This window comes from Pseudomonas sp. SJZ078, from assembly GCF_007828255.1.
Taxonomy (GTDB): Bacteria; Pseudomonadota; Gammaproteobacteria; order Pseudomonadales; family Pseudomonadaceae; genus Aquipseudomonas.
On sequence record NZ_VIUG01000028.1, the window covers coordinates 1 to 57439 of the forward strand.

General features: G+C 61.8%; 50 protein-coding genes, 5 tRNA genes and 2 pseudogenes (1 of these 57 cut by a window edge). 34 read left to right on the forward strand and 23 right to left on the reverse strand.

Annotated features, from left to right (window positions below):
- Positions 1–201: 201 nt before the first annotated feature.
- Positions 202–603, reverse strand: coding sequence for a lysozyme inhibitor LprI family protein (locus FBY02_RS21275; protein ID WP_144930135.1), 402 nt, complete (start codon positions 601–603; stop codon positions 202–204).
- 144 nt (positions 604–747) lie between these two features.
- On the opposite strand from FBY02_RS21275, the gene FBY02_RS21280 reads away from it, so the two are divergent.
- Positions 748–1206: an SRPBCC family protein gene (locus FBY02_RS21280; protein ID WP_144930136.1), complete on the forward strand. Its 459-nt coding sequence runs from the start codon at positions 748–750 to the stop codon at positions 1204–1206.
- Positions 1207–1717: 511 nt separating this feature from the next.
- Here the strand turns inward: FBY02_RS21280 and FBY02_RS21285 are convergent.
- Positions 1718–2665, reverse strand: a complete 948-nt coding sequence (locus FBY02_RS21285; protein WP_144930137.1) for an AraC family transcriptional regulator — start codon at positions 2663–2665, stop codon at positions 1718–1720.
- A gap of 202 nt (positions 2666–2867) precedes the next feature.
- Between FBY02_RS21285 and FBY02_RS21290 the strand changes: the two genes are divergently transcribed.
- Positions 2868–3605 (forward strand): SDR family oxidoreductase, encoded by a 738-nt coding sequence (locus FBY02_RS21290; protein WP_144930138.1) that lies wholly within the window; start codon positions 2868–2870, stop codon positions 3603–3605.
- 47 nt (positions 3606–3652) lie between these two features.
- Here FBY02_RS21290 and inhA read toward each other — a convergent pair whose 3' ends face one another.
- Positions 3653–4342: an isonitrile hydratase gene (gene inhA, locus FBY02_RS21295; RefSeq protein ID WP_144930139.1), complete on the reverse strand. Its 690-nt coding sequence runs from the start codon at positions 4340–4342 to the stop codon at positions 3653–3655.
- A 98-nt stretch (positions 4343–4440) separates the two neighbouring features.
- Between inhA and FBY02_RS21300 the strand changes: the two genes are divergently transcribed.
- Positions 4441–5433 (forward strand): GlxA family transcriptional regulator, encoded by a 993-nt coding sequence (locus tag FBY02_RS21300; protein ID WP_144930140.1) that lies wholly within the window; start codon positions 4441–4443, stop codon positions 5431–5433.
- On the opposite strand, the gene FBY02_RS21305 is transcribed toward FBY02_RS21300, so the two are convergent.
- From FBY02_RS21305 to tam, 5 genes are all read right to left on the reverse strand, one after another.
- On the reverse strand, positions 5402–6304 hold the full coding sequence (locus FBY02_RS21305) for an alpha/beta fold hydrolase (RefSeq protein ID WP_144930141.1): 903 nt from the start codon (positions 6302–6304) through the stop codon (positions 5402–5404). The two genes, FBY02_RS21300 and FBY02_RS21305, sit on opposite strands and share 32 nt — an antisense overlap.
- Before the next feature lie 28 nt (positions 6305–6332).
- Positions 6333–6710 carry a hypothetical protein gene (locus tag FBY02_RS21310; RefSeq protein WP_144930142.1) on the reverse strand — a complete coding sequence of 126 codons (378 nt, stop codon included), beginning with the start codon at positions 6708–6710 and terminating at the stop codon, positions 6333–6335.
- Between the two features lie 256 nt (positions 6711–6966).
- Positions 6967–8790 (reverse strand): glycoside hydrolase family 15 protein, encoded by a 1824-nt coding sequence (locus FBY02_RS21315; RefSeq protein WP_144930143.1) that lies wholly within the window; start codon positions 8788–8790, stop codon positions 6967–6969.
- The gene (locus tag FBY02_RS21320; RefSeq protein WP_144930144.1) at positions 8783–9583 is read right to left on the reverse strand and encodes an SDR family oxidoreductase; all 801 of its coding nucleotides are present in this window, start codon (positions 9581–9583) and stop codon (positions 8783–8785) included. Before FBY02_RS21320 ends, FBY02_RS21315 begins: the two co-directional genes overlap by 8 nt.
- Positions 9584–9686: 103 nt before the next feature.
- Positions 9687–10469: a trans-aconitate 2-methyltransferase gene (gene tam, locus FBY02_RS21325; protein WP_144930145.1), complete on the reverse strand. Its 783-nt coding sequence runs from the start codon at positions 10467–10469 to the stop codon at positions 9687–9689.
- 152 nt (positions 10470–10621) lie between these two features.
- Here tam and FBY02_RS21330 point away from each other — a divergent pair, with 152 nt between their 5' ends.
- The 4 genes from FBY02_RS21330 (at position 10622) to FBY02_RS21345 (ending at position 15581) form a co-directional block, all read left to right on the forward strand.
- Positions 10622–10924: a hypothetical protein gene (locus FBY02_RS21330; protein WP_144930146.1), complete on the forward strand. Its 303-nt coding sequence runs from the start codon at positions 10622–10624 to the stop codon at positions 10922–10924.
- Between the two features lie 94 nt (positions 10925–11018).
- A complete protein-coding gene (locus tag FBY02_RS21335) occupies positions 11019–14270 on the forward strand; it encodes a transporter substrate-binding domain-containing protein (protein WP_144930147.1) in 3252 nt (1083 codons plus the stop codon).
- Between the two features lie 148 nt (positions 14271–14418).
- A complete protein-coding gene (locus FBY02_RS21340; RefSeq protein ID WP_144930148.1) occupies positions 14419–14853 on the forward strand; it encodes a response regulator in 435 nt (144 codons plus the stop codon).
- A gap of 113 nt (positions 14854–14966) precedes the next feature.
- Positions 14967–15581, forward strand: a complete 615-nt coding sequence (locus FBY02_RS21345; protein WP_144930149.1) for a response regulator transcription factor — start codon at positions 14967–14969, stop codon at positions 15579–15581.
- A gap of 112 nt (positions 15582–15693) precedes the next feature.
- Here FBY02_RS21345 and FBY02_RS21350 read toward each other — a convergent pair whose 3' ends face one another.
- Positions 15694–16602 carry a LysR family transcriptional regulator gene (locus tag FBY02_RS21350; RefSeq protein WP_144930150.1) on the reverse strand — a complete coding sequence of 303 codons (909 nt, stop codon included), beginning with the start codon at positions 16600–16602 and terminating at the stop codon, positions 15694–15696.
- Between the two features lie 107 nt (positions 16603–16709).
- Here FBY02_RS21350 and FBY02_RS21355 point away from each other — a divergent pair, with 107 nt between their 5' ends.
- From FBY02_RS21355 to FBY02_RS21365, 3 genes are all read left to right on the forward strand, one after another.
- Positions 16710–17576, forward strand: coding sequence for a pirin family protein (locus FBY02_RS21355; protein WP_144930151.1), 867 nt, complete (start codon positions 16710–16712; stop codon positions 17574–17576).
- 182 nt (positions 17577–17758) lie between these two features.
- Positions 17759–19201: a mechanosensitive ion channel family protein gene (locus tag FBY02_RS21360; RefSeq protein ID WP_144930152.1), complete on the forward strand. Its 1443-nt coding sequence runs from the start codon at positions 17759–17761 to the stop codon at positions 19199–19201.
- Positions 19202–19304: 103 nt separating this feature from the next.
- A complete protein-coding gene (locus tag FBY02_RS21365) occupies positions 19305–19745 on the forward strand; it encodes a carboxymuconolactone decarboxylase family protein (RefSeq protein WP_047698486.1) in 441 nt (146 codons plus the stop codon).
- A 14-nt stretch (positions 19746–19759) separates the two neighbouring features.
- On the opposite strand, the gene FBY02_RS21370 is transcribed toward FBY02_RS21365, so the two are convergent.
- A complete protein-coding gene (locus FBY02_RS21370) occupies positions 19760–20524 on the reverse strand; it encodes a helix-turn-helix transcriptional regulator (RefSeq protein WP_144930153.1) in 765 nt (254 codons plus the stop codon).
- 98 nt (positions 20525–20622) lie between these two features.
- Between FBY02_RS21370 and FBY02_RS21375 the strand changes: the two genes are divergently transcribed.
- The 4 genes from FBY02_RS21375 to FBY02_RS21390 all read left to right on the forward strand — a co-directional run bounded on the left by FBY02_RS21375 (position 20623) and on the right by FBY02_RS21390 (position 25910).
- Positions 20623–21750 carry an MFS transporter gene (locus FBY02_RS21375; protein ID WP_144930154.1) on the forward strand — a complete coding sequence of 376 codons (1128 nt, stop codon included), beginning with the start codon at positions 20623–20625 and terminating at the stop codon, positions 21748–21750.
- A gap of 63 nt (positions 21751–21813) precedes the next feature.
- Positions 21814–22308: a sigma-70 family RNA polymerase sigma factor gene (locus FBY02_RS21380; RefSeq protein ID WP_144930155.1), complete on the forward strand. Its 495-nt coding sequence runs from the start codon at positions 21814–21816 to the stop codon at positions 22306–22308.
- 81 nt (positions 22309–22389) lie between these two features.
- A complete protein-coding gene (locus tag FBY02_RS21385; protein ID WP_144930156.1) occupies positions 22390–23373 on the forward strand; it encodes a FecR family protein in 984 nt (327 codons plus the stop codon).
- Positions 23374–23471: 98 nt separating this feature from the next.
- Entirely contained in the window at positions 23472–25910 is a 2439-nt protein-coding gene (locus FBY02_RS21390; RefSeq protein ID WP_144930157.1) for a TonB-dependent receptor, read from the forward strand.
- A 39-nt stretch (positions 25911–25949) separates the two neighbouring features.
- On the opposite strand, the gene FBY02_RS21395 is transcribed toward FBY02_RS21390, so the two are convergent.
- On the reverse strand, positions 25950–27101 hold the full coding sequence (locus FBY02_RS21395; protein ID WP_144930158.1) for an MFS transporter: 1152 nt from the start codon (positions 27099–27101) through the stop codon (positions 25950–25952).
- A 179-nt stretch (positions 27102–27280) separates the two neighbouring features.
- On the opposite strand from FBY02_RS21395, the gene FBY02_RS21400 reads away from it, so the two are divergent.
- Complete coding sequence (locus tag FBY02_RS21400; protein WP_144930159.1) at positions 27281–28273, forward strand: diaminopimelate epimerase; 993 nt, start codon at positions 27281–27283, stop codon at positions 28271–28273.
- 180 nt (positions 28274–28453) lie between these two features.
- On the opposite strand, the gene codA is transcribed toward FBY02_RS21400, so the two are convergent.
- From codA to FBY02_RS21425, 5 genes are all read right to left on the reverse strand, one after another.
- Entirely contained in the window at positions 28454–29701 is a 1248-nt protein-coding gene (codA, locus tag FBY02_RS21405; RefSeq protein WP_144930160.1) for a cytosine deaminase, read from the reverse strand.
- Between the two features lie 14 nt (positions 29702–29715).
- The gene (gene codB, locus FBY02_RS21410; RefSeq protein WP_144930161.1) at positions 29716–30987 is read right to left on the reverse strand and encodes a cytosine permease; all 1272 of its coding nucleotides are present in this window, start codon (positions 30985–30987) and stop codon (positions 29716–29718) included.
- A gap of 273 nt (positions 30988–31260) precedes the next feature.
- Positions 31261–32091: an alpha/beta fold hydrolase gene (locus tag FBY02_RS21415; RefSeq protein WP_144930162.1), complete on the reverse strand. Its 831-nt coding sequence runs from the start codon at positions 32089–32091 to the stop codon at positions 31261–31263.
- Positions 32092–32260: 169 nt separating this feature from the next.
- Positions 32261–32617 (reverse strand): 6-carboxytetrahydropterin synthase QueD, encoded by a 357-nt coding sequence (gene queD, locus FBY02_RS21420; RefSeq protein ID WP_144930163.1) that lies wholly within the window; start codon positions 32615–32617, stop codon positions 32261–32263.
- 83 nt (positions 32618–32700) lie between these two features.
- Positions 32701–33780 (reverse strand): patatin-like phospholipase family protein, encoded by a 1080-nt coding sequence (locus FBY02_RS21425; RefSeq protein ID WP_144930164.1) that lies wholly within the window; start codon positions 33778–33780, stop codon positions 32701–32703.
- Positions 33781–34008: 228 nt separating this feature from the next.
- Here FBY02_RS21425 and FBY02_RS21430 point away from each other — a divergent pair, with 228 nt between their 5' ends.
- The 7 genes and pseudogenes from FBY02_RS21430 to FBY02_RS28850 form a co-directional block, all read left to right on the forward strand.
- On the forward strand, positions 34009–34317 hold the full coding sequence (locus tag FBY02_RS21430) for a PepSY domain-containing protein (protein ID WP_144930165.1): 309 nt from the start codon (positions 34009–34011) through the stop codon (positions 34315–34317).
- On the forward strand, positions 34317–34628 hold the full coding sequence (locus FBY02_RS21435) for a PepSY domain-containing protein (protein ID WP_144930166.1): 312 nt from the start codon (positions 34317–34319) through the stop codon (positions 34626–34628). Before FBY02_RS21430 ends, FBY02_RS21435 begins: the two co-directional genes overlap by 1 nt.
- Complete coding sequence (locus FBY02_RS21440) at positions 34628–35296, forward strand: response regulator transcription factor (RefSeq protein WP_144930167.1); 669 nt, start codon at positions 34628–34630, stop codon at positions 35294–35296. The genes FBY02_RS21435 and FBY02_RS21440 overlap by 1 nt, the downstream gene beginning before the upstream one ends.
- Before the next feature lie 10 nt (positions 35297–35306).
- Positions 35307–36620 (forward strand): sensor histidine kinase, encoded by a 1314-nt coding sequence (locus FBY02_RS21445; RefSeq protein ID WP_144930168.1) that lies wholly within the window; start codon positions 35307–35309, stop codon positions 36618–36620.
- 238 nt (positions 36621–36858) lie between these two features.
- The gene (locus FBY02_RS21450) at positions 36859–38175 is read left to right on the forward strand and encodes a Na+/H+ antiporter family protein (protein ID WP_178111954.1); all 1317 of its coding nucleotides are present in this window, start codon (positions 36859–36861) and stop codon (positions 38173–38175) included.
- 170 nt (positions 38176–38345) lie between these two features.
- A pseudogene (locus FBY02_RS28845) lies at positions 38346–39119 on the forward strand (cache domain-containing protein); the annotation flags it as partial.
- Between the two features lie 312 nt (positions 39120–39431).
- A pseudogene (locus FBY02_RS28850) lies at positions 39432–40025 on the forward strand (methyl-accepting chemotaxis protein); the annotation flags it as partial.
- A gap of 258 nt (positions 40026–40283) precedes the next feature.
- On the opposite strand, the gene yegQ reads toward FBY02_RS28850, so the two are convergent.
- Positions 40284–41609, reverse strand: a complete 1326-nt coding sequence (gene yegQ, locus FBY02_RS21460; protein WP_144930171.1) for a tRNA 5-hydroxyuridine modification protein YegQ — start codon at positions 41607–41609, stop codon at positions 40284–40286.
- Between the two features lie 147 nt (positions 41610–41756).
- On the opposite strand from yegQ, the gene FBY02_RS21465 reads away from it, so the two are divergent.
- Positions 41757–42818, forward strand: a complete 1062-nt coding sequence (locus FBY02_RS21465; protein WP_144930172.1) for an AI-2E family transporter — start codon at positions 41757–41759, stop codon at positions 42816–42818.
- Positions 42819–42827: 9 nt separating this feature from the next.
- Here FBY02_RS21465 and FBY02_RS21470 read toward each other — a convergent pair whose 3' ends face one another.
- The 4 genes from FBY02_RS21470 to FBY02_RS21485 all read right to left on the reverse strand — a co-directional run bounded on the left by FBY02_RS21470 (position 42828) and on the right by FBY02_RS21485 (position 45049).
- The gene (locus tag FBY02_RS21470) at positions 42828–43010 is read right to left on the reverse strand and encodes a hypothetical protein (protein WP_024776482.1); all 183 of its coding nucleotides are present in this window, start codon (positions 43008–43010) and stop codon (positions 42828–42830) included.
- A gap of 88 nt (positions 43011–43098) precedes the next feature.
- The gene (locus tag FBY02_RS21475; RefSeq protein WP_024776483.1) at positions 43099–43293 is read right to left on the reverse strand and encodes a hypothetical protein; all 195 of its coding nucleotides are present in this window, start codon (positions 43291–43293) and stop codon (positions 43099–43101) included.
- 246 nt (positions 43294–43539) lie between these two features.
- A tRNA-Asn gene (locus tag FBY02_RS21480) sits at positions 43540–43615 on the reverse strand.
- A 237-nt stretch (positions 43616–43852) separates the two neighbouring features.
- Positions 43853–45049, reverse strand: a complete 1197-nt coding sequence (locus FBY02_RS21485) for an amino acid aminotransferase (protein WP_144930173.1) — start codon at positions 45047–45049, stop codon at positions 43853–43855.
- A gap of 332 nt (positions 45050–45381) precedes the next feature.
- Between FBY02_RS21485 and uvrB the strand changes: the two genes are divergently transcribed.
- From uvrB to FBY02_RS21540, 11 genes are all read left to right on the forward strand, one after another.
- Positions 45382–47397, forward strand: coding sequence for an excinuclease ABC subunit UvrB (gene uvrB, locus FBY02_RS21490; protein WP_041023764.1), 2016 nt, complete (start codon positions 45382–45384; stop codon positions 47395–47397).
- Between the two features lie 218 nt (positions 47398–47615).
- Positions 47616–49097, forward strand: a complete 1482-nt coding sequence (gltX, locus tag FBY02_RS21495) for a glutamate--tRNA ligase (protein ID WP_041023763.1) — start codon at positions 47616–47618, stop codon at positions 49095–49097.
- A 146-nt stretch (positions 49098–49243) separates the two neighbouring features.
- Positions 49244–49319: transfer RNA gene (locus FBY02_RS21500), tRNA-Ala, on the forward strand.
- A gap of 78 nt (positions 49320–49397) precedes the next feature.
- Positions 49398–49473 (forward strand) — tRNA-Glu (locus FBY02_RS21505).
- Positions 49474–49526: 53 nt separating this feature from the next.
- A tRNA-Ala gene (locus FBY02_RS21510) sits at positions 49527–49602 on the forward strand.
- Between the two features lie 76 nt (positions 49603–49678).
- A tRNA-Glu gene (locus FBY02_RS21515) sits at positions 49679–49754 on the forward strand.
- A gap of 184 nt (positions 49755–49938) precedes the next feature.
- Entirely contained in the window at positions 49939–50478 is a 540-nt protein-coding gene (locus tag FBY02_RS21520; protein ID WP_144930174.1) for a TetR/AcrR family transcriptional regulator, read from the forward strand.
- Positions 50479–50507: 29 nt separating this feature from the next.
- Positions 50508–51341: an alpha/beta fold hydrolase gene (locus FBY02_RS21525; protein WP_144930175.1), complete on the forward strand. Its 834-nt coding sequence runs from the start codon at positions 50508–50510 to the stop codon at positions 51339–51341.
- 45 nt (positions 51342–51386) lie between these two features.
- The gene (locus FBY02_RS21530) at positions 51387–51845 is read left to right on the forward strand and encodes a thioesterase family protein (RefSeq protein WP_144930176.1); all 459 of its coding nucleotides are present in this window, start codon (positions 51387–51389) and stop codon (positions 51843–51845) included.
- 79 nt (positions 51846–51924) lie between these two features.
- A complete protein-coding gene (locus FBY02_RS21535) occupies positions 51925–52884 on the forward strand; it encodes a tRNA-dihydrouridine synthase (RefSeq protein WP_144930177.1) in 960 nt (319 codons plus the stop codon).
- Between the two features lie 120 nt (positions 52885–53004).
- Entirely contained in the window at positions 53005–53457 is a 453-nt protein-coding gene (locus FBY02_RS21540) for an Hsp20 family protein (RefSeq protein WP_041023758.1), read from the forward strand.
- A gap of 122 nt (positions 53458–53579) precedes the next feature.
- Here the strand turns inward: FBY02_RS21540 and FBY02_RS21545 are convergent, their stop codons facing one another.
- Together FBY02_RS21545 and FBY02_RS21550 are read right to left on the reverse strand one after the other, a co-directional pair.
- Complete coding sequence (locus FBY02_RS21545; RefSeq protein WP_144930178.1) at positions 53580–56858, reverse strand: EAL domain-containing protein; 3279 nt, start codon at positions 56856–56858, stop codon at positions 53580–53582.
- A gap of 67 nt (positions 56859–56925) precedes the next feature.
- Positions 56926–57439, reverse strand: the 3' portion of a protein-coding gene (locus FBY02_RS21550) for a LysR family transcriptional regulator (protein ID WP_144930179.1). The gene runs 377 nt beyond the window's last position; the window shows 514 of its 891 coding nt (coding positions 378–891); the start codon falls outside the window, past its right edge; the stop codon is at positions 56926–56928.

Genomic DNA, 57439 nt, shown 5'->3' on the forward strand with positions numbered 1-57439 from the left:
GAAACGATGCATCGCCGATGGTAGTGTGGGGTTTCCCCATGTGAGAGTAGGTCATCGTCAAGATTAAATTCCGAAACCCCTATCTGCTGATGCAGGTAGGGGTTTTGTTTTTGTCCGTGAAAACCTGTAGCCATTGTGGACGTGTGAGACCAGGTGCCTACTACGTCGATGGGCACCCGTTCAATCACTTAGGTCAGACGTTTATGCCTCCGGCACCGGGCAGCTCAGATCTCCTTCCTTGCACTTGAGGTAGGTCTTGAAGGTCTCGACTCGCGCCTTGGTGAGCGCTGTGATGCAATTGCCGTAGATCAGCGGATAGACGCTGCCACCCTCGACCCCAGACGCAGAGAAATTGCATTCGGCATCACGGAAACCGATCCAGGCCCGTTGTGCCTTGACCAATGACTGCTTGGCCTCGGGGTTGTCTTTCAGGCGCGCTGTGATCTGTTTGTACAAACTGTTGAGTTCGTTGTCGGCGGCATTCTTCTCTTGGGCCGCGCATTGATTCATCTCGCCTTGGGTAGTGGCATTGGCGCAGTTGTCGGCTTGGGCGGCGGCGGCAAAGAGCAACGGTGTCAGGGCCAGAAGCAAGCGTGGGGTCATGATCGATCTCTCCTTGAAAGGGTTGGGGGAGTGTACATCGCTCCTTTGGAGCTGGGTCAGTGCAGGGTCAAACAACGGCCCGATACAACTTTCCGGTTGGCCTTGTGGTCTTACAGGCCTACTGTTGAACACAGGAGGTGACCCATGCATTTATCCGATCGCATCGAAAGAAAGATCCTGCTCAAGGCTCCGCGCTCCCAGGTCTGGCGAGCCCTGGCCAACGCCGAAGCCTTTGGCCAATGGTTTGGCGTGGCCCTGGAGGGCAAACGGTTTGTGGCCGGAGAGAGGACCCAGGGCCAGATCACTTATCCTGGTTATGAGCACCTTACCTGGGACGTGCTGGTAGAGCGGGTCGAGCCCGAGCGGGTGTTCTCGTTTCGCTGGCATCCCTACGCCGTCGAACCCCAGGTGGATTACTCCCAGGAACCTGAAACACGGGTCCAGTTCGAACTGGAAGACATGGATGGAGGCACTTTGCTCAAGGTCGTGGAGTCGGGGTTTGATGGCATTCCCGAGGCACGCCGACTCAAGGCGTTCCGCATGGACAGCCGCGGTTGGGATGAACAGATGACCAACATCGAAGCGTTCCTGAACAAGTCTTGAGCCATATCCACCGGCGTTTTCATAGGACTCACCTGGGGAAGCTAAGGGTTTTCGGAAGGGTGGTATAGCGAATGTCTTACACGCGATGATAGTTATCTCGACTATTGTGCTTTGGATCCGACGCGTATTCTGTACTCATCCACTGAAGCACAGGGAGTGCTCAGGATCAGGGACGATCGACCTTGCAAGGATGGCTATCGACAGGGAGTCGTAATGGTCTTGGAAAAACCCGCTTCGGCGGGTTTTTTTTCGCCTGTTAAAAGGTGCCACGGCCTTGTATAGCGAAAGACTTACACATCGGCGCTGCGTTCTCGTCTTTTTCCGGACCGATCATGGGCTTAATCTGTGTCCATCCACTGAGTACAGGGAGTGCTCGGGATCATGGATGATGGGACCAGGCACGGAATGCCAGACAGGAGTCAAATTGGTCCTCAAAAAACCCGCTTCGGCGGGTTTTTTTTTCATCTGTGAAAAAGTGCGACGGCCGTGCATAGGCATCTGTGCCGGGGGATCAGGCGCTGTTGGTCTGCAGCGCCTGGGCACGCAGGCGGGCGATGTCCTTGCTGGGAGACGCGCCAAATAGACGGCTATATTCCCGGCTGAACTGCGAAGGGCTTTCATACCCCATTTTGTAGCCGATTGACGAAACGTCGCTGTTCTCCGACAGCAGCAGCCGTCGGGCTTCCTGCAGACGCAGCTGCTTCTGGTATTGCAACGGGCTCATGGCGGTCACGGCCTTGAAGCGGTGATGCAATGCCGAAGGGCTGAGGTTGATCATCTGTGCGAGGCTGTCGATGCTCAACGGCTCGGCATAATGGGTATTGAGCCACTCGATGGCGCGGCTGATGCGATGAGCCTGAGTATCGGGAATGGCAATCTCATGCAAGCGCTGGCCTTGGGCACCGCGCAGCAGGCGATAGAAAATCTCCTGCTGGGCCAGAGGAGCCAGGGTGGCTATGTCGTCTGGGCTGTCGAGTAATCGCAGCAGGCGCAACACCGCATCCAGCAGCGGCGCATCAATGCGGTCCAGGAACAATCCTCGTCCGGTCCGTTGAGCCGGTACACCGATAGGGCTGACGTCTGCGATCAGGCGGCAGATCTGTGCCGGATCGATATCCAGGCGAATGCACAGGTAAGGCCGCTCCGGGCTGCCTTCGATGACTTGTCCGGCCAATGGCAGGGTGACCGAAACCACCAGGTAATTGAGTGGATCGTAAACGTAGCACTCATCCGCCAGCCGTACCTCTTTGCTTCCCTCGATGATGACGCACAGGCCTGGCTTATGCACGACATGCAGAGCATCGGTTGGCTGGTCGCTGCGAATCAGGTTCAAGGACCCGATGGCCGTGGGGAATACTCCATTTTCTGGCGCGAAACGTTTCATCAGCGCTGCGAGCTCGGCGCGGCGTTGGTCGACGCTGTCGTCTGACGCAATCTGTATGGGCGTGGATGCCGACATCCGATCAATCTCCCTGGCCAAATAAATCGGTCGCGCTAGTAAAGCCGATTGCGCGGCCGGCGACCATAGCCGGCTTTTATTGCTACAGGATCGTGCAAGTGCGCAGGAGGATCCGGCTAACCCTGCCAGCGCCCGCTTCCCTAATCTGGACCTGTCGAAACGCTCCCTCCGGGGGCCAACACATCCAGACGAGGGAACCATCATGTCCGATATTCAAAACAAAGTAGTCGTGATTACCGGTGCCAGCAGCGGGATTGGCGAAGCTGCGGCACGTCTGCTGGCCGTCCGCGGTGCCCGCGTAGTACTCGGCGCCCGACGTGTCGATCGCCTGCAAGCGCTGGTCCAGGAGATCGAAGCCGGCGGCCGGCAGGCTGTCTGCAAAGCCGTGGACGTGACCCGCCGCGACGATGTACAGAGCCTGATCGACTTCGCCGTCGAACGTTTCGGCAAGGTGGATGTGATCATCAACAACGCCGGCGTCATGCCGCTCTCCAAGCTCGAAGCGCTGAAGGTCGAGGAGTGGGACCGCATGATCGACGTCAACATCCGTGGCGTGCTTCATGGCATCGCGGCGGGACTGCCCTTGATGCAGCGTCAGCGCAGCGGTCAGTTCATCAACATCGCCTCCATCGGTGCTTACGCGGTCAGCCCCACCGCCGCGGTGTATTGCGCCACCAAGTATGCCGTGCGGGCGATTTCCGAGGGATTGCGCCAGGAGGTCGGTGGTGACGTGCGGGTGACGGTGATTTCCCCTGGCGTGACCGAATCGGAATTGGCCGAGAGTATTTCCGATGAAGGTGGACGCGCCGAAATGCGCGAGTTCCGCAGGATCGCCATACCCGCCGAGGCCATAGCCAGGGCGATTGCCTACGCCATCGAACAGCCGGCGGATGTGGACGTCAGTGAACTGGTCGTACGGCCGACGGCCAGTCCGTACTGAGTGGAATGAGCGAGCGGCGAGCGAACTGATCCGCTCGCCGCAAACCGCTAGGCAGGCATTTCCAACCGTGCCGCAGCACGCTCGGTGATCTGCGAGCGTACCCGGAACGATTCCGCCGCGCGCCGCTTGGCGTCCTCCAGTATTTTCGCCGGCGCGGTGTCCGGGCAGCCAGCGTCGAAGGGCGGGGCTGGGGCGTATTCGAGTTGCAACTGGACCAGTTCGGCGGTGTCTTGATCAAACAGTTCGGCCGCCAGGGTCAAGGCAAAATCGATTCCGGCGGTAATACCGCCACCGGTGATCAACTTGCCGTCACGCACCACGCGATCCTTGATCGGGGTGGCACCCAGGGTGGACAGCAAGCTGTGGTAGGCCCAATGGGTAGTGGCCCGCTTCCCTCGCAACAGGCCCGCCGCACCGAGCACCAGCGCCCCGGTGCACACCGACGTGATGTATTGCGCTTGGCTGGCCTTACGCTTGATGAATGCCAGCGTCTGCTCGTCCTCCATCAAGGGGCCGACGCCGGTGCCGCCCGGGATGCAGATCACGTCCAGCTTCGGGCAGTCTTCGAACGTGGTGGTGGGCAACAACACCAGTCCGGTACTTGAGGTGATCGGTGCCAGGTCTTTCCAGATCAGATGCACCGTTACGTCTGGCAACGAGGCCAGCACGTCATAAGGGCCGGTTAAGTCCAACTGTTGGACCTGGGGAAATAACAGCAAACCGATCTGTAATGTCATGGCGTTTCTCCTTTGGATGATGCCCGGGGACTGGACGGTTCTACTTTAGGTCCGTAGGCTCTGGCGTATACGCCAATAAGCCCACGAATTACGCCAACATGCCCAATCCACCGAAAACCGTTCATGTCCTGGCTTTTGCCAACGTGCAAGTGCTCGATGTCACCGGGCCCTTGCAGGTATTTGCCTCGGCCAACGATATGGCGCGCCAGCGAGGCTTGCCATTGCCATACGCGCCGACGGTGATCTCCGCCGGTGGTGGCGCGGTGGTCTCTTCGGCGGGCTTGGCGCTGGTGGCCGAGCCTCTGCCGACCGAAGGCAGCGACACCTTGTTGATCGCCGGTGGCTGGGGCGTGTACGAGGCAGCGAAGGATCCCGCGCTGGTGGCCTGGGTCAAGGACCACGGCCAACGTTCGCGGCGGGTGGCCTCGGTATGCACAGGGGCGTTCCTGCTGGCCGCCAGCGGCTGGCTGGACGGGCGCCGGGTGGTTACGCACTGGACCCGTTGTGAGCAGCTGGCCGAGCAGCATCCTCAGTTGCGCGTCGAACCCAATCCGATTTTCATCAACGATGGTCCGGTCTGGACTTCGGCCGGGGTCACGGCGGGCATCGACCTGGCCCTGGCGCTGGTGGAAGATGACTTGGGGCGCCCTGTGGCCCTGGAAGTTGCCCGGCAGTTGGTGGTGTTCCTCAAGCGGCCGGGCGGGCAATCGCAATTCAGCGTGACCCTGTCGCTACAGAATCAGGGCGGCCGTTTTGACGAGCTGCACGCCTGGATCGCCGAAAACCTCACCCAGGACCTCGGCCTGCCCAACCTGGCCGCCCAGGCAGGCATGAGCGAGCGTAGCTTTGTCCGCCACTACCGCACCGAGACCGGCCAGACCCCGGCACGGGCGGTGGAATTGATTCGCGTGGAAACCGCCCGCCGCCTGTTATCCGATACCGGCGTGCCGATCAAGCGGGTGGCGGTGCAATGTGGCTTCGGCAGCGAGGAAACCCTGCGCCGCAGTTTCCTGCGGGCCATGGGAGTGACGCCCCAGGCGTATCGCGAGCGTTTCGCTGTCAGCCTTCAAGCAGATCCAGCAGGGCCTTGAGCGTGGCCTCGGGCGCCTCCTGGGGAATGTTGTGACCCACGCCGCTCAGCACTCGACGCTCGTAGGGGCCGCTGAAATGCCGGGCATCTTCATCCTGTTCAGGAGCTGGCCCCACGCCGTCGTCGGCCCCGCACAGGGAAATGCTGGGCACGCTGATGGCCGGTTGCGCCGTAAGCTGTTCTTCCATCCATTCAAGGGTCGGATCCCCCGGTGCATACATGAACCGATGGCGGTAGGAATGAATCACCACGTCGACGAAGTCAGGGTTGTCGAAGGAGGGCGCGCTGAGAGGATACAGCTGCGCGCCGCGTTTCCAGGTCGGTGACCACAGCCGCCAGAGCCACTCACACAGCTCACGCCGGTTCTGCGTCAAACCCTCCACGCCTCGGGCGGTATGGAAATAATACTGATACCACAACCGATGTTCCGTCTGCGGGTCCAGCGGTTGGGTTGAGCGGGGAATGTCCTGCAGATTGTAGCCGTCGCCGGTGACCAGGCAGCGCACGCGCTCGGGCCACAGCGCCGCCACAATGCAGGCCGCCCGGCCGCCCCAGTCATAGCCGCATAACGCGGCCTGGGGGATGTTGAGTGCATGCATCAGGTCCAACAGGTCCTGGGCCAGCGCGGCTTGTTGGCCGGAACGCATGATCGCCGGATTGTTGAACCGGGTCGGGCCGTAGCCGCGCAGGTAGGGCACGATGACCCGGTAACCATGCCGGGCCAGGACCGGCGCTACTTCATCGAAGGCCCTGGGATCATAAGGAAAACCGTGCAGCAGGATGACCGGATCGCCGCTGGCGGGACCGCGCTCTTCGTAGGCGATGCGCAGCAGCGGCGTCACCGCGAAACTGATTTTGGGATCGTGGTTCATATCGGCCTCCGGCAGCGCCCGGTTGTGCTCAGGCGGGTTCCTGATTCACGTATTTGGCCCGGTCTGGCGTGAAAGTCACGACCATCTTCGTGCTGGTGCAGGTCAGCGTGCGTTCCTGAGACAAGTCGATGTCCAGGTCTTCACCGCGCAAGCCTTGCCATTGGGCGAGGTATTTGAGGCAGCCGAATTTTTCGTTTTTCTTCAGGCTGCGATTGACTCCGCCTTTCCAACCCAGCACCGGCAGCTCTCCGGCCCGGCAACGTTGCGCCAACTCCGGGAATTTCGTCGCCCGGTCGCGGCCGATTTCCCAGCACTTGATCAAGCCCTTGTCCTGGCTTTCCCAGAGCTCTTCCCGGGTCAGGCCCGTACGGGGCGGGGTGTCGATGGTGCGTTTCACAGAGTTCATGCCTAATCCTTGAGTCGGGTTTTTATCGGGCAGCTCCGCTGCACCCGTGAGAGCATCGATCTTAGGAGGGGTTTGGGGGACTGGCAACCTGAAAGGACCCATGACGATGAATGGGCCGAATGCGGGTATTCAGCAGTTGATCGAATTGGGTACGTTACTGGCCAATCGTGCACTGGATGACATCGAGCCAGCGGTCTGACGCATCACTTCTGTGGCGAGGGGATAAATCCCCTCGCCACAGGAGCGTCAGCCCGGCTCACGGCTGCCAGTTGTTCTTCTCCCCACTCAACTTTCGATCCAGGAAACTCGCCGCGCTGATCAACGCCAGATGGCTCAGGGCCTGGGGCGTGTTGCCCAAATGATAACCATGGCCATCGAACTCTTCGGCATACAGCCCCAGCGGGTTGGCGTAGCGCAGCAGTTGTTCGAACTCCAGTTGGGCTTTTTCCACACGACCGGCACGGGCCAGGCATTCGACGTACCAGAACGAGCAGGCGACGAATGAACCTTCGGTGCCGCTGAGGCCGTCGATCGGGTCATCGTCGTTGCGGTAGCGATACACCATGCCGTCGCGCACCAGATGCTTTTCGATGGCATCCAGGGTGGACAGCCAGCGCGGGTCCTGGGCGCTGACAAAACGCACCAGCGGCATCAACAGCATCGAGCCATCAAGGGCGGTGCTGCCCAGGCGCTGGACGAAATGCTGGCGTTCATCGTTCCAGAAACGGGTCCAGATGTCTTGATAGATGGCCTGGCGAGTCTCGTCCCAGCGGGTGAACGGCGCGGGCAGCGAGCGTTTGACGGCGAGGCGGATGGCGCGGTCGACGGCCACCCAGCACATGAGGCGCGAATGCAGGAAGTCCTGTTTATCCCCGCGCATTTCCCAGATCCCTACGTCCTTGTCCTGCCAGATTTCGCACACCTGGTCGATCACGTTGACGGTGTGTTTCCAGCCTTGGTGGGAAATGGCCTCGCCGTATTTGTTGACCAGGTACACCGCGTCCATCAACTCGCCGTAGATGTCCAGTTGCACTTGTTCGTAGGCCAGGTTGCCGATACGTACCGGCTGCGCATTGCCGAAGCCGCTCAGGTGCGACAGCTCGGTTTCCGGCAATTCCTGCCTGCCGTCGAGGCCATACAGGATGTTGAGTTTGACCGGCTGTTCGCAGCAGTCGCTGACGCGGCCACGCATCCAGCGCATATAGGCGTTGGCCTCTTCGACGAAGCCCAGGCGCATGAACGCATAAACGGTGAACGAGGCGTCGCGGATCCAGGTGTAGCGGTAGTCCCAGTTGCGCTCGCCGCCGCGTGTTTCCGGCAAGCCGAAGGTAGCGGCGGCCAGGATGGCGCCGTGTTTGCGCGAGGTCAGCAGTTTCAGTGCGAGGGCGGACCGGTTGACCGTTTCCCGCCAGCGGCCCCGGTAATTGGACTGACCGATCCAGCCGCGCCAGAACGCCAGGGTCCGTTCCAGGCATATCGCGCTGACATTATCCTGAAGCCTGGGGTCATCGATGCCGCCCAACAGGAATTCGGCGCTCTGGCCTTCCTGCAGGGTGAACTCGGCCACCGCCGCGTTGCCGTCCAGAGTCATGGCCTGGTCGGAGCGCAGGCGCAGGCTCGGTTGCCCTTGGGCCTTGAAGCACACGTGGGCGCCCTCCAGATGCGCCGTGGTGGTGGCCCGGGCATAGTCATGGCGCACCGCGCAGCGCATGCGGAACGTTGCGTGGCCGACCGCCATGTGTACCTTGCGCATCAGCACCGGCAGGTCATCCTCGGTGTCACCGATGGGCAACAGGTCGGTGATTTCCACCACCACACCGTCGCTCAACCAGCGGGTTTGCAGCACATTAGTGTCGGGTAGGTAGATCTGCTGGCGCCGGGCGCCCGGCAGGTCGGGCGTGATCTGGAAAATGCCCGCTTGCGGGGTGTCCAGCAGTGAACAGAAGATCGAGGGACTGTCGAATTCCGGCCAGCAGAAAAAATCGACGCTGCCCCGGTCGTTGACCAACGCGGCACTGCGCATGTCGCCAATGATGCCGTGGTTCTCGATAGGGCTCTGTGGTTCATCATGATCAGCCATTGCCGCGAAACCCCGGATAAAGGCTCATCCCGCCATCGATAAACAACGTGGTGCCCACCACATAATCGGACAGGTCCGACGCCAGCCAGACCACTGCGTTGGCAACATCTTCCACGTCGCCGATGCGACCGTAAGGAATCAACTCCAGTAGCTTTTGCCCCTGTTCGCCTTCGGTAACCTCCCGGTTGATGGCGGTGCGGATGGCGCCAGGGGCGATGCTGTTGATGCGGATGCGCTGGTGACTGGTTTCCTGGGCGAGGCTCTGCATCAACAGATCGATACCGCCCTTGGATGCCGCGTAGTTGACGTGCCCGGCCCAGGGAATGCGTTGGTGGACCGAACTCATGTGGATGATTTTTCCGGCAGCCCGGGATACGCCCTGGCGAATGCCCTGGCGGTTGAAGACCCGCAGCGCAGCGCGGGCGCAGAGGAACTGGCCGGTGAGGTTGACGCCGATCACGGTGTTCCAGTCGTCCAGGCTCATGTCGACGGCAGCGGCGTCTTTTTGCAGGCCGGAATTGGCGACCAGGATGTCCAGCGTGCCGAAGGCCTCCAGGCTCTGGGCGAACAGCCGCTCGACCTCTTGCTCCTGGGACACATCGGCACCGAGGGCGATGGCACGGCCGCCATTGTTGTTGATCTCGCGGGCCAGCGCTTCGGCCAGGGCCGCATTGGAGTGGTAGTTGAGCACCACGGCGGCACCGGCGGCGGCCAGAGCCCTGGCCGAGCCCGCGCCGATGCCGGAGCTGGCGCCGGTGACGAGGGCAACTTGTTGCGCGAGGGAAATCTGCATGGGCTTAGCACCTTGAGCTGAGGGGCCTTACCTGCTGACTGGCGTGGGGCATGCAGAGTTCAGTTGGGGGAGGCGGTCTTCATGTTCCTCCGGGCTTGCCCCCCTACGCGGCTTCCTCGCGCGTCGCAACCATGAACACCCGTGGAAACGGCAGCAGCACCGTGCCATCGTCCAAGGCCGGGTAGGCCTGTTCGACGGCGTGGAGGTACTGCTCCAGGTACTGCGCACGCTGCCCCTCGTCCAATGGATCGAGAAACGGCCGCAAACCACTGCCCTTGAACCATTCCACCACACCCGCGGCACCGCCGGCCAAAGGGTGGTGGTAGGTGGTACGCCACACATCGACGCGACTGCAATGCGGCTTCAGGATCGAATAATAGGTGCTGGCGTTCGCCACTTCCGTGCGGGTATCGGCCGCCCTGGCCAATTGCTGGGCCCAGGAGCCGTTGGCGGCGATGTCTCGCATCAGGCGGTGGGAGGGCTGGTGGAGCGTGTCGGGCATCTGGATCGCCAGGGTGCCGCCCGGCGCGAGTTTGTTCACCAGCGATGGCAGCAGGGTGGCATGGTCGGGCAGCCATTGCAGCACGGCGTTGGCGAAGATCACATCGAACGGTCCGGGCTCGTCCCATCGGCCGATATCGGCGATGTCGAATGCCACGGCGGGCAGGCGCTGGCGAGCGGCGTCTATCATGTCGCCGGAACTGTCCAGGCCACGCACCGTTGCCCCACTGAAATGCTCCACCAACAGTTCCGTAGAGTTGCCGGGGCCGCAACCCAGATCGATCACCGAGCGCGCTTCCACAGGGGGAATGGCGGCCAGCAGGTCCCGGGCCGGCCGGGTGCGTTCCTGTTCAAACGTGACGTATTGCCTGGCGGACCAGCTCATGGGGTTCTCCTTGGTCGAAATCGAATCGGGTCGCCGCAGTATAAAGGTGCCAGGGAATGAGGCGCGCACCTGTTAGTTCTTACAGCAGACAGGCCGGTTGACCCGCAATACATTACTCAATGACATCAGGCCATCCGTAAAGGAGTCATTGAATGGAAACCAGCAAGGGCATCTTGATTACATTGACCGAGAAAACCGGCCAGACCTACCGCGCGGTGGAGATCGATTTCGTGACCCGCATGGTTGGCTTCGTCGATGACGACCCGGACAACGAATTCCGTGACTCGATCATCTCCTCCTACAGCGTGCGTGTCACCAGGACGGAGCCGCAAGGGCCGTTCGACAAGGTATCGGTGCATGGTGATATCGATGGTGACAAGGATGTGGACGCCGATGACCGGCAGGCATTGATTGACCTCGCCATCGCCGCGAGCAGGATTCCGGCGCCGGACTGACCTGGAAGCCGAGCGCTGCCTGAACCATACCCTGGCCCGACATGAAAACAATGATAGTTCGGGCCGATTCCGCCAGGCGAAAAACCTGATTCAGATGATGCTGCTTCTACGCACGGGCCTGACGGCGTTGTTGCTGGGCTCATTGAGTGTGGCGCTGCAGGTTGGCGCAGTCCCCGAATCGCTGCACGTACTCGGGCGATCCCATGTGGATGACTATTCGGTGTCCCTGGATGAGGCCGACCGGGTCTGGTTACGGCACAAAGGCAGGTTGCTGGTAGGGGCCTCGGCACCGGATTACTCACCGTTTGGCATCACCGGCAATGGCAACGATTATGAAGGCCTGACCGCCGATTATGTCCAGTTGCTCGGGCAATTGTTGCAGGTCGAGGTGCAAGTGCGGCGCTACCCATCCCGTTCCGAATCGCTCCAGGCGCTGCACAGTGGTGAGATTGACTTGCTCGGTACTGCAAACGGCTTCGAGGCCGATGACCCGGACCTGATCATGTCTCAGGCGTACGCCGATGACCTGCCCACCCTCGTGGCGCGCATTGATGACAGCCAGGATTTGCCTGCGGACCTGGCGGGCAAACGGTTGGCGATGCTGTACCACTATTTGCCGCCGGCCAAGGTCGAGGCGTTCTATCCTGATGCCACCTTGCAGCTGTATCCCTCCACCCTGAGTGCAATTGGCGCAGTGGCGTTCGGTCAGGCCGATGTCTACCTCGGGGATTCGATCAGCGCCAACTACCTGATCAGCAAGAACTACCTGAACAATATCCAGCTGGCGGATTTTTCCCGCATGGAGGTGCAACCGTTCGCCTTTGCGATCAAACGCGACAATCCGCGCTTGTTGCGCATTGTCGATGCCGCCTTGCAAGCGATCCCCACCCGTGAGCGCATGAGCATCCTGCGCCGCTGGAGTGCCGGGGGCGTCAGCATGCCTGGGCAGCAGGCGCTGCATTTCAGTGTCAATGAACAGCGTTGGCTGGATGCGCATCCGCGGATCACGGTGGCCGTCAACGAACATTTCCCGCCGCTGACGTTTGTCGATGACCAGGGCCAGATTCGCGGTATCAGCGCCGATGTGCTGGCCAGGATCAGCTTGCGTACCGGCCTGAAGTTCAATCTCCAACGTGGCAGTTCGCTTGATGGCCTGATCGAGCTGGTCAGTAGCGGCCAGGCCGATGTCCTGGCGGCAGCGCCGGTGACCCCTGAGTTCGAGGACGCCTTGCGCTTTACCCGACCTTACTTGAGCACGCCATTCGTGCTGGTGACATCGCGCAAGGCCGAAGTCCCGCTGACCGTGGACCGGATGGACGACAAGCGACTGGCACTGACGAGGGGCAATGTATTGCGTGAATACCTGCTGGAGCAGTTCCCCCGTGTGCAGTTGGTTCCGGCGCAAAACACCGCCGATGCCATGGCCATGGCGGCCGCCGGCACGGTGGACGGCACGGTCAATTCGCTGATCAGCGCCCGTTACCTGATTTCGCGGCAATACCGTGACAGGCTGCAGATCACCAGCACCGTGGGCAGCCTGCCGGCGCATGTTGCCCTGGCGACCCGGCGGGATGCGCTGGAGCTGCATTCGATCCTGGACAAGGCATTGTTAAGTATCTCCCCCGAAGAAATGGACGAGCTGACCAATCGCTGGCGCAGCGAAGTGGTGATCGACGACAGCTACTGGCTGCGTAATCGCACCACCATCCTCCAGGGGTTTGCTGTCGCCGCGCTGTTGCTGGTGCTGACACTGGGCTGGGTCGTTTATTTGCGTCGGCTACTGGAGCAACTGCGTGTCGCCAAGGAAAGTGCCGACGACGCCAATCGGGCCAAGACCACCTTCGTGGCGACCATGAGTCATGAGATCCGCACGCCGATGAATGCGTTGATCGGCATGCTGGAGCTGGCCCTGAAAAAAGCCGACCAGGGTGTCGTGGACCGGGTTGCCATCGAAGTCGCTTCCGATGCGGCCCAAGGGTTGCTGGGCTTGATCGGTGACATCCTGGACATCGCTCGTATCGAGTCGGGGCGATTGTCCCTGGCGCCGGAGCGGGCCAACCTGGCGCAACTGGTCGAGGCGGTGGCGCGGATGTTCGAGGGCCTGGCCCGGCAGAAAAATCTGCGCCTGCAACTGGACCTGGACCCGGCGATCGACAAGGATGTCTTGATCGATCCCTTGCGCTTCAAGCAGATCGTGTCGAACCTGCTGAGCAACGCGATCAAGTTCACCGATCAAGGCCAGGTACGCCTGAGTGTGCAAGCTGCTGCGAATCATGACGACAAACGTCTGGGCATTTGCCTGCGGGTGGAAGACACCGGCAGCGGGATTCCCCAGCAGGACCAGCGACGTCTGTTCAGCCCTTTTACCCAGGCCGGCAATAATCGCCAGTCCGCCCGCAGCGGTTCCGGGCTGGGGCTGATGATCAGCCGCACCTTGTGCGAAATGATGGGCGGCACCCTGGCGTTGAGCAGTACGCCAGGGGTGGGTACGCAGATCGAGGTCCTGTTGCGCCTGCCCTTGCTCGACGCCCAGGTGCAAGCACCGTCGGCCGAGGTCGAGGCGTCGGTGTCGGCCCAGGCCCTGGACATCCTGGTGATCGATGACCACCCGGCCAATCGCCTGCTGCTGTCGCGGCAACTGAACTACCTGGGGCACCGGGTCCAGGAGGCCGGGGACGGTATCCAGGGTTTGCAGGCCTGGCGCGCCAGACATTTCGATGCGGTCATCACCGACTGCAACATGCCATTGATGAGCGGCTATGAACTGGCGCGCACCATTCGCCACGAAGAGCAGGCCCAAGGGTTGCCGCGGGGGGTGATCCTCGGGTTCACGGCCAATGCCCAGCGTGAGGAAAAGGATCGCTGCATCGATGCCGGGATGGACGACTGCCTGTTCAAGCCCATCGGCCTCAAGGAACTGCAGGCGCGCCTGGGTTCGCTCAGTACGCCGCCTGACGAGGCGGGCGTCGTTGCGTCGACCGACAATTTCGATCTGACCAGCCTCGAACAACTGACGGGAGGCGACATCGTCTCGATCAAAAAGCTGCTGGAGGAATTGGTCGACACCAATGCCAGCGACAAGGTGCGACTTATCGACTTGTTCAGCCGACACGATGTGTCCGGACTCGCGGACCTGGCGCACCGGATCAAGGGTGGGGCGCGGATCATCCAGGCGCAAGGCCTGGTTGCGGCTTGTGAGGCAGTGGAGGACGCCTGTCGGAGCGCCGACAGCGTGTTGCTTGCCAACGCGGTGGGTGACCTGCGCCAGGTCATGGACTTGCTCACCGAACGATTGGAGAACCATGTGACGAGGGCGCTTGCTTCTCCTGGCCGCACACGCGAATGACTTCCTACAACCGAGTGTCGAGGAGGGCTTTTTCCGACTGTTTTTAGGACTCGTCCTACAGCGCCCCTCAAAAGCTTCCTCTAGCCTGAGGCCCCTTAACGTTTACGAGCCGGTTCATATCCGTCGCGTTGTCATTGGGATGCCTGTCATGCCGAATAAAGCACTACGTATCATGATTGCCGATACAGACCCTTCTCATCGAATGAAGCTTGAGTACCTGTTCAATCAACAGGGCTATTTCCGGATTGCGCCCGTGAGCAGTGCGCAGGAGCTGATGACATTGATGGCGTTCGGTATCGAGCCGTTCGACCTGCTGGTCGTCGACGCCTGCCTGGCGGAAGGGCTGTTGGACCTGCCGGGTTTCTTCATCGATAACCCGCAGGTGCGCCATGGGATGATCTACAACGCGCAGCAGGCTGGGCTCCTGTCGGTTCCTGTCGCGCGTCGGGCAAGCGTGCAGTTGCATCCTGCGCAGTTGCCGGATCTCGTAGCGCTGGCGCGCCTGATGGCACGAGTCGATCCAGCGGACTGCGAAGCGGCCCATGCCTGGAGCCGTCCCCTCAGGCACAGCCACGGCGGCTGATCCTGACCATTGGTCGGCACTGTCAGACCTGACAGGTGGCCGGGCCTGTCGCTTGTGCAAGAGTCCGCTGCAACGTGGCATCGGCGTAGTTCGTTTTCATTTGGGGAGTTGCCTTGAAAGACGTATTGATCGTGGATGACCACCCCGTCATACGGGGGGCATTGCGGCTGATTTGCCAGAACGAGGGGTTTACCCAGATCAGGGACGCCGATGGTGTGCTCGATGCCAGGACCCTGATCAAGGAGCGCACGCCTGAACTGGTGATCCTGGACCTGGTGATGAACGGTTTCGATGGCCTGGACTTGCTGGTCTGGATCATGGCCCAGTACCCCGAGTGCGGCGTGCTGGTATTTACCTCCCAGGATGCGCAACACTTCTGTAACCGCTGCATCTCCGCTGGCGCCAGGGGCTTTGTGACCAAGAAAAGCGATCTGAAGGAACTGACCAAGGCCATTCATGCCTTGAAGTCCGGTTACTCCTATTTTCCCCAGATGCCCGTCAGGCTGGACTTCCAGCAGCGCACCGAACAGCAGGCCCTGGAAAGCCTTTCCACCCGCGAATTATCCATCCTGCGCATGCTGTCCATGGGCATGCGTGGCAAGGATGTCGCCGAATCCCTCTACCTGAGTCCGAAAACCGTCAGTACCTACAAGACCCGGCTACTGGAAAAGCTTGGCCTGAAGACGCTGGTGGGCTTGTCGGATTTCGCCAAGCGCAACCACCTCTGAGCCTTGGTTTCTCCCTGTGGGAGCGAGCCTGCTCGCGATGCGGGCAACTCGGTCTATTCGCAGACCGCGTTATCGTTCATCGCGAGCAGGCTCGCTCTCACATGCAACTGCGCTATGCCATATCACTCCGGCTGAATTCCTCGGCCAGAAAATCGATCAGCGTCCGCACCGACGGCAACAACCCGCGGCGTGACGCGAAAATCGCGTGGACAATCCCGCAAGTCGGTGCCCAGCCTGGTATCAATTCCACCAGTCGCCCGGCCGACAGGTCATCGCGAACCAGCACGTGGGGCAGGTGGGCAATGCCGATGCCTGCCAATGCCGCTTGGCGCAGGGCAAGCAAATCGTCGGTGACCATGCGTGGCGCATGGCGGATCAGCGCGCTGGCGCCGTCCGGCCCCGACAACTCCCACTGATACTCCCGTTGCGCCGCCCCCCAGTGCAGGCTGGGCAAACCGTTGAGGTCGGCCGGGGAAGCGGGGGAGGACAAGTATTCACGATACATCGGGCTGCCCACCAGGCATTGGGTGCTCTTGCCCAGCACTTTCATCACCATGTCGGTGTCTTCCAGCGGCGGGAAGCGCACCCGCAACGCGATATCGAACCCCTCGTGAATCAGGTCGACCCGGCGGTTGGTGCTCTCGATGAACAATTCCACCCGTGGGTAACGGATCATGTAACGGGTCAGCATCGACCCGACCCAACTGTTGAGCAACGCCGTCGGGCAACTGATGCGCACCAGCCCCTGGGGTTCGGAACGGTTGCGCTCGATCACTTCGGCCGCGCTCTCGGCTTCGACCCGCATCGCCAGGCAGCGCTGATAATAGGCCTGTCCGATCTCCGTCAACGAACAATGCCGGCTGGTGCGGTGGATCAAGCGCACGCCCAGCCGCTCCTCCAGCTGTGCGATGCGTCGGCTGAGCTTGGACTTGGGCATATCCAGCGCCCGGCCGGCGGCGGCGAAACCGCCGTGTTCGACCACTTGGGTGAAATAGTAGAGCGTGTTCAGGTCTTCGATGATCGTTCTCCATATAGAACGCTAAAGCCGATTTTTGCAGTCTAGTGCCTCAAAGGTCTCAGTTTTAAGCTGTACCTATCGAATCGCAACATCTGATTGGGAGACGCAGCATGAAAAAGATCATTGGTCTGTACACCAGCCCGCGACCCCATTGGGTCGGCGATGGCTTCCCGGTTCGCACGCTGTTTTCCTACGACAACCTGGGCAAGCACATCAGCCCGTTCTTGCTGCTGGACCACGCGGCCCCAAGCGAATTCGCCCCCACCACTGAACGTCGCGGTGTCGGCCAGCATCCGCATCGGGGTTTCGAAACCGTGACCATCGTTTACCAGGGTGAGCTGGAACACCGGGATTCCACCGGCAGCGGCGGCAAGATCGGCCCGGGCGACGTGCAATGGATGACCGCCGCTTCCGGGATCATCCATGAAGAATTCCATTCCGCAGACTTTGCCCGCCAGGGTGGGTTCATGGAAATGGTCCAGCTGTGGGTCAACTTGCCCGCCAAGGACAAGATGGCCCCGGCCGGCTACCAGACGCTGCTCAAGGGTGACATTCCGAACATTGCGCTGAAGGACGACGCCGGCAGGCTGCGCCTGATCGCCGGAACCTTCGAGGGCCGACAAGGGCCGGCGAAGACCTTCACGCCCATCGATGTCTGGGATATCCGCTTGAACGGCGGCAAGAGCCTGACCCTCGACCTGCACGAAGGCCGCAACACGGCACTGGTGGTGCTGCATGGCACGGTCCAGGCCAATGACCGCGAGCGGATCGAAGCCGGGCAACTGGCCCTGTTCGACCGGGCCGGCGATCAGTTGACCCTGCACGCCAATAACGATGCGGTGGTGCTGTTGCTCAGCGGCGAGCCCATCGACGAACCCATCGTCGGTCATGGCCCGTTCGTGATGAACAGCGAGCAGGAAATCCACCAGGCCTTCAGTGATTTCCACTCCGGGCGTTTTGGCCGGATGGATGACTAATGTCGGCCACACCGGTCCCTGTGGGAGCGAGCCTGCTCGCGATAGCGGTCTACCAGTCGCTGCTGCGTTGACGGATCAATCGACATCGCGAGCAGGCTCGCTCCCAAAAGGGGTGTGGTGATTCCACGGCATGTTCATCTGTGCCAATCTTCTCGCCAATGGCCTTCCTGGAGCTGTCCCCCATGCTGTCTCTGATCACCGATCACCCGCTGCTCTGCGCCCTGGTGCTGCTTGTGCTCGACATGCTGTTGTGGCGACTGGTCAGTGCACAGCGGTCGTATTGGAAAATCGGCGGGCGGCTGGTGATTTTTTCGTTGTTCAGCATGCTGCTGTTCAATGAAGGCCTCAACCCCATGGAGCCTGCGCAGTGGGTCGACGATGTGCCGCGGCACCTGGCGGCCACCGGCCTGCAGATCGCCTGGTGGCTGTTCGCCGCACGGACCCTGACGGTGCTGATCGGCGCGGCGATGATGCAACGGGTCGGCCATACCGGGCGGCTGTTGCAGGACCTGCTCGGTGCGGTGATCTTCCTGATCGCCGTGATTGCCGCACTGGCTTATGTCCTGGATCTGCCGGTCAAGGGGGTGCTGGCGACGTCCGGGGCGATGGCGATCATCGTCGGCCTGGCGTTGCAAAGTACCCTCAGCGACGTGTTCTCCGGCATCGTGCTCAACACCACCAAGCCTTATCAGCTCGATGACTGGATCTCCATCGACGGCACCGAGGGCCGGGTCACCGACATCGACTGGCGTGCCACGCGTTTGCAGACCGCCCAGGGCAGCATGGCGGTGATTCCCAACTCGCTGGCGGCCAAGGCCAAGGTCATCAACTTCAGCCGGCCCAGCGATGTGCACGGGTTGTCCATCAGCGTCCAGGTCAGTCCCCATGCCCGGCCGCAGAAAGTGATCGAGGCGCTGGAGCGCGCGATGATCGGTTGCCGCGCCTTGCTCGCCGTCCCGGCCCCTTGCGTCACGCTGAAAAGCTCCACCAGCGCCGGGGCGGAATACGAAATCAGCGGCTTCGTCGTCTCGAGGGCCCAGAAGCGCGAAGTCCGCAATCAATTGTTCGACCTGGCGTTCCGACACCTGCGGGCGTCGGGAATCAGTCTGCTGTCCGACAGCGAAAGCGCCTCGACCAACGGTTCGTCACGGCCCCGCGCATTGTTGGACAGCTCAAGCATTTTCTCGACCTTGCGCCAGGAGGAAAAAGACACCTTCAGCCAGAACATGACCCTGCAGACCTTCCGTGCGGGGGACGTGATCCTGCCGGCCGGCGAGGTGAGCGATCATCTGTTCATCATCGAGTCCGGCGTGGTTAGCGTGACCATGGTACGCGACGGCCAGGTATTGGAAGGCGGGCGCATGGGGCCAGGGGAGGTGATTGGCGAAGCCGGTATCATTTCCGACCTGGCCGCACTGGCAAGCTTTTCGGCCAAGACGTTCTGCACCCTTTATCGCATCGAGAAGGATTACCTCAAGCCGTGTCTTGACGCCCGTCAGGACATCAACGACGCCATGAAGAACCTGTTGGACGTACGGATGCACCTCGCCCAGAACCTGATCCGCGAAGCCCCCAAGCCCGTGGCCAAGAAACGCTTCTTGCACTGGTTGCGCAGCCGGGCCTGAACAACCTGCCCATTGGTCACTCGAACTTCCCAATAATTGGCTATTTGTACCGCGCCAGCCTGGGGCTAACGTAGCGCCACACCCCACTGTTCTGGAGCAAACCATGCAACCGCGTATCGATTTCTACACCGCTTCCCCCGACGCCTTCAAAGCCATGCTGGCCCTGGAAAACGCTGTCATGAAACTGGGCCTGGAGAAGTCCCTGCTCGAACTGGTCAAGCTGCGTTCCTCACAAATCAACGGCTGTGCCTTCTGCATCGACATGCACACCGCCGATGCCCGCAAGGATGGCGAGACAGAACGTCGCCTGTACGCCGTGACCGCCTGGCGCGAAGCGCCGTTCTTCACCCCTCGCGAGCGCGCCGCGCTGGCCTGGACCGAAGCCCTGACCCGGTTGAGCGAGACTCATGCGCCGGACGCCGACTACGAATTGCTGAACCAGCATTTCACTCCCAAGGAAATGGTCGACCTGACCGTTGCCATCAACACCATCAATGGCTGGAACCGCCTGGCGGTGGGTTTCCGCAAGATGCCTGAGGCGTGAAGCCTGCTTCGTGATCAGTCCAGATAGGCTCTCGGAGTGCGGCCGGTCATATGCTTGAAGAATGCAATGAACGCGCTGTCACTGGCGAAGCCCAGTTCAAAGGCGCTGTAGCTCAGGCTGTGGCCGGTGGCTAACAGTTCAATGGCGCGCATCAAGCGCCATTGCTGTCGCCACTGCTGATAACCCATGCCGGTTTCTCGCTGAAAGATCCGTCCGATGGTCCTGCCGCTGGCGCCGATGTGTTGTTCCAGCACCGCCAATGTCGGCGGCAGGCGATCCGCGTTGGCGAGCAGGGGGGCCAGGCGCTTGTCTTCGGGCATCGGCAATAGCATCGGTTGTTGCGTTGCCATGCGAATCTCATCCAGGCACAACCCCAGCAGATGCAAGTTACGCCCCTGCGTCCAATCGCTGTCGAACGCTGCATCGGTGATCGGTTCGAGGACCGCTCGCAGTAGCGGCGAGACATCAATGATGCACACCTGGGGTGGCAAGTCTTTGCACAGCGACGCTGCCAGGTAAATCGATCGGTAGTCCACGCTCTGCTGCATCACCGCCCGATGAGGTATCAGCGGCGGAATCCAGGCGGCTCGTGACGGCGGCAGCAGGCAGAGCTGCTGCGCCAGGGTGATGCGGGCACAACCTCGCCGCGTGAACAACAGCTGGCCACGCTGATGCGTGTGCAGGCCGGAGTCGTGCTGGCCCAGCGTCGACGCCAGGCCGATCACCGCTGCGCAGTGGTGGTCGGGGTTGAAATGGGCATGAGAGTCGAGCCAGGCCATAAGCTGTCCGATTTCAGCGATTACTTGTCTGGCTTTGGATAATACGACAAAACCGAATCTCTAAAATGGCTCGTCTTCAATCCGACGAGCTTGCTGTCATGACTTCAAGATATTTACTCAACCTGGCCATCGCCCTGGTGATGTTTCCCCAGATCGCCCAGACGCTCTATAGCCCTGCACTGGGAGATATCAGTCTGGAATTTGCTGTCAGCGCGCAAATGGCAGCGCAGACATTGTCCGTATTTTTCCTCGGTTTCGCCCTGGGTGTGATGGTATGGGGGCGTCTGTGTGACCGCATCGGTCGTCGGCCCGCCATGCTCGGCGGGATGGCGTTGTATGCATTGGCAACGGTACTGGCGCTGGGGGTCGGTACCTTCAATGCCTTGCTGGCGCTTCAGGCGTTGGCTGCGTTTGGTGCGGCAGTTGGTTCGGTAGTGACCCAGACGATCCTGCGCGACCGTTTTCAGGGCGCTGAATTGGGTCAGGTCTTCTCGATGATTGGCATCGCCCTGGCGGCCAGTCCGGCGATTGGCCTGTTCTGTGGTGCAGGCCTGGTGGCGTTCTTTGGCTACCAGGGGGTACTCGGCGCCTTATTGGCGCTGTCGCTGATCCTCCTGTTCTGGAGCGCACGTTCCCTGCCTGAGACACTGCCGGCCAACCTGGTGTCGCAACCGTTGCTGAAGACGCTTTGGCGGATGCTCAAGGACCCGGCCATCTGGCGGTCGACATTATTGGTGGCGACTTTCAATGTCGCGCTGTTCAGTTACTACAACCTTGGGCCATTTCAGTTCGAGCGGCTTGGGTTGAGCCCCAGGTTGTTCGGTTACAGTGGCGTCATCCTGGCGCTGGGCTCGGGTTTGGGCGCCTGGCTGAACAAGCGGCTGCTGGCACGAGGGTTCAAAGGCAATCGGTTGTCGGCTATCGCTGCACTGATGCTGCTGATCGGCGGGGTGAGCGTGCAGGGTCTGCTCGGCAGCCGGGCTTTTGTCGGCGCAATGCTGTTGATCGTATTAGCGTTCGGCGTGGCCATACCCAATGTGCTCGGCACCGCGCTTGCCCATTATCGCGAGTGCCTGGGTACCGCCGGGGCACTGTTCGGCTTGTTCTATTACTTGTTGATCAGTGGCGCGCTGATGCTCGCCGGGTGGGGCCAGGCGTTGGGCTGGACCTTGGTTCTATGTGGCGCGCTGGCGGTGTGCTTGACCGTCCGCCAGTTGCGGGTCTGAATCCGTTGCTTCACATTAATGGTAACCATTACTATTCAGATCCCGTCCCCGCAGCGCGCCGTAATGACCCTCAAGTTGCCCCGCAAACCCGGCTTTTTCGAGCATTACGAAGAGTTGATCGGGACCTGGACCCGGCGCCTGCGCAATCGCGAACAGGCCGAGGACCTGGCTCACGACACTTTCGTGCGGGTGCTTGAGGCCAATTCGGCCGGCGTCGAGCAGCCACGGGCCTATCTGCACCAGACGGCACGCAACATTGCAGTCGATGGCTATCGGCGCGAAGATCGACGGGGCGCCATGGAGGAGGCGGTCGATCATAGTCAGTCGTTTTCCAGCGACCCGGAGCATTTCATGCACGCGATCCAGCTGGCGGACTCCATCGAGCGGGCGCTTGCCGAGCTGCCGGCCAACTGCCGCACCGTGTTTGTCTGGCAGAAGATCGAAGGCCTGACCCAGGCGGAAATCGCCGAGCGCCTGGGTCTGTCAAAAAATATGGTGGAAAAGTATATGATCCGCACCCTGCGGCATCTGCGTGATCGCCTGGACGGTGCTTTATGACTCCTCGCGCGCTCCCACCCGAATCAGGCCGCTTGAGCCTGGCGACCCTGAATCCGGCTACTTTGAACCATAGGACCTTCCATGACCGATAGCCGTGAATGCCCGTGCGGGCGGGACAGGCTTCGCGACGATGCGGCGCGATGGTTCGTGCGCTTGCAAACCCCGGCCATGAGCGTCGAGGAGCGCCAGCATTTTCACGCCTGGCTGGAGGAGCATCCCGTCCATCGCGACGAAATCCAATTGCTGCAAGGTATCTGGAGTGCCACGGACCTGGTGCCCAGGGAACGCCTGCAAACGTTGTCCGAACGTCCCGCCGCACGGCCCAAGCGTCGACCCCTGTTGCGTTATGCAGTGGCCGCCGGCCTGCTCGCGGTGGCGGTTGGATTGGGCTTGTTCAGCGGCCTGGGTTCTCCCACCGATTACAACGCGGAATTTGCCACGGCCCTGGGTGAGCGCCGACACATCGCCTTGCCGGACGGCTCGGTGATCGACCTCAACAGCCGCAGCCGGGTGCGGATTCAATTTGCCCATCACCAACGGCGAGTGGAACTGGCCGAAGGCGAGGCTTTGTTCAGCGTCGAACATGACGCCGGTCGGCCATTCACCGTGGAGGCGGGCAACGGCCAGGTGACAGTGACCGGAACGCGTTTCGACGTGCGCCGCGATGCCGACCAGACCCAGGTGGCGGTTGGGCAGGGCAGCGTCAAGGTCCAGGGGCGCAATGCGCCGCAGGCTCAGTTCGTCAGTCTTACGGCGGGGCTTGGTACCCGGATCGATGCCCAAGGCAAGGTCGCTGCGCCTTATGCGATCAACGCCGATGAACTCACTGCCTGGCGCAACGGCAAGCTGGTATTCAACAACGCGCCGCTGAGGGAGGTGGCGGAAGAAGTCTCCCGTTATCGCGGCAAACCCCTGCGGGTCGGCAGTGCAGCGGTGGGCAACCTGCTCCTGACCAGCGTGTTTCGCGCCGACGACCCTGAAGCGCTGATCAAGGCCTTGCCGAATATCCTGCCGGTGGCCGTTCGTACCCTGGACGACGGCAGTCAGGAAATTATTGCGCGATAGATTCAGGTTTTTTTCGAGTTCTTCGTCTTCTTGTCCAACTGCAACTGGTTTGCATTAACAGACGTGTATTCTTGCGATTCGACAGGACAAGGTTCGACGTGAAAACCCCCGCCAAAAACAACAACCGCACTTCTGCACGCTGGCTGCCGCTGGCCTTGACCCTGGCCGTCAGCGCCGCGCTGCCCCAGGCTTTCGCCGAGCAGGTCGCCACCGCCATTCATATCCAGGCGCAGCCGCTGGGCCAGGCCTTGAGCCAGCTCGGGCAGCAGACCTCGTTGCAGGTGTTTTTCAGTCCGGAGGTGGTGGCCGGCAAACAGGCCCCAGCCGTGGACGGCAATCTGTTGCCGGAAGCGGCCTTGCGCCAACTGCTGCAGGGCAGCGGGCTGCGCTACCAACTCGATGAAGGTTCGGTAACCGTGTTGCCGGTGCCATCGGCTTCCACCGCTGGCCCGATGGAACTGGGGGCTACCGAGATCCAGGTGGTGGGCGACTGGCTCGGCGACGCCAACGCTGAAGTGGTGCACAACCATCCCGGCGCGCGGACGGTGATCCGTCGCGAAGCGATGGTGGAGCAAGGCGCCATGAATGTCGGCGATGTGTTGCGGCGCGTGCCGGGCGTGCAGGTGCAGGACGCCAACGGCACCGGTGGCAGCGACATTGCCCTGAATGTCGGCGTGCGCGGCCTCACGTCACGGCTGTCGCCACGTTCCACCGTGCTGATCGACGGCGTGCCGGCGGCGTTCGCGCCCTACGGCCAGCCGCAATTGTCCATGGCGCCGATCTCTTCGGGCAACCTGGACAGCATCGACGTGGTGCGCGGCGCCGGGTCTGTGCGTTATGGGCCGCAGAACGTAGGCGGGGTGATCAACTTCGTGACCCGCGCCATCCCGGAAAAAGCCACTGGCGAAATCGGCACGACCCTGGAAACTTCCCAGCGCGGTGGCTGGAAGCACATCGACACGGCGTTCCTCGGTGGCACTGCGGATAACGGTTTGGGCGTTGCGCTGCTGTATTCAGGTGTGAACGGCAACGGTTATCGCCAGAGCAACAATGGCAACGACATCGACGACGTCATCCTCAAAACCCATTGGGCGCCCACCGAGGTGGACGATTTCTCGCTGAACCTGCATTACTACGACGCCCGGGCCGACATGCCGGGCGGGCTGACCCAGGCACAGTACGACGCCGACCCGTACCAGTCCGATCGCGACTGGGACAACTTCAGCGGACGGCGCAAGGACGTTTCGTTCAAGTGGATCCGGGAAATCAGCGACCGCACCCAGGCCGAGGTGCTGACTTATTACTCCGACAGCTACCGTGGCAGCACCATTGCCGCCCGGGACCAGCGTACGTTGGTGTCCTACCCGCGTACTTACTACACCTTCGGCATCGAGCCACGGGTGTCCCATGTATTCGACCTCGGCGCCACCACCCAGGAGGCCAGTGTCGGTTATCGTTACCTCAAGGAAGGCATGCACGAAGAGGCCAGTCGCCTGGCGTTGCGTGATAACCAGCCGGTGGTGCGTCCGGGCTCCGACGGCCATGTCTATCAGGACCGTACCGGCGGCACCGAGGCCCATGCGGTCTATATCGACGACAAGATCGACGTCGGCAAATGGACCCTCACCCCGGGTATTCGCTTCGAAAGCATCAGCACGCAATGGCACGACCGCCCGGTGCTCGACACGGCCGGCCGTCCGGTGCAGGAGAAACGTCGCAGCATCGACAGCAACGAGCCGTTGCCGGCCCTGAGCGTGATGTACCACCTGACCGATGCCTGGAAGCTGTTCGCCAACTACGAGACCTCGTTCGGCAGCCTGCAATATTTCCAACTGGGCCAGGGCGGCGATGGCAACAACACCGCCAACGGCTTGAGCCCGGAAAAGGCCAAGACCTACGAAATCGGCACGCGCTACAACGATGACGTGTGGGGCGGGGAAGTGACGCTGTTCTACATCGACTTCGACGACGAATTGCAGTACATCAGCAACGACGTGGGCTGGACCAATATGGGCGCCACCAAGCACCAGGGCCTGGAGGCCTCGCTGCATTACGACCTGGCCGCGCTGGACCCGCGCCTCGAAGGCTTGAGTGCCAATGCTGGTTTCACCTACACCCGGGCGACCTATGAAGGTGAGATCCCGAGCTTCAAGGGGCGTGACCTGCCGTTCTACTCCCGCCAGGTAGCGAACGTGGGGTTGCGCTACGAGGTCAATCGCTGGACCTACAACCTTGATGCCTTTGCCCAGTCCAAACAACGCTCACCGGGCAACAGCGTCAATGCCGATGGCAGCTTCAGCGACAACTACCACACCGACGGCAGCGCCGACGGGCAGTTCGGCGACATGCCAGGTTACGTGCTATGGAACGTACGCGCCGGTTACGACTTCGGTGAGCAACTGTCGAACCTGAAACTCGGCGCCGGGGTGAAAAACCTGTTCGATCATCAGTACTACACCCGCTCCAGCGACAACAACTCGGGGATCTACGCTGGCGCGCCGCGGACGTTCTTTGTGCAGGCCAGTGTTGGGTTCTGAAGCTTCTTACTACCTCTGTGGCGAGGGGGCCGGGAATATTCAGACTCTCAGGATCTTCCCGCTGGCCGCCACCACCACTAGCGACAACGCCAACAGCCCGAAGGCCAGGCTCAGGCTGCTGCCATGGGCGACGAAGCCGATCAGCGCCGGGCCGGCGAGGATGCCGGCGTAGCCGATGGTGGTGATGGCCGGCACGGCAATCGCTTCGGGCATTAGCGTCTGTTTGCCGACGGCGGTGTAGAGCACCGGCACGATATTCGAACAGCCGGCACCCACCAACGCGTAGCCCAACAGTGCCGCCTGCCACATCGGCGCCAGGGTGGCCAGCAGGAAGCCGACCGCGGCTGTGGTGCCGCCATAGATGATCACCCGCCGGGCGCCCAGGCGATGCACCAGCGCATCGCCGGTCAGGCGGCCGACGGTCATGGTCAGCGCGAACGCGGCATAACCCAGCCCGGCGTAGGCGGTCTCGACTCCGCGCTCGGTGGCCAGGAACACCGCGCTCCAATCCAGCACCGCGCCTTCGGCGAGGAACACGATGAAACACAGGATGCCGATGAACAACACGATGCCGTGGGGAATGGCGAACGCCGGGCCCGAGCTTTCACTGCCATAGGGCAACAAATGCGGCGCCGCCTTGAACAGCGCCACCAGCAGCAATCCATTGACCACCAGCGTCGCGCCCAGCGGCGACAGTCCGAGGCCGAGCAACGCACTGACGCCAGCCGCGCCGATGATCCCGCCGAGACTGAACATGCCGTGGAAGCCCGACATCATGGTCTTGCCGCTGGCCCGTTCGACGATCACCGCTTGCAGGTTCACGGTCGAGTCCACTGTGCCGAGCCCGGCGCCGAACAGGAACAGCGCGGCCACCAACCAGGAAAACGTGCTCATCGTCGCCAGCAAAGGCAGCGCCAGGCAGATCAGGATCGTGCCACCGCTCAGCACCCGCCGACAGCCGAACCGCGCCGCCAATGCGCCGGAAATCGGCATCGCCAGGATCGAGCCGACCCCCAGACACAACAACAGCAGGCCGAGGGTGCCTTCATCCAGGTTCGCCCGCACCTTGGCGTAAGGCACCAGCGGCGCCCAGGCGGCGATGCCGACGCCGGCGATGAGGTAGGCGATGCGGGTGGACATCTGTTCCAGGCGTCCGGGAACAAACGTGGGTGGAGGAATGATGGCAGTCATGAATCGTCCTTGGCTTTGCGAAGCTGTGGTGCGGGTGGGACCCCTATGCTGGCATATCCACTGACCTCACGGCGACCTCAAGGTGCCGACCGAGAGCGCTGCATCGCGAGCAGGCTTTGCTCCCACGGGCCTGGACAGCATACAGTGGCGGCCCTGCTGGTTGAATGCGGATCGGGCCCATGACGCAGTTCTATGATGCACGCGGCAATATCTATGGTGTCGTCTCACCGCAACAAGTCCTTGACCAAGGGGTAGCCCTGCCGCCATCGGCGGCCCTGGCGGCACAAGCCCGTGAATCCTGGGCAGCGGCTGCGGTGCAGGCGTTTTGCGCCTGGGCGCCGGGTGAGCAGCCACCGGGCGCCAAGGCGCATCGCAGCGACGGACTGTTGATCGGGCCGTTCCAGGATGAACCGCCCTTTGATCTGTTGATCGTCAACACCGACGGCACCCTGGCCGAGCGCAGTGGCAACGGCCTGACCATTTTCGCCCATGCCCTGCAGGCGCAAGGCCTGATGCCGGGAGAGAGCGATTGTGTGTTGCGGGTTCATCACGACAAACCCGCAGGTTCGTCACCGCTGCAGACGTCGGTTCGTGCCGCCGAATTCGAAGGCGCCCCAGGCTTCTGGCTGGACCTTGGGCAACCGCTGTTCGGGCCTCGGGCCGTCGCCGCGCAAACGACGGAAAGCGTGCGCTTCAATCAGCGCGAAGTCAGTCGAGTGGCGGTGCTGCAAGCGTTGAACCCGGCGTGGGGCAACAGCCAATTTGTGAGCATGGGCAATCCTCATTGCGTGACCTTGGTGGACAGCGCCGAAGCGTTGCCGAGCAACGCGCAGATGCGCGCCCCGGCACTTTCCCAAAGCTTGACTCGCATCGCTTATGCCTTGCCCGGTGGTGCTGGCATTCCATGCCCGGCGGGTGTGAACCTGCAATGGGCCTGGCTTGAGGCAGAAGGGCGAATCGCTGCCCGGGTGTTTGAGCGGGGCGAAGGGCCGACCGCTTCTTCGGGCACCAGCGCCAGTGCCGTGGCCAGCGCCGCGTGGCGAGTGGGGTGGGTGAAAGCCGGGCCGGTGAGTGTGGTGATGCCGGGGGGGACGGCACCGATCCTGCTGACAGAGGCGGGCGGGGAGTTGGTGCGGGTCGGTTTGTTTGGGGCTGCCAGAATACTTGAATGATGGGGTAAGGCTGCCGGCCCCTTCGCGAGCAAGCCCGCTCCCACATAAGTTCTGAGTCGAACGTAAAGTTCATGCCCACTGAAGATCGAGTGTGGGAGCGGGCTTGCTCGCGAAGAGGCCGGCATGCCGAACATCAATGCATCCGGACCAACGCCATCGCAATCAGGCTTCCATGTGATCTCAGCCCAACTGCGGCCCAAACTCCACCACCGGCATCTGCCGTTTCATCAAAACCTCACCGTTGCGAATCGAGTAGAGCGGCAGCCCCTGGCTGCGGATCATTTCGTAGTCGCTGTCGGCCGACAGGATCAGCAGGTTCGCCGGGCGTCCGGGTTCTAACCCGTAGCGTTCGCCCAGGGCCATGGCCTTGGCACTGTTGTCGGTGACCAGGTCCAGGGCGCTTTGCAGGTTGCGGTAGCCGAGCATATGGCAGATGTGCAGGCCGGCTTCGAGTACCCGCAGGATATTTCCATTGCCCAGGGGATACCACGGGTCGACGATGGAGTCCTGGCCGAAACACACGTTCATCCCGGCCTCCAGCAGTTCATTGACCCGAGTGACGCCGCGGCGTTTCGGGAAGGTGTCGAAGCGTCCCTGCAAGTGGATGCTTTCGGTGGGGCAGGAGACGAAGCTGATGCCCGAGTGCCCGAGCAAGCGAAACAGCTTGGCGCAGTAGGCGTTGTCATAGGAGCCCATGGCCGTGGTGTGGCTGGCGGTGACCCGGGCTCCCATGTCGCGGCTGCGGGCTTCTTCGGCCAGCACTTCGAGGAATCGCGAGTGCGGGTCGTCGGTTTCGTCGCAATGCACGTCCACCAGGCAGCCGGTGCGTTCGGCCAGGCCCATCAGGAATTTCACCGAGCTGACACCCTGGTCGCGGGTGTATTCGAAGTGCGGAATACCGCCCACCACATCGGCACCCATGCGGATCGCTTCTTCCATCAGCTCGCGGCCGTTGCGGTAGGACTCGATGCCTTCCTGGGGAAACGCGACGATCTGCATGTCGATCAGATGACGATTTTGCTCGCGCACTTCCAGCATGGCCTTGAGGGCGGTGAGTGCCGGGTCGGTGACGTCGACGTGGGTGCGCACATGCTGGATGCCATGGGCGGCAAGGGTCTGGATGGTTTTTGTCGCGCGGGTCCGGGTGTCTTCTTCGGTGATGGTGGCCTTGCGTTCCCCCCAGCACTCGATGCCTTCGAACAAGGTGCCGCTCATGTTCCAGCGCGGCTCGCCGGCGGTGAGGGTGGCGTCCAGGTGAATGTGCGGCTCGACGAAGGGCGGTACCACCAGGTTGCCGCCGGCGTCGAGGTCCTCCGGGCCGAGGCTGGGGGCTTCGGTCTGGCGGGCGATGCTGGCGATCAGGCCGTTTTCCAGGTGCAGTTCATGCAAGCCTTCACGGTTGCGCAGGCGGGCGTTGATGATGTGCATCGGGCGAGTCCTTTTTATAGGTCTTGGAGTGGCGCGTCAGTGATCCGGGTACCCATTACGCCGATCAATAGCACATACGTTAGCGCGCCAGTGGCGATTCCTACCAGCGGTGCCACCCAGGGTGAATTGAACGCCGCGACCGTGCCGAGTCCATAGGCCAGCAACCCCGGCCAGTTGAAGGCGGGCAGCCGTGCATCGGCCAGGCGTGGATAACGCCCGCGCCAGCGGAAGAAGAAGTCGGCCATGATCACGCCACCAATGGGCGGGATCACCGTACCCAGCAGGATCAGATACGGCACCAGCATGTCGTACATGCCCAGCAACGCCAGCAGGGTACCGATCACGGCGCCGCCCAGGGTGACGGTCTTGCGTCGACGGGTGCGTAGCAGGTTGCAACCGGCCACGGCGAAGTTGTAGATGGTGTTGTCCTGGGTGCTCCAGATGTTGAGCAGCAGCATCGCCATCGCCGCCATGGCGAAGCCCTGCAACAGCAGTACTTCGACCACGTCCGGCTGCTGGTAGACGATGGCCCCGTAGGCGCCGATCAACACCATCAGGCCATTGCCGAGGAAGAAACCGATCAGGCTCGCCAGCACCGCGACTTTCGCCGAGCGGGAAAACCGGGTCCAGTTGGTCGCCTGGGTGGCGCCGCTGACGAAGGTGCCGAACACCAGCGTGATGGCAGTGGACCCGTCGAGGCTTGCCGTGGGCACCACCGCCAGCAAGCCCTCCAGACCCCCGACCTTTACCGTCGCGACCCACATCGACAGCATCAACAACAACATCATGGCCGGCACGGCGATGTACGAGAGGATCTCCAACCCGCGATAGCCGATGTAGGCCGTGGCGCAGAACCCCAGGCCGAACAGCACCATCAGTCCCAGCACGGTGCCTTCGCCCAAGCCGAAATATTTACCCAGCACCACCGCGGCGGTCGCCGTGCCCCAGGCGTACCAACCGATCTGGGTAAACCCCAGGATCAGGTCGCTGAGCTTGCTGCCGACCTCGCCAAAACAGAAGCGGCCCATCAGTACCGAATTGAGCCCGCTCTTGAACGCGATGTAACCCAACCCCGCGGCGTAGAGCCCCAGTAGCAGGTTGCCGATCACGATCACGGTGAGCATCTCGGCAAAGCTGAACGCGACTCCCAGCTTGCCGCCGGCAAACATCGTGGCGGTGAAAAAGGTGAAGCCCAGCAGCACCATGGCGGTGGAGGCCAGGCCCTTGCGGGCATGCATCGGCACTTCGCTCAACGGGTAGTCGTTGCCTGGATCGTTCTGAGTCATGTGGCGGTCCTTGCGCAGGAGGGGAAATATCGCAAGCGTGCAGCGGTCGTGCCAAGCGCATGATCGCGAGGTTATTTATAGACAATCCGGGAGATGGAGGGGGGCAGGGCGTGAAAGTGGTGCAGTGATGGTTCAAGTTGGAACGCGGTTCTCATTACCCCTGCATATTCTTTGTGGGAGCGGGCTTGCTCGCGAAGGCGGTGTATCAGTGATGTATATGTAACCGACAGACCGCCTTCGCGAGCAAGCCCGCTCCCACAGGAACAGTACGCGTCAGGTCGGCTGGGGCAACGACAAGAAACGCAAGACTGCCGCCACAATGGCTTCCGGCGCATCTTCCTGGACCAGATGCCCGGCGTTCGGCACTGGGTGGAATTGCGCGTCCGGGATCAGTTTGTGCAGCGCCTGGCCGCGCTCGATGGGAATCCATTGGTCATCCTCCCCCCACAGTATCTGCGTCGGACAGCGCACGTTCGGATACAGGCCCTCTGCCTCGCGGGTGTAGCACTCGTCCATTTGCGCAATCTGCCGATAGAACGCGGCCTGGCCGGTCTCGCCGAGCCACGGCTGCACGTAGGGCGCCAGTTCTGCGTCCGGGATGTCCCGCTTGATCGCGCCGCGGATATACGTCGGCACAATGGCGCGCTGAATATAATCGGGCAGGCCGCTGAAGGCCGTTTCATGGCGGCGCACATGCTGGACGAAGGGGGAGCCCCAAGGCGACAGCGCCACCGGGTCGATCAGCGTCAGGCTGCGGTAGTTCTTGCCGTTGAGCAGGTGCGTGCGCAGGGCGGTGGCGCCGCCAAAGTCGTGGGCCACCACATCGGGGCAGTCCAGGCCCCAGTGTTCCAGCAATTGTGCGAACAGGTGGTTCTGTACGCCGAGGGAGACATCGGCATCGGGTTGCCCGGATTGGCCATAACCCAACAGGTCAAAGTAATGCACCCGGTGGGTGGCGCTGAAGAGCGGAGCGATGCGATGCCACACATAGGACGAAAAGGGCGTGCCATGGACGAATACCAGCGGCGGCCCGTCACCATGGATAGCGTAGCGAATGGCGTGTCCGTTGAAGGTGTATACCTGATCCAGCGGCCAATTGGTCATGGTCGATGCTCCACTGAAGAGGGGTCAGGGGATAGAGCATAGGCCAGTGCAGTTCTCCTGGGGAAAACACACCTGTGGCGAGGGGATTTATCTGTGGAGAGGGGGCTATTTGTGGCGAGGGGATTTATCCCCTCGCCACAAAAGCTCTGTTCAAGATTGGGCCCGCGGGTTACTCGCCGCGATAGATGCAGCCGCTGGTGCACGTCTCATGGATGCGAATGGCGCTGAGTTCCGGCAGCAACGGCTTGAGCTCGTTCCAGATCCACTTGGCGAGGACTTCGCTGGTGGGGTTTTCCAGGCCAGGGATGTCGTTGAGGTAGTTGTGGTCCAGGCGCTCGTAGAGCGGCTTGAAGATCGCCTTGATGTCCGAGAAGTCACGAATCCAGCCGGTGTGCGGATCGATGTCGCCGCTCAGGTGAATCGCCACCTTGAACGAATGGCCATGCAGGCGGCCGCACTTGTGGCCGTCCGGGACGTGGGGAAGGCGGTGGGCGGATTCGAAGGTGAATTCTTTGAAGATTTCCACAGGTTCAGGCTCTTTATGGTAGCGGTCGCGAGGCAGGCGGCGGAGTTTATCAGTTTGGCTCCGGCGTTGCGCGCTCATGCTGACTAAAGGGTCAGCAAACGCTCGCCCAGTCCACCATTGGCCGCCAACTCGAGGAACTCGTCGCCCAGACGCCGACTCTCGTCCATCGCCGTCTGCCAGTAGGTACGGCGGCTCGTGTCATCGCCCATGAAACGCTTGAAGTCGTTCCGGTCCGGCAGCTTGCCGTAGGGCAGGCGAGCCAGGTACTCACGGGATGGCGCCAGCAACAGGACATCTTGCAGGCGTTCGATATTGCCCCGTCGCCACGGCAGGCTTTTGTCGAACCAGCCGGGAATGACCCGGTCGGTGAAATGGGGATACAGCACGATGTCTTCGCCGCTGTAGGGCAGGTCGAGGTGATAGTCCAGCAAGCCGCCGTCGCGGTAGGTGCCGGCACCGGCGCCCGGCAGGTCGCGCACGCCCTCCATTACCATCGGGATCGAGCCCGAGGCCAGCAGCGCCTGGCGCAGATTGCCGGCCGCAAGCGGCACGAAACGTGAGGGAAAATCGTTCAAGGGATGCAGCGGCGGTGCCAGGCGCGGGTCGTGGATAATCAGCCGTTCGAAATGCCGCGACAGCCGCGCCCGGCCTCGCAGGTTGTCGGCGATCACCGACGACAGGCCCAGGCCCAGCCGCCCGCGGTGATCCTGCGCGAGCAAGCCGTGGCTTTTGACCACCATGATGTTGAGTCGGTAATGGGGGTTGGCGAGGATCGTCGCGTCGCGGCCTTCGAGCAGGTCGTCGAGCATGCGTTGCGAACTCTGGCTGACCCCGGCCATGGTCACACCCTTGGCGAAACTTTGCCCGTTGTACAAGCTGCCCAGGCGTCGGATGCCTTCGGCGGCATCCGGCAAGCAGGCGCTGGCGAAGCGCCAGGAGCCCACTGAAGCCCCAATCAACGAACGTTCACGGGGGGCGGCGGGCAGCCATTCGCCAAACAGCGCCAGGTCCAGCCCCTGAATGCCCAGGGCTTTGGGACCGCCGGCGGCACCCGGCAAGATGCCGACGTCGGCCGCCTTGAGACCGGCTTCGCGAATCCGCGCCAGGGCCCGGGGGCCGGCCTTGAGGGTGAGGGCGGGAAACTTGATGTGAATGGCGGTCATACCGGTCTCTTGGCTTGGGCAGGCAACGGATTATAGCGACACAAATCCTGTGGGAGCGGGCTTGCTCGCGAAAGCGGTGTGTCAGTCAGCGTATTCATAACTGACACGCCGCTTTCGCGAGCAAGCCCGCTCCCACCCGTTGATCTGTGTTCCATGATGGCAATTCAGTTTCAGTTAAGTTCACCCGGCTACAGTCGCCCCGTGACGATTATAAAAAGGAGATAACCCTTGAACCGCCTGACTGCCTTTTTCATCGCAACGCTCATGGCTTTGGGCGCCAGCCTTGCCTACGCACGGGACCTCGGCCCCGCGGAATCCCGAAAACTGCGAGACGCTGGTACCATTCAATCCTTTGAAAAACTCAATGCCGCTGCCTTGGCCAGACACCCTGGCGCCACCTTGACCGATACCGAGCTGGAAGAAAAGTACGGCAAGTTCATCTATCAAGTGGAGTTGCGCGACACCCAGGGCATTGAATGGGATATGGAATTGGACGCTGTTACCGGCAAGGTGCTCAAGAATCATCAGGATACTTAATGAAGCTTAATCTCTGCGCCCGCAGTCGATGGCCGCTGGCGCTGCTGGCGTTTTGTTCGGTGGTCATGGCGCGGGACCTGGACCAGGACGAGGCGCTGCAACTGCGCCAGCGGGGGGTGATACTGCCGCTGGAACAACTGCTGCAACAGGCTCTGGACCTGCACCCCGGCGCCAAGTTGCTGGAGGCTGAGCTGGAAGAGAAACACGGTGTCTATATTTATGAGGTCGAGCTGCTGGATACCGACGGCGTTGTGCGCGAATTGGACCTGGAGGCCGCATCCGGCCGCTTACTCAAAGATAAGGAAGATTGATGCGCCTGCTTCTGGTGGAAGATCACGTTCCCCTGGCCGACGAGGTGATGGCCGGGCTGACACGGCAGGGCTATGCCGTCGACTGGCTCGCCGACGGTCGCGACGCGGTGTATCAGGGCAGCAGCGAACCCTATGACCTGATCATCCTCGACCTTGGCCTGCCGGGTGTGCCGGGGCTTGAGGTACTGGCCCAATGGCGTGCCGGCGGGATGAGTACTCCGGTGCTGATCCTCACCGCCCGCGGTTCCTGGGCCGAACGCATCGAAGGCCTCAAGGCCGGTGCCGACGATTACCTGACCAAGCCTTTTCATCCCGAGGAACTGCACCTGCGGGTCCAGGCATTGCTGCGCCGCTCCCATGGCCAGGCCAACCAGCCGACGCTCCAGGCTGCCGGGCTGCATCTGGATGAGGGGCGCCAATGCGTGGTCCGCGACGGCGCGGACATTCAACTGACCGCCGCTGAATTTCGCTTGCTGCGCTATTTCATGCTTCACCCCGAGCAGATCCTCTCCAAGAGCCATCTCGCCGAACATCTGTATGACGGCGAAACCGAGCGTGACTCCAATGTGCTGGAAGTCCACGTCAATCACCTGCGACGCAAGCTGGGACGCAGCGTGATCGAAACCCGTCGCGGCCAGGGTTACCTGTTCGGCGGGCAGGCGCAGTGAGATCAACGCAGTGAGGTCCATCCAGCGACGGCTGAGCCTGGGCCTGATCGGTGTAATGGTGGTGGTCGGCCTGGTCCTGGCGCAGACCAGTCTGTGGCTGTTCGAGCTGGGACTGCAGCGCTATCTGGAAGCCGGGCTGCGCAACGACAGCGAAAGCCTGCTGGTGGCCCTGGTGCGTGGTCCCCAGGGGTTGCAACTGGATGAGCGGCGTTTGTCGCCAGCCTATCTGCGACCGTTCTCCGGACATTATTTCCGCATCGATTTCGCCGATGTGCACTGGCGTTCCCGTTCCCTCTGGGACCAGGAACTGCCCCGGCTCGACCATCCGGGCCTGCACGCCAACCTGCAACTGGGGCCTGAAGGCCAGAAACTGCTGGTATTGCGCACGGACTACCGGCGCCTGGGCCAGGCGATTTCCATCAGCGTGGCCCAGGACTACACGCCCGTGCGCGACAGTTTCCTGCGCATGCAGCAGATCGGCCTTGGCCTCGGCCTGGCGGGGCTGTTGCTGATCCTGTTGTTGCAACGGTTCACGGTGCGCCGCGCCCTGCGTCCGCTGGAGAGAGCGCGGGAACAGATCGCCCAGTTGCAGCGTGGACAACGCTCGCAACTCGACGAACAGGTGCCCCTTGAGCTGGAACCACTGGTGGCGCAGATCAATCATTTGCTGGCCCACACCGAAGACAGTCTCAAGCGCTCGCGCAATGCCCTGGGCAACCTGGGCCATGCCCTGAAAACCCCGCTGGCGGTGTTGCAGAGCCTGGCCTCGAACGAAAAACTCGACCCGTACCCCGAATTGCGCAGCTTGCTGCTCGAACAATTGGAGCAGGTGCGCCAACGCCTGAATCGTGAGCTCAACCGCGCCCGATTGGCCGGCGATGCCTTGCCCGGTGCGCAACTGGACTGCGATGCGGAACTGCCAGGGCTGTTGGCGACGCTGAACATGATCCATGGCGAGCATCTGCACCTGAGTTACGTAGCCGCGCCAGGGCAGCACCTGCCCTGGGACCGCGAAGACCTGCTGGAACTGCTGGGCAACCTGCTGGATAACGCCTGCAAGTGGGCGGATGCCGAAGTGCGCCTGACCGTGACCGAGACGACCGGGACATTCATCCTGGCGGTGGAAGACGACGGCCCGGGCATTCCCGAGGAGCGGCGCGAGCAGGTCTTCAGCCGGGGCACGCGCCTGGACGAGCAGACCGACGGCCACGGCCTGGGGCTCGGTATCGTGCGGGACATCGTCGATACCTGGGGCGGGACGCTGACCCTGCACGACAGCGAGTGGGGCGGCCTGAAAGTCCTGATCGAACTGCCGCGGCGTTGACAAGATTTTCGCTCACACCCCATGTCCCTTGTGGGAGCGGGCTTGCTCGCGAAGGCGGTGTGTCAGTTATGTATTAATGACTGACACACCGCCTTCGCGAGCAAGCCCGCTCCCACAGGATGAATTCTGAGAACACCTCGAAACCCGCCGCACGGCCCTTGCAGCTTGGCGCCGCTTGCTGCAAAGTCCCCGCCTTTTTTCCGGTGGCTTTCCACCGCTGTGCCTTGAGGTAACGATGATAAATGCAGTAATTGCCGCGGTTGGCGTCATGCTGGTGCTCAGCCTGTCCCGCGTGCATGTGGTGATCGCGCTGATTATCGGCGCGTTGGTGGGTGGCCTGACGGGTGGCCTGGGCATCGAGGCGACGCTCAAGGCGTTCAACTCGGGTCTTGGTGGCGGTGCGACGGTGGCATTGTCCTATGCCCTGCTCGGCGCTTTCGCGGTAGCGATCGCCAAGTCCGGCATGGCCCATGCCCTGGCCGACAAGGCGCTGGCCCTGGTGGATCGCCAGGACGCCGCCGGTGGCTCTGGCGTCAAATGGGTGCTGATCGGCTTGCTGGGGACGGTGGCCGTCGCCTCGCAGAACGTCCTGCCGATCCACATCGCCTTCATTCCGCTGTTGGTGCCGCCGTTGCTCTACGTGCTGACCAAGCTGCAACTGGATCGCCGGCTGATCGCCTGCGTCATGACCTTCGGCCTGATCACCCCCTACATGTTCCTGCCCGTGGGGTTCGGCAATATCTTCCTTAATGAAATCCTGCTCGCCAATATCGCCCGCAGCGGCGTGGACGTCAGTGGCATCAACGTCACCCATGCCATGGGCATTCCGGCGTTGGGCATGGTCTTCGGCTTGCTGCTGTCGGTGTTCAGCTACCGCAGGAAGCGTGTCTACGACCTGAAGAAGATCGCCCGGGTCGAGCAGGTGGCGGTGCGTTACAACCCGATGAGCCTGATGGTGGCGGGGCTCGCCGTGGTGGCAGCGTTCGCGATCCAGTTGCTGGTGGATTCGATGATCATCGGGGCCCTGGCCGGATTCCTGATTTTCTCGCTGTCGGGGGTGGTGCGCTGGCGCGAGACCGACGACCTGTTCACCGAAGGCATGAAGATGATGGCGATGATCGGCTTCATCATGATCGCCGCCTCGGGGTTCGCCGAGGTGATGAAGGCCACCGGTGAAGTGCAGAGCCTGGTGGAAACCTCGGCGGCCTGGATCGGCCACAGCAAGGGCATTGGCGTGCTGATGATGTTGCTGGTGGGCCTGCTGGTGACCATGGGCATCGGCTCGTCGTTCTCCACCGTACCGATCCTGGCGACGATTTTCGTGCCGCTGTGCCTGCAACTGGGCTTCAGCCCGTTGGCGATCGTCTGCATCGTCGGCACCGCCGGCGCCCTGGGCGATGCGGGCTCGCCTGCCTCGGACTCGACCCTCGGCCCGACCTCCGGCCTGAACGTCGACGGCCAGCACCACCATATCTGGGACACCGTGGTTCCCACCTTCATCCATTACAACTTGCCGCTGCTGGCATTTGGTTGGGTGGCGGCGATGGTGTTGTAGTTCGAAGACCGAGTCGCCTCCATCGCGAGCAGGCTCGCTCCCACATTGGAATGCATTTCCCTGTGGGAGCGAGCCTGCTCGCGATTGCTTTTGAGATTGCCCTACAGTTTTCCCCAAGCTTGCCGTTAATACAGCTAACCACGCCAATAACACCAACAAGAGTGAACAGCATGCGCCTGAGCCTGAAGGCTAAAGTCCTGTCCCTGGCAATATTGCCGGTACTGTTGTCCGCGGTGATCATCAGTCTGACCACGGCTTTCATCTTGAAGGAGCAGGCCAGCAATGAGGTCAAGCAGACCCGCGAGCGGCTGCTCGCCGACGCCAAGGCGACGCTGCAGAGCTACGTAGCGGTGGGCCTGACCGCCATCAAGCCGCTGTACGATGCGGCCGCTCCCGGCGATAACGCGGCGCGGGCCGAGGCTATCAAGCTGCTGTCGAACATCAGTTACGGCAAGGACGGCTACTTCTTCGGCTACGACTCCGAAACCGTGCGCCTGTTCAAGGCCAACAGCCCCGACGGCGTGGGCAAGAGTTTCAAGGACAACCGCGACCCGAACGGTGTCTACGTCAACCGTGACCTGGTGAAAGTCGCCAAGGACGGGACCCACTACCTCGAATACAGCTCGCCACTGCCCGGCAGCAAGGACCTGGTGCCCAAGCTCGGTTACACCGAATACCTGTCCAAGTGGGACATGGCGGTCGGCAGTTCGGTCAACCTGGACGGCATCGAAGCCCAGGTGGCGTTGGTGGAAGCCAAGGTCCATGAGCGTGTGCAAGGCGTGATATTGAGCATCATCGGCATCGCCGCCGTGGTGCTGCTGGTGATTGCGGTGGTGGGCGTGCTGCTGGCCAACACCATCCTGCGACCTTTGCACCTGATGAAAGACAACCTCGACGACATCGCGGCGGGCGAGGGTGACCTGACTCGGCGTCTGGCAATCACCAGCCAGGACGAACTCGGCCAACTGGCCGGCTCGTTCAATCGCTTCGTCGACAAGATCCACGGCCTGGTGCGGCAGATCACCGACATGACTTCGCAACTGACCGGGCTGGTGACTCAGGTCTCCGAGCAGGCCCAACGTTCCGAGCAGGCCATGGAGCGCCAGCGCCACGAAACCGACCAGGTCGCCACGGCGATCAACGAGATGTCGTCCGCCGCCCAGGAAGTGGCCCGCAGCGCCCAGGGCGCCGCCGTGGCCGCCCAGCAGACCGACGAAGAAGGTCAGTCCGCCAAGCGGGTGGTGGCCGGCAGCATCCAGCAGATTCATGCGCTGGTGAACGATATCCGCAACAGTGGCGTGTCCCTGGACAGCCTGCAACAGGACGTGGCCTCGATTGTCAGCGTGCTCGGGGTGATCCGTTCGATTGCCGAGCAGACCAACCTGTTGGCCCTCAACGCAGCCATCGAGGCGGCGCGTGCCGGGGAAGCGGGGCGTGGTTTCGCCGTGGTGGCCGATGAAGTGCGGGCCCTGGCCAGCCGGACCCAGCAGAGCACCCAGGAAATCCAGGGCATGATCGAACGCCTGCAATCGGGTACCCATGCGGCCGTGGAGGCGATGCGTCGCTCCAGTGAGGCGGGTGATGGCACGTCGGTGCGGGCCAACGAGGCGGGAGCGTCCCTGGACACCATGGCGCAGTTGATCGGCACCATCAATTCGATGAACGCCCAGATCGCCAGCGCCGCGGAAGAGCAGACCGCGGTGGCCGAGGAAATCAACCGCAGCGTGCATCAGATCGCCGTGGCGGTGGACAGCGTGGCCGACGAAACCCAACTCGGTGCCCAGACCTCCCGCAGCCTGAACGAGCTGGGCCAGCGCCTGGGCAAACTGGTCGGACAGTTCCGTATCTGACCCAGGCGGCGCGGCAGGAGCTGCCGAAGGCTGCGGTCTTTCGCTCTCGATCCAGATGTTCCGCCTGGGCAACCGGGCCTTATCGGGAGAGGAGGACCGCAGCCTTCAGCAGTTTTTGCCGTGATCCAGAAACCAATACATGTCCCCTTGTGGGAGCGGGCTTGCTCGCGAAAGCGGTGTGTCAGAAGTGACTGTCTTGCCTGACACACCGCATTCGCGAGCAAGCCTCCCACAGTAGTTTTTGGTGTGTTCAGCGTCCTATGGCTTGCGCACATCCCGCATCAACAGCCCGAACCGCAGATCCACCGCATCCGGTATCGGCACGTACACCAAGTGCCCGTCCCCAGGCGCGACGTCGATGCTCTGGCCTTTCACGTTCTGCAGTTGATGCAGGTCGAAGTGGAAATTGCCCTTTGGCGTCATCAATTCCATGTGGTCGCCCAGCTCGAAGCGGTTCTTGACCCGCACTTCGGCCAGGCGTTCGCGCCGCTCGCCGGTGAGTTCGCCGACGAACTGCTGGCGCTCCGACACTGAACTGCCGTTCTGGTAGTTCTGGTATTCATCATGCACATGCCGGCGCAGGAAGCCCTCGGTGTAGCCGCGCTGGGCCAGTGATTCCAGGTCTGTCATCAGGCCCAGGTCGAATTTGCGGCCGGCCATGGCGTCATCGATCGCACGGCGATACACCTGGGTGGTGCGCGCGCAGTAGAAGTGCGACTTGGTCCGGCCTTCGATTTTCAGGGAATGCACGCCCATATGGGTCAAACGCTCCACATGCTGCACCGCCCGCAAGTCCTTGGCATTCATGATATAGGTGCCGTGCTCGTCCTCGAACGCCGGCATGGATTCGTCCGGACGGTTGGCCTCTCGCAGCAGGAATACCTGGTCGGTGGGCGCGCCGAGGCCCAGGGTGGGTTCGGGTTGATAGCTGTGCACGATGTCGCCCACGGCGTTTTCCACCGCTGGCTGGGCTGAGTATTTCCAGCGACAGGCGTTGGTGCAGCTGCCCTGGTTGGCGTCGCGTCGGTTCAGGTAGCCCGACAACAGGCAGCGCCCGGAATAGGCCATGCAAAGCGCCCCGTGGACGAACACTTCCAGTTCCATGGCCGGCACTTGCTGGCGGATTTCGGCGATCTCCTCCAGGGACAGTTCCCGGGAAAGAATGATCCGGCTCAGGCCCTGTTGTTGCCAGAACTCGACACTCGCCCAGTTCACCGTGTTGGCCTGCACTGAAAGGTGGATCGGCATCTGTGGGAAATGCCGTCGCACCAGCATGATCAGCCCCGGGTCGGACATGATCAGCGCATCGGGCGCCATGGCAATCACCGGCTCGAGGTCCTTGAGAAAGGTGCGCAGCTTGGCGTTGTGCGGCGCAATGTTCACCACTACGTAGAAGCGCTTGCCCAAAGCTTGGGCTTCACGAATGCCCAAGGCCAGATTGGAATGATCGAATTCATTGTTGCGCACCCGCAGGCTGTAGCGCGGCTGGCCGGCGTAGACCGCGTCGGCGCCGTAGGCGAAGGCATAGCGCATGTTCTTCAGGGTGCCGGCCGGGGCAAGCAGTTCAGGGGCTACGAGGGGCATGGTGGCGTCTGATCGCAAAAAAGCGCCGACGGTACGCCACGGCCGGCCTGGCGTTATTGATCTGGATCAATGAGGACGGTGAACGCAACGGCACTCCGGCGAATCCCGACGGACTAACACTTATCGAGCCTGTGACATGGAAAGCCAATGAACCGAAAGAGCCTGCAATATAAATCCCAGATGCTGCTGCTGATCCTGGTCAGCATTGCCTTCATCTGGATCCTGTTGCCGTTCTATGGCGCGGTATTCTGGGCGGTCATTCTCGGCATCGTTTTCGCGCCGATGCAGCATCGCCTGCAACTGAAGTTCGGTTGGCCGCGCAATGTCACTTCACTGTTCACCCTGGGCATCTGTGTGCTCATCGCGATCCTGCCGGTGATCGTCATCAGCACGCTGCTGGTCCAGGAAGGCACGGCGCTGTACAAGAGCCTGGAAAGCGGGGAGCTGGACATTGCCGACTACCTGGCGCGGTTCAAGGACGCCTTGCCGCCATATTTCCAGCATCTGCTGGACCGCTTCGGCCTGGGTAACCTGAGCGGGTTGCGGGACAAGATCGTCAAGAGCGCCATGCAGGGCAGCGAGTTCTTTGCCACCCAGGCCTTCAGCTTCGGCCAGGGGACGTTTCAGTTCCTGGTCAGCTTCTTTGTGATGCTCTACCTGCTTTTCTTCTTCTTGCGCGACGGCGCGGAACTGGTGCGCAAGGTACGCGCGGCCATCCCCCTGGCCGAGTACCAGAAACGGCGCCTGCAGTTGAAGTTCAATCGGGTGGTGCGGGCGACAGTCAAGGGTAACCTGCTGGTCGCGATCACCCAGGGGGCGCTGGGTGGGCTGATCTTCTGGGTCCTGGGTATTTCAACGGTGTTGCCCTGGGCCGTGCTGATGGCCTTCCTGTCGCTATTGCCGGCGGTGGGGGCGGGCATCGTCTGGGCGCCGGTGGCGGTGTATTTCCTGCTCTCCGGTGCGATCTGGCAAGGCGTTGTGCTGACGCTGTTCGGCGTGTTCGTGATCGGCCTGGTGGATAACCTCCTGCGCCCGATCCTGGTAGGCAAGGACACCAAGATGCCTGACTACATGGTGCTGGTCTCGACACTGGGCGGCCTGGCGGTGTTCGGGCTGAACGGCTTCGTGATCGGGCCGCTCATCGCTGCCTTGTTCATTTCCTGCTGGGCCTTGTTTGTCGAAAGCACGCCTCGGGTGAAATTGCCCTAGCCGTGACTGTCACGCGCTCAACATGTAGGTGCCGATGCGCTGCGACAAGGCCTGGGCGGCGGGCAATGAAGTCAGTGGGCCGCTGATGGTGACCCCATCCTGGACCAGATACCAGCAGGCCAACAGGCCACGTTCACGGAGTGCGGCGGGGACGGCGCTGCCGATGACAGACATGATTTGAATGTTGAGCATGGGAACCTCCATCTATCGATGGGGTTACCTTACGACTCAGCCGGCAAAGGGAAAAATCAACTGCTTCAATAGTGGGAATCGATGCCGCTCAATCGACCACCAGATCGAGCATATGCACCACTTCCCGTTCATTGAGCACGCCCTTGCGCACCAGGTTCTCCGTCAACAACGAAAGGAACTTGGCGGTGCGGTGACCTTCCAGGTGCTTGAGCTCGGTCAGCACGTTGTACACCTTGCCGGAGGTGCACAGGCCGACGATGCGGTGGGGATTTTGCGTGGGCATACCTTCGTCCTTGTTGTTATGAAGCTGTTGTTGACGGACAGAGCCAGCTTGCGGCACTGCCATGACGTTCACATGACAGCTCGAATTGGCGGAAAACAAAGCAGGATTCAGACCATGATGCCTTCTTGGCGCCGGAATATTGTTCCGGTAGCGACCTCTGGCGGGCCTTATACGGCCTCCAGCAGGTTTTTCGCCCACAAAAAAGCCCCTGGATCTTTCGATTCAGGGGCTTTTGATGTTGCTGTCTGGCTCCACGACCTGGACTCGAACCAGGGACCCAGTGATTAACAGTCACTTGCTCTACCAACTGAGCTATCGCGGAATGACGCGTATGTTACTGATTGGAAAAGAGAAGTCAAGCTTTGGGTGGTGGGCGGTGGGTTTGATTGGCCGTGGGGGCCTTTTCAAACACTTGTTACCGCTTCACACAGATACTGCTCAAGCCACAGAACCCTTGTGGGAGCGGGCTTGCTCGCGAAAGCGGTGTGTCAATCATATATGCATCATTGACACACCGCTTTCGCGAGCAAGCCCGCTCCCACAGAGTCTGCGCCAGACATCAGATCACCTGAACAATCGCCTTGGTCACCGCCTCAATGTTTTTCTGGTTCAGCGCGGCCACGCAGATGCGGCCAGTGTCCAGGGCATAGATACCGAACTCGTTGCGCAGGCGCGTCACTTGTTCAACGCTCAGGCCGGAGTAGGAGAACATACCGCGCTGGCGTGCGACGAAGCTGAAGTCCCGGTGCGGCGCGGCTTTGGCCAGCATGTCTACCATCTGGTTGCGCATGCCGCGGATCCGCAGGCGCATTTCTGCCAGTTCGGCTTCCCACTGGGCCCGCAGTTCGGGGCTGTTGAGCACGGCGGCAACGATGCTGGCGCCGTGGGTCGGCGGGTTGGAGTAGTTGGTGCGGATCACGCGCTTGACCTGGGACAGCACGCGAGCACTTTCTTCCTTCGATTCGCTGACGATCGACAGGGCGCCAACGCGCTCGCCGTACAGCGAGAACGACTTGGAGAACGAGCTGGAGGCAAAGAAGGTCAGCCCCGATTCGGCGAACAGGCGCACGGCCGCGGCGTCTTCGTCGATGCCGTCGCCAAAGCCCTGGTAGGCCATGTCCAGGAACGGCACATGCTGCTTGGCCTTGACCACGGCCAGTACGTTTTTCCAGTCCTCGGGGCTCAGGTCCACGCCGGTCGGGTTGTGGCAGCAGGCGTGCAGCACGACGATCGAGCGGTCGGGCAGGGCGTTGAGGTCTTCCAGCAGGCCGGTACGGTTCACGTCGTGGGTGGCGGCGTCGTAATAGCGGTAGTTCTGCACCGGGAAACCGGCGGTTTCGAACAGGGCGCGGTGGTTTTCCCAGCTCGGGTCACTGATGGCCACGACGGCGTCAGGCAGCAGCTGCTTGAGGAAGTCGGCGCCGATCTTCAGTGCGCCGGTGCCGCCTACCGCCTGGGTGGTGATGACGCGGCCGGAGGCGATCAGTGGCGAGTCCTTGCCGAACAGCAGGGTCTGGACCGCCTGGTCATAGGCCGCGATGCCGTCGATCGGCAGGTAGCCACGGGAAACGTGCTGAGCCACGCGAATCGTCTCGGCTTCGACAACGGCGCGCAGAAGCGGGATGCGCCCCTCTTCATTGCAGTAAACGCCCACGCCCAGGTTGACCTTATCGGTACGGGTGTCGGCGTTGAATGCTTCGTTGAGGCCCAGGATTGGGTCGCGGGGTGCCAATTCGACAGCGGAAAACAGGCTCATTAGTGCGCGGCTCTGAATGGAGTGTGGGGGGACGTGTGGCGCTCCAGCCGGATGCACTAGAGCGGTGCACAAACGGGGAGCTAGTATAGAGGCCATCACCGGGCAGGGCGACAGGCGATTCGGTTTTTACGGTAAGTATTTTCGATTTTTTTCGACCGTTAGTCCCTTCGCCGCGTCAAAGACTCAAAGGCGTGTAGGACGTTCGTCTTGAAAGCGAAGGCATTCACCTCCACATTGTCGGTATTCCAATTTTTTCCTCGGGCGACATCAGTCGTTTCGGTCTTCCTCATTCCCGTCGCCTGGCCGACAGGCGTGAACCCAGGGGTTATGTTATGTCTGAATTCCAGCTAGTCACCCGATTCAAGCCCGCTGGCGACCAGCCGGAAGCCATTCGCCTGATGGTCGAAGGCATCGAGGCGGGGCTGGCCCACCAGACATTGCTCGGTGTGACCGGTTCGGGCAAGACCTTCAGCATCGCCAACGTGATCGCCCAGGTGCAGCGCCCGACCCTGGTGCTGGCGCCGAACAAGACCCTGGCGGCGCAGCTGTATGGCGAGTTCAAGGCGTTTTTCCCCAATAACGCGGTGGAGTACTTCGTTTCTTACTACGACTACTACCAGCCGGAAGCCTACGTGCCGTCGTCGGATACCTTTATCGAGAAGGATGCCTCGATCAACGACCACATCGAACAGATGCGTCTGTCGGCGACCAAGGCATTGCTCGAGCGCAAGGATGCGATCATCGTCACCACGGTGTCGTGTATCTATGGCCTGGGCAGTCCGGAGACGTACCTGAAGATGGTGCTGCACGTGGATCGCGGCGACAAGCTAGATCAGCGTGCCTTGCTGCGCCGTCTCGCGGACCTGCAATACACCCGCAACGACATGGACTTCGCCCGGGCGACGTTCCGGGTGCGCGGCGATGTGATCGACATCTACCCGGCGGAATCCGATCTGGAGGCGATCCGCATCGAGCTGTTCGATGACGAAGTGGAGAGCATTTCGGCGTTCGACCCGCTGACCGGCGAGGTGATCCGCAAGCTGCCACGCTTCACCTTCTACCCCAAGAGCCATTACGTCACGCCACGGGAAACCCTGCTGGACGCCATTGACGGGATCAAGGCCGAGCTCCAGGAGCGCCTGGAGTACCTGCGCTCGAACAACAAGCTGGTGGAAGCCCAGCGCCTGGAGCAGCGGACCCGGTTCGACCTGGAGATGATCCTTGAGCTGGGCTACTGCAACGGCATCGAAAACTACTCCCGCTATCTGTCGGGCCGCCCGGCGGGTGCGCCGCCTCCGACCTTGTATGACTACCTGCCGGCCGATGCCCTGCTGGTGATCGACGAATCCCACGTCAGCGTGCCCCAGGTCGGCGCGATGTACAAAGGCGACCGGTCCCGCAAGGAGACTCTGGTGGAATACGGCTTCCGCCTGCCTTCGGCACTGGACAACCGGCCGATGCGCTTCGATGAATGGGAAAGCGTGAGCCCGCAGACCATTTTTGTCTCGGCCACCCCCGGCAACTACGAGGCCGAGCATGCTGGCCGCGTGGTCGAGCAGGTGGTACGGCCGACCGGCCTGGTGGACCCACAAGTCGAAGTGCGCCCGGCACTGACCCAGGTCGACGACCTGTTGTCGGAAATCAACAAACGCGTGGCCATCGATGAGCGGGTCCTGGTGACCACCCTGACCAAGCGCATGGCCGAAGACCTCACCGATTACCTGGCCGACCATGGCGTGCGGGTGCGGTACCTGCATTCGGACATCGATACGGTGGAGCGGGTCGAGATCATCCGCGACTTACGCCTGGGCACCTTCGACGTGGTGGTGGGCATCAACCTGCTGCGCGAAGGCCTGGACATGCCGGAAGTGTCGCTGGTGGCGATCCTCGACGCCGACAAGGAAGGCTTCCTGCGTTCCGAGCGCTCGCTGATCCAGACCATCGGCCGGGCGGCGCGTAACCTCAACGGTCGGGCGATCCTGTATGCCGACCGCATCACCGGTTCCATGGAGCGGGCCATCGGCGAGACCGAGCGCCGTCGCGACAAGCAGATCGCCTTCAACCTAGCCAACGGCATCACGCCCAAGGGGGTGTTCAAGGACGTGGCCGACATCATGGAAGGTGCCACCGTGCCCGGTTCGCGCAGCAAGAAGCGCAAGGGCATGGCCAAGGCCGCCGAAGAGAGCGCCCGCTACGAAGCGGAACTGCGCTCGCCAAGCGAAATCACCAAGCGCATCCGGCAGTTGGAAGAGAAGATGTACCAACTGGCCCGGGACCTGGAGTTCGAGGCGGCGGCGCAGTTGCGGGACGAGATTGGCAAGTTGCGGGAGCGGTTGCTGACTGTCTGAGTCTTGCGCGGGCTTTGCTGACCTCTTCGCGAGCAAGCCCGCTCCCACAGTTGGCCGCGTCGTCCAGACTGTAAAGCGATCCTGTGGAAGCGGGCTTGCCCGCGAATGGGGCAACTCGGTCTGAAGGTTATCCCCTCTGACTGGAGCCCGCCCACCAACGCCTGTTACCATTCGCCCCCTGTTTCATCTTCGCTTTTCTATTCTTTCCGAGACATGCCATGACCACCGTCCGTACCCGCATCGCGCCTTCGCCCACTGGCGATCCTCATGTCGGCACCGCCTACATCGCTTTGTTCAACTATTGCTTTGCCAAGCAGCACGGCGGTGAGTTCATCCTGCGGATCGAGGACACCGACCAGTTGCGTTCGACGCGCGAGTCCGAACAGCAGATTTTCGACGCCCTGCGCTGGCTCGGCATTGACTGGAGCGAAGGTCCGGACGTTGGCGGCCCGCACGGTCCGTACCGGCAGAGCGAGCGTGGCGACATCTACAAGCAGTATTGCCAGCAGTTGGTGGACATGGGGCATGCGTTCCCCTGCTTCTGCACCGCCGAAGAGCTGGACCAGATGCGCGCCGAGCAGATGGCCCGCGGTGAAACCCCACGCTACGACGGTCGCGCGCTGCTGCTGTCCAAGGAGGAAGTCGCCCGGCGCCTGGCCGCCGGCGAGCCCCATGTGATCCGCATGAAGGTGCCGAGCGAAGGCGTTTGCGTGGTGCCGGACATGCTGCGTGGCGATGTCGAGATCCCATGGGATCGCATGGACATGCAAGTGCTGATGAAGACCGACGGCTTGCCGACGTACTTCCTGGCCAACGTGGTCGACGACCACCTGATGGGCATCACCCATGTCCTGCGCGGTGAGGAGTGGCTGCCATCGGCGCCAAAACTGATCCTGCTCTACGAGTATTTCGGCTGGGAGCAACCACAGCTGTGCTACATGCCGCTGCTGCGTAACCCGGACAAGAGCAAACTGTCCAAGCGCAAGAATCCGACCTCGGTGACGTTCTATGAGCGCATGGGCTTCATGCCCGAGGCGATGCTCAACTACCTGGGGCGCATGGGCTGGTCGATGCCGGACGAGCGCGAGAAGTTTTCGCTGCAGGAAATGGTCGAGCATTTCGACCTGTCGCGGGTGTCCCTGGGCGGTCCGATCTTCGACATCGAGAAACTGTCCTGGCTCAACGGTCAATGGCTGCGCGACCTGCCGGTGGAAGAGTTCGCCGCACGGGTACAGAAGTGGGCATTGAACCCCGAGTACATGATGAAGATCGCTCCCCACGTGCAGGGCAGGGTGGAGACGTTCAGCCAGATCGCGCCGTTGGCCGGCTTCTTCTTTGCCGGTGGCGTGACGCCGGATGCGAAGCTGTTCGAATCCAAGAAGCTCTCGGGCGACCAGGTGCGCCAGCTGATGCAGCTGATCCTGTGGAAGCTCGAAAGCCTGCGCCAGTGGGAGAAGGACAGCATCACCGCGACCATCCAGGCCGTGGTCGAGTCCCTGGAGCTGAAATTGCGTGACGCAATGCCGCTGATGTTCGCCGCCATTACCGGCCAGGCCAGCTCGGTGTCGGTGCTCGATGCGATGGAAATCCTCGGGCCGGACCTGACCCGTTTCCGCCTGCGCCAAGCCATCGATCTGCTCGGTGGCGTGTCGAAAAAGGAAAACAAAGAGTGGGAAAAACTGCTGGGCGCGATTGCCTAAGCGGTCGTCAGGGCAGGGCATGCCCCGGTTTTCCGGGGTTTGTCGGTAAGTGATTGTTATCCCGGCAAAAAATTTTCAAATTTGTTGAAAATAAATTTGACAGCCCTCCGATACGCCCTTAAGATTCGCCCCGTCCTCAGCGATGAGGGGCTATAGCTCAGCTGGGAGAGCGCTTGCATGGCATGCAAGAGGTCGACGGTTCGATCCCGTCTAGCTCCACCAATTTACACTTCAAGGCTTGGCCACACCGGTCTTGAAGCGATCGACACGCAGTGTTGATCAGCAGTTAGAAGGGTTTGCGTCCCCTTCGTCTAGTGGCCTAGGACACCGCCCTTTCACGGCGGTAACAGGGGTTCGAGTCCCCTAGGGGACGCCAGTTTTACAGAAGCGATGTTACAAGATGTCGCTCCGCCGCGAGGCGAAAAATCCGGGGCTATAGCTCAGCTGGGAGAGCGCTTGCATGGCATGCAAGAGGTCGACGGTTCGATCCCGTCTAGCTCCACCAATCGTCAGGTTCAAGGTCTGGCCACACCGGCCTTGAATCGATCAGTTCTCAGCGCTGATCAAGCAAGAAGGTTTGTGTCCCCTTCGTCTAGTGGCCTAGGACACCGCCCTTTCACGGCGGTAACAGGGGTTCGAGTCCCCTAGGGGACGCCACGATTACCCGCTCTGCGGGATTTTATAAGGGTCATTCAATTCTTGAATGGCCCTTTTGTTTGTCTGGCGTTCAGCCAATTCTCCCATCCTCGAAAAATAGACGGCCGACCAGCGGAAACGAGATTCTGCTTGCGGAAAATTATTATGTGAATAATATTGTGATCGTAATATTTGGAGGCGAACGATGAGCGATAAAAAAGCACAGACCCGTGAGCGCATTATCAAGGCTGCCAGCGACGCGCTGATCCAGCGTGGTCCGGCCGAGCCGAGCGTGGGCGAGGTAATGGCTGCGGCCGGGCTGACAGTGGGCGGGTTCTATGCCCATTTCGAAAGCAAGGATGCATTGATGCTGGAGGCTTTCAAGCAACTGCTCAGTCGGCGCCGCGGCCTGATCGCCGACATGGATGCCGAACTGACCGGCGAAGAGCGGCGTGCCCTGGTGGCGGCGTTCTACCTGTCGCGCAAGCATCGAGACTCCACCGAAAACGCCTGCCCGATCCCGGCGTCGATCGGTGAGCTGGGACGGCTGCCGGATCCGTTTCGTGAAGTGCTCAACGAACACATCGAGTTAATGGCCGCGCAATTGGCGGCCAGCCCGGAAGACGCCGACAAAGCCCTTGCCGATATTGCCTTGATGGTCGGCGGCCTGGCCCTGGCCCGGGCGCTGGGGCCGGGAGAGTTATCGGATCGTGTGCTGCGCGCCGCCAAATCCGCGGTGCGGTGAGTTAAGACGCAAGCCGTGGGAGAAGAGCGATGGACAGATTGAGCTGGATTCGTGGCGTCAATGGCACGCTGGGGCGGGTGGCCCCGCGTTTGGTGGCTAGGAAAATGCGCGCGCTGTTCATGCATCCCCGAAATATGCCGCCACGGGACTGGGAATTGCCATTGCTGGCAAGCTCCGAGCGCATCACCTTGCGCTTCGGTCTTTCTGCCCTGTGTTGGGGCAAAGGCCCGACTGTCCTGCTGATGCATGGCTGGGAAGGGCGGCCTACGCAATTCGCCGCGCTGATCACGGCGTTGGTGGATGCCGGTTATACGGTGGTGGCGCTGGACGGTCCGGCCCATGGCCGCTCGCCTGGCCGGGAGGCGAACGTCCTGTCGTTCGCCAGGGCGATGCTCGAAGCCGCAGCGGAATTGCCACCGTTGCAAGCGGTGATCGGGCATTCCATGGGCGGGGCCAGTGCCATGCTCGCGGTTCAGTTGGGGCTGCGTACCGAGACGCTGGTCAGCATCGCCGCTCCTGCACGCATCCTGGGTGTGCTGCGCGGCTTCGCCCGGCTGGTAGGCCTGCCGCCCCAGGCGCGTTCGGCCTTCATTCGTCAGGTGGAAAAGGACGTGGGCATGCGCGCCTCGAAGCTGGACGTCGCGCATTATCAGCTGGATGTGCCGGGGTTGATCGTCCACGCCGAGGACGACACGTCCGTCTCGGTCAACGAGTCGCAGTTGATTCACGAGGCCTGGTTTGACAGCCGCCTGCTGCGCTTGCCCCAGGGTGGGCACCAGCGGGTGTTGGCCGACCCTCGTGTCATCGATGGCGTGTTATCACTGCTGGCAGGACGCAATCTGCAGGCACGGCAATCGGCTTGAGCATCCGGTACACTGCCCCGATCCACATTCGACCGGGAGAGGGGCATGGGCTGGGATCGGGCAACACCGTTCATCATTGATCTTCAAGTAGCCGCCGAAGACATCGACGGGCTGGGCCACGCCAACAACGCGGTCTACGTCACCTGGCTCGAACGTTGTGCCTGGCGTCATTCCCAGCGCCTGGGGCTGGATCTGGCGGAGTACCGCCGGCTGGATCGGGCAATGGCGGTGGTGCGCCATGAAGTCGATTACCTGGCGGCCGCCTACGAAGGCGACGAGTTGCAACTGGCCACCTGGATCGTCGATTGGGACCAGCGACTGAAGATGACCCGGCATTTCCAGCTGATCCGCCCCAGTGACAACACCACCGTGCTGCGGGCGCAGACCACATTTGTCTGCATTGAGCTCTCCACCGGCAAGCCCAAGCGCATGCCGCCGGAGTTCATCGAAGGCTATGGCCCGGCGCTGGAGGCCTGCGGCACAGCCGGCATCCTTGCAAACTGACCCATCGCCATCGCGAGCAGGCTCGCTCCCACAGAATCCGGTAAACTGCCGCACGTTTTTTCGTTGAGTGCGTTTTCCCATGCAAATTGCCCTGGCGCCCATGGAGGGGTTGGTCGACAACATCCTGCGGGACGTCCTGACACGCGTCGGTGGTATCGACTGGTGCGTGACCGAGTTCATCCGCGTCAATGATCGCCTGCTTACACCGGCCTATTTCCACAAGCTTGCTCCAGAGCTGCTGACCGGCGCGCGGACCGCTGCCGGCGTGCCGCTGCGGGTGCAATTGCTGGGTTCCGACCCGGTGTGCCTGGCGGAAAACGCGGCGTTGGCCTGTGAATTGGGCTCGGAGGTGGTCGATCTGAATTTCGGCTGCCCGGCCAAGACGGTGAACAAGTCCCGCGGCGGCGCGGTGTTGCTCAAGGAACCGGAACTGCTCAACCAGATCGTCGAACACGTCCGTCGTGCCGTGCCGAAGCACATTCCGGTCACCGCCAAGATGCGCCTGGGCTTCGACAGTCCGGACGGTGCGCTGGTCTGCGCCACGGCACTGGCCGAAGGCGGGGCGGCGCACATCGTGGTGCACGCGCGGACCAAGACTGACGGCTACAAGCCGCCGGCCCATTGGGAGTGGATTCCCCGGGTCCAGGACGTGGTCAAGGTGCCGGTGTTCGCCAATGGGGATATCTGGAGCGTCGAAGATTGGCGTCGTTGCCGTGAAATCAGCGGCGTAGAGGACATCATGCTTGGTCGCGGCCTGGTTTCCCGCCCGGACCTGGCCCGGCAGATCGCCGCCGCCCGCGCCGGTGAAGAGGTGGTGCAGATGTCCTGGGCCGAGCTGCAACCGATGCTCCAGGATTTCTGGGTACAAGTGGTCGACCAACTGACACCGCGTCAGGCACCCGGCCGGTTGAAGCAGTGGCTGGCGATGTTGACCCGTAATTATCCCGAAGCGGTCGAGCTGTTCACCGCGCTGCGTCGGGAAACCGAGCTCGACGCCGTAGGCCGTTTGCTGGGTGTGCAGCGCCCCGAAGCGGCCTGAAAAAAATTTCGAAAAAAGCTCTTGAAAAGTATTTGGCGACCCCTAGATAAGGGGTACGCGATGCCGAATTCGGGTCGCGGAGACAAAAAACCTTGCTGAACTTTTCAGGAGATTTGAATCATGAGTACTGCATTTTCGCTGGCCCCTCTGTTCCGTTCCTCGGTGGGCTTCGACCGTTTCAACGACCTGTTCGAAACCGCCCTGCGCAACGAACCGGGCAGCAGCTATCCACCCTACAACGTGGAAAAATACGGTGATGATGAATACCGTATCGTAGTCGCCGCCGCTGGCTTCCGGGAAGAAGACCTGGACCTGCAGGTGGAAAAAGGTGTGCTGACCATCAGCGGCGGTAAGCGCGAGGCCAGCAACGACAGCGTGACCTACCTGCATCAGGGCATCGCCCAGCGTGCATTCAAGCTGTCCTTCCGATTGGCGGATCATATCGAGATCAAATCCGCCGGCCTGAGCAACGGTCTGTTGAGCATCGACCTGTTGCGGGTGGTTCCGGAAGAGGCGAAAGCCAAGCGCATTCCGATCAACGGTGCGCAGCAGCAACCCGCGCTGCAGAACTGATGCATCGCCACTGAAAAAGGGCGCCGAAAGGGCGCCCTTTTTCATATCGAAAACTTTTTGAAATTCAATTGTGGCGAGGGGATAAATCCCCTCGCCACAATTGTCTTGTTGTTGGCCCTGTATCAGGGCAACAACCGCTCGAACGCATCCAGCGGCAACGGCCGGCTGTGCAGGTAGCCCTGGTACAAATGGCAGTCGAGCCCCTGCAGGAAGTGCAACTGTTCCAGGGTCTCCACGCCTTCGGCAATCATTTCCAGGTTGAGGCTGCGGGCCATGGCGACGATGGCGCGGATGATCTCGGCGTCGTTGGGGTCGCTGGTGGCGTCGCGCACGAATGACTGGTCGATTTTCAAGGTGTCCACCGGCAGGCGCTTGAGGTAGGTCAGCGACGAATAACCGGTGCCGAAGTCGTCCATGGCGAAGCTCACTCCCAGTTTCTTGAGGCGGCGCATCTTGCCGATGGTGTCGTCCAGGTTCTGGATCACGATGCCTTCGGTGATTTCCAGTTTCAACATGGTGCAAGGCAGGCCGTGCATCGCGAGGCTGTTCTCGATGCGTTCGACGAAATCGCTCTGACGGAACTGTCGCGGGCTGATGTTCACGCACAGGCTGAACCGCTGCGGATCTATCTTGCCCTTGGCAATCAACTGCTTGAAGCCATCGCAGGCTTCGTCGAGGATCCAGGTGCCCACTTCGAGGATCAGCCCGCTGTCTTCCAGAACCTTGATGAACTCATTGGGCGACTGGGCACCCAGTTCGGGGTGATGCCAGCGCACCAGCGCTTCGGCACCGACGATACGGTTGTCCCGGGCGTCGACCTGGGGTTGGAAATGCAGGCTGAACTCATCCCGGGCCAAGGCCTGGCGCAGGTCGGTTTCCATGCGCAGCCGTTCACTGGCTGCCTTTTGCATGGTGGTGTGGAACATCTGCGAGGTATTGCGCCCCGAATCCTTGGCGCGATAGAGGGCAATGTCGGCGCGCTTGAGCAGATCGGTCGGGGTGGAGCCATGGTCGGGAATCAAAGCCATGCCGATGCTGGATGTGACCTGCAATCGCTGGCCGTCGAGGAACATCGGCTCCGAAAGCAGTTCGCGCAGGGTGTCGGCCAGTTTCTGCACCTGCTCGCTGACTTCGTTGCGGGTGCCTTCCAGGCCGCTGAGCAGTACCACGAACTCATCACCGCCCAACCGCGCGACGGTGTCCTCCAGGCGCACGCTGGCTTCCAGGCGCGCGGTGATGATTTTCAGCACCGTGTCGCCCACCGGATGGCCCAGGGAATCGTTGATGTGCTTGAAGTGGTCAAGATCGAGGAACAGCAGCGCACCGCGTAGATTATGGCGCTTGAGCAAAGCGATCTGCTGGCTCAGTCGGTCCATCAGCAGGGCCCGGTTGGGCAGGTTGGTCAGCGGATCGTGATAGGCCAGGTGACGGATCTGGGCCTCGGCGTTGCGCAGCAGGCTCACGTCCCGCGCGGTCAGCAGTAGGCAGTCCGTCTCATTGAGCGTAATAGGCTCGACCGACACCTCGACCGTGAGCAATTCCCCGCGCTTGTTGCGCCCGAGCATTTCCTGGTGATGCACGCGGCCCTTGAGTTGCAGTTCGGCCAACAGGGCTGCGCGCTGTTTTTCCTCGGCCCAGATGCCCACCTCGTACACCGTGTGCCCGATCACTTCGTCGGCGCGGTAGCCGGTCAGGCGGCAAAAGCCGTCGTTGACTTCGAGGTAACGGCCGCTTTCGCGTTCGGTGATGGTGATGGCGTCCGGGCTGGAGTGAAACGCCTTGGCGAATTTTTCCTCGCTGGCCTTGAGGGCCGCTTCGGAGCGTTGTTGCTGGGTGATGTCCCGCAGGGTGGTGACGATGCAGGGCTGGTTGCTGACGTTGATCTGCCGGCTGGAGATCACGCAGGTCAGCGGCTGCCCGTCCTTGTGATGGACGACAATGGCAACGTTGTTCAGCGATTGCTCGCGAATCACCCGTTCGATGCGTTGCAGACTGTTGCCCGAAGCGTCCCAGAGCCCGATTTCGTCGGCGCTGCGGCCGATCACGTCACTGGCGGACCAGCCGAAGGTCTGGGTGAAGCTGGAGTTGATCTCGAGGAAGCGGCTGCTTTCCTGGTGGGTGACGCAGATCGGGTCGGGGCTGACCTGGAACAACGTGGCGAATTTTTCCTCGGACGCCGCCAGGCTTTGCTCGCGCTCCACCTGATCGGTGATGTCCAGCAAAGTGCCAGCCATGCGCTGGGGGCTGCCGTCGTCGTTGCGATAGAGGCGGGCTCGGCTCTCCAGGTAACGGGAACTGCCATCCGGCAATTGCACGCGGTAGGTCAGTTGATAATTACCCGCCGGGCCTTCGCGCAGGCTGCGATACGCATTGCGCATGTTATTGCGCTCCTCGTCGGGTACCCCTTCGAAAAACGCGTCGAATGATTCGTGGAACGGCTTGGGTTCCAGGCCATGGAGTTGTGCGGCGCGGGCCGAGCCGTAGAGCATGCCGCTGGGTATGTGCCAATCCCAGGTGCCCAATTGCGCCGAGTCGAGGGCCAGGTCGAGACGTTCCTGGCTGTCCTTGAGGGCCTGTTCGGCCAATTTGCGTTCTGTGGTGTCGAGAAACGTGCTCAGCAGATAGGGCTGGCCTTCAAGTTCGACCTTCTGCGCGCTGAGGATGCCGTTGTGGATCTGGCCGTTGCTGGCGCGGAACTCCACTTCCATGCTCACCAGTTCACCCTTGGCCTTGGTGGCCTCCACCAGCTTGGCCCGCTGGCTGGGGTCGACCCACAAGCCCAGCTCCAGGGTGGTACGGCCGATGACATCGTGTACCGGCCAGCCGAACAGGCTCTCGAAATACTGGTTGGCTTCGCTGATCAGCCCGTCTTCCTGGCGGGTCAGCAAGACCATGTTCGGACAGAGATGAAAGAGCGTGGCGAAGCGCTTTTCCGAACTGCGTAACGCCTGTTCGCGCTCGCGCTGGTGGGTAATTTCGCGAATGACCCCGATCATGCGCGGGCGACCGTGCTTGTCGGGCGATACGCTGCCGCTGATTTCCAGCCAGTGCAGGCTGCCGTCGGGCCAGACAATGCGATGGTGCATCGCCTGCTCCAGCGGCGCGCCGGCCACTGCCGCATGAAAGGCGCGGACGGCTTTGGTCCGGTCTTCGGGCAAGAGCAGGTCCAGGTAATCCACGTCTGCCGGAAGCGGCTGGCGCGGGTCGAAGCCGAACAGCGCCTGGGTACCCCTGGACCAACTGATCCGTCCGGTGTCGATGTCCCACGACCAGGCACCCAGCCGCGCACCGTTCAGCGCAGCCAGTAACTGCGGCGCACTGTCCCAGCTTTGCTCGGACCGTTTCGGGTCAAGCGCCTGGATGCGCGGCAGGGGCGGAAGATGGTCAGCGGGTTTGGGCATTATCTAGCGAGCCTTGGGCAGTTGGGCGTTAAGCGCAGGCATTTCGGCTCTATAGGAGTAGCACAACCTATGCCCTTGTCCCTGGCAGATCGATTTGTGCGTCCAATAAGGACATGAAAGCGCGCGCAGCATTCGACAGCGTCCGTTCAGTGTGCAAGATATAGCCTAGCTGGCGACTGAGCTGTATGCCCGGCAAAGGGATGCGCGCCACCTGATCATCGAGCATGGTGCGCGGCAGGACGCTCCAGGCCAGGCCGATGGAGACCATCATCTTTATGGTTTCCAGATAGTTCGTGCTCATGGCGATGTTCGGTGTCAGGCCCTGGGCCTCGAACAGACGCCGGACAATGTGATGGGTAAACGTGTTGCCTCCCGGAAAAACCGCGGGGTGCAGGGCGATGTCCGCCAGGCTGACCGCGGGATTGTCCAGCAGCGCGTGTTCCGGCGCCACCACGAAATCCAGGGGGTCGTCCCACACCGGCATGGCGCGCATCAACGCATGCGGCTCGGGGGCGAGGGTGATGACCGCCAGTTCCGCCCGGCCGTGGAGAATTTCCTCGTAAGCCACTTCCGAATCCAGG

What these genes read in the sequence shown, in the direction of transcription:
- FBY02_RS21545 (WP_144930178.1), bottom strand. Translation starts at nt 56,858, where the DNA reads ATGCCCAAACCCGCTGACCATCTTCCGCCCCTGCCGCGCATCCAGGCG.
- FBY02_RS21380 (WP_144930155.1), top strand. Translation starts at nt 21,814, where the DNA reads ATGACCCTCAAGTTGCCCCGCAAACCCGGCTTTTTCGAGCATTACGAA.
- FBY02_RS21415 (WP_144930162.1), bottom strand. Translation starts at nt 32,091, where the DNA reads ATGACCAATTGGCCGCTGGATCAGGTATACACCTTCAACGGACACGCC.
- FBY02_RS21525 (WP_144930175.1), top strand. Translation starts at nt 50,508, where the DNA reads ATGGACAGATTGAGCTGGATTCGTGGCGTCAATGGCACGCTGGGGCGG.
- FBY02_RS21285 (WP_144930137.1), bottom strand. Translation starts at nt 2,665, where the DNA reads ATGTCGGCATCCACGCCCATACAGATTGCGTCAGACGACAGCGTCGAC.
- FBY02_RS21465 (WP_144930172.1), top strand. Translation starts at nt 41,757, where the DNA reads ATGAACCGAAAGAGCCTGCAATATAAATCCCAGATGCTGCTGCTGATC.
- FBY02_RS21425 (WP_144930164.1), bottom strand. Translation starts at nt 33,780, where the DNA reads ATGACCGCCATTCACATCAAGTTTCCCGCCCTCACCCTCAAGGCCGGC.
- FBY02_RS21290 (WP_144930138.1), top strand. Translation starts at nt 2,868, where the DNA reads ATGTCCGATATTCAAAACAAAGTAGTCGTGATTACCGGTGCCAGCAGC.
- codA (WP_144930160.1), bottom strand. Translation starts at nt 29,701, where the DNA reads ATGCACATCATCAACGCCCGCCTGCGCAACCGTGAAGGCTTGCATGAA.
- FBY02_RS21400 (WP_144930159.1), top strand. Translation starts at nt 27,281, where the DNA reads ATGACGCAGTTCTATGATGCACGCGGCAATATCTATGGTGTCGTCTCA.
- FBY02_RS21375 (WP_144930154.1), top strand. Translation starts at nt 20,623, where the DNA reads ATGACTTCAAGATATTTACTCAACCTGGCCATCGCCCTGGTGATGTTT.
- FBY02_RS21530 (WP_144930176.1), top strand. Translation starts at nt 51,387, where the DNA reads ATGGGCTGGGATCGGGCAACACCGTTCATCATTGATCTTCAAGTAGCC.
- FBY02_RS21475 (WP_024776483.1), bottom strand. Translation starts at nt 43,293, where the DNA reads ATGCCCACGCAAAATCCCCACCGCATCGTCGGCCTGTGCACCTCCGGC.
- FBY02_RS21365 (WP_047698486.1), top strand. Translation starts at nt 19,305, where the DNA reads ATGCAACCGCGTATCGATTTCTACACCGCTTCCCCCGACGCCTTCAAA.
- FBY02_RS21535 (WP_144930177.1), top strand. Translation starts at nt 51,925, where the DNA reads ATGCAAATTGCCCTGGCGCCCATGGAGGGGTTGGTCGACAACATCCTG.
- FBY02_RS21335 (WP_144930147.1), top strand. Translation starts at nt 11,019, where the DNA reads ATGATGCTGCTTCTACGCACGGGCCTGACGGCGTTGTTGCTGGGCTCA.
- FBY02_RS21540 (WP_041023758.1), top strand. Translation starts at nt 53,005, where the DNA reads ATGAGTACTGCATTTTCGCTGGCCCCTCTGTTCCGTTCCTCGGTGGGC.
- FBY02_RS21370 (WP_144930153.1), bottom strand. Translation starts at nt 20,524, where the DNA reads ATGGCCTGGCTCGACTCTCATGCCCATTTCAACCCCGACCACCACTGC.
- FBY02_RS21520 (WP_144930174.1), top strand. Translation starts at nt 49,939, where the DNA reads ATGAGCGATAAAAAAGCACAGACCCGTGAGCGCATTATCAAGGCTGCC.
- FBY02_RS21330 (WP_144930146.1), top strand. Translation starts at nt 10,622, where the DNA reads ATGGAAACCAGCAAGGGCATCTTGATTACATTGACCGAGAAAACCGGC.
- codB (WP_144930161.1), bottom strand. Translation starts at nt 30,987, where the DNA reads ATGACTCAGAACGATCCAGGCAACGACTACCCGTTGAGCGAAGTGCCG.
- FBY02_RS21355 (WP_144930151.1), top strand. Translation starts at nt 16,710, where the DNA reads ATGAAAAAGATCATTGGTCTGTACACCAGCCCGCGACCCCATTGGGTC.
- FBY02_RS21275 (WP_144930135.1), bottom strand. Translation starts at nt 603, where the DNA reads ATGACCCCACGCTTGCTTCTGGCCCTGACACCGTTGCTCTTTGCCGCC.
- FBY02_RS21320 (WP_144930144.1), bottom strand. Translation starts at nt 9,583, where the DNA reads ATGCAGATTTCCCTCGCGCAACAAGTTGCCCTCGTCACCGGCGCCAGC.
- FBY02_RS21440 (WP_144930167.1), top strand. Translation starts at nt 34,628, where the DNA reads ATGCGCCTGCTTCTGGTGGAAGATCACGTTCCCCTGGCCGACGAGGTG.
- FBY02_RS21395 (WP_144930158.1), bottom strand. Translation starts at nt 27,101, where the DNA reads ATGACTGCCATCATTCCTCCACCCACGTTTGTTCCCGGACGCCTGGAA.
- yegQ (WP_144930171.1), bottom strand. Translation starts at nt 41,609, where the DNA reads ATGCCCCTCGTAGCCCCTGAACTGCTTGCCCCGGCCGGCACCCTGAAG.
- FBY02_RS21360 (WP_144930152.1), top strand. Translation starts at nt 17,759, where the DNA reads ATGCTGTCTCTGATCACCGATCACCCGCTGCTCTGCGCCCTGGTGCTG.
- FBY02_RS21470 (WP_024776482.1), bottom strand. Translation starts at nt 43,010, where the DNA reads ATGCTCAACATTCAAATCATGTCTGTCATCGGCAGCGCCGTCCCCGCC.
- FBY02_RS21435 (WP_144930166.1), top strand. Translation starts at nt 34,317, where the DNA reads ATGAAGCTTAATCTCTGCGCCCGCAGTCGATGGCCGCTGGCGCTGCTG.
- FBY02_RS21280 (WP_144930136.1), top strand. Translation starts at nt 748, where the DNA reads ATGCATTTATCCGATCGCATCGAAAGAAAGATCCTGCTCAAGGCTCCG.
- inhA (WP_144930139.1), bottom strand. Translation starts at nt 4,342, where the DNA reads ATGACATTACAGATCGGTTTGCTGTTATTTCCCCAGGTCCAACAGTTG.
- FBY02_RS21385 (WP_144930156.1), top strand. Translation starts at nt 22,390, where the DNA reads ATGACCGATAGCCGTGAATGCCCGTGCGGGCGGGACAGGCTTCGCGAC.
- gltX (WP_041023763.1), top strand. Translation starts at nt 47,616, where the DNA reads ATGACCACCGTCCGTACCCGCATCGCGCCTTCGCCCACTGGCGATCCT.
- FBY02_RS21315 (WP_144930143.1), bottom strand. Translation starts at nt 8,790, where the DNA reads ATGGCTGATCATGATGAACCACAGAGCCCTATCGAGAACCACGGCATC.
- FBY02_RS21305 (WP_144930141.1), bottom strand. Translation starts at nt 6,304, where the DNA reads ATGAACCACGATCCCAAAATCAGTTTCGCGGTGACGCCGCTGCTGCGC.
- tam (WP_144930145.1), bottom strand. Translation starts at nt 10,469, where the DNA reads ATGAGCTGGTCCGCCAGGCAATACGTCACGTTTGAACAGGAACGCACC.
- uvrB (WP_041023764.1), top strand. Translation starts at nt 45,382, where the DNA reads ATGTCTGAATTCCAGCTAGTCACCCGATTCAAGCCCGCTGGCGACCAG.
- FBY02_RS21485 (WP_144930173.1), bottom strand. Translation starts at nt 45,049, where the DNA reads ATGAGCCTGTTTTCCGCTGTCGAATTGGCACCCCGCGACCCAATCCTG.
- FBY02_RS21340 (WP_144930148.1), top strand. Translation starts at nt 14,419, where the DNA reads ATGCCGAATAAAGCACTACGTATCATGATTGCCGATACAGACCCTTCT.
- FBY02_RS21310 (WP_144930142.1), bottom strand. Translation starts at nt 6,710, where the DNA reads ATGAACTCTGTGAAACGCACCATCGACACCCCGCCCCGTACGGGCCTG.
- FBY02_RS21300 (WP_144930140.1), top strand. Translation starts at nt 4,441, where the DNA reads ATGCCCAATCCACCGAAAACCGTTCATGTCCTGGCTTTTGCCAACGTG.